The 57,671-nt window shown below is 71.1% G+C and carries 47 protein-coding genes and 3 pseudogenes (1 of these 50 cut by a window edge); 21 read left to right on the forward strand and 29 right to left on the reverse strand.

Annotated features, from left to right (window positions below; genetic code table 11):
* From POD19_RS09450 to POD19_RS09460, 3 genes and pseudogenes are all read right to left on the reverse strand, one after another.
* On the reverse strand, positions 1-200 hold the start of the coding sequence (locus tag POD19_RS09450) for a lipoate--protein ligase family protein (protein WP_340309444.1). Its footprint begins 859 nt before the window's first position; 200 of the gene's 1,059 nt are visible here — the first part of the coding sequence; its start codon is at positions 198-200; its stop codon lies beyond the left edge, outside the window.
* 103 nt (positions 201-303) lie between these two features.
* Positions 304-561 carry a type B 50S ribosomal protein L31 gene (locus tag POD19_RS09455; protein WP_002855042.1) on the reverse strand — a complete coding sequence of 86 codons (258 nt, stop codon included), beginning with the start codon at positions 559-561 and terminating at the stop codon, positions 304-306.
* A gap of 109 nt (positions 562-670) precedes the next feature.
* Positions 671-1,120 (reverse strand): annotated as a pseudogene (locus POD19_RS09460) (TrmH family RNA methyltransferase); the annotation flags it as partial.
* A 192-nt stretch (positions 1,121-1,312) separates the two neighbouring features.
* Here POD19_RS09460 and POD19_RS13035 point away from each other — a divergent pair.
* Genes POD19_RS13035 through POD19_RS09485 form a run of 5 tightly spaced genes read left to right on the forward strand, consistent with a single transcriptional unit; the run spans position 1,313 to position 9,081 of the window.
* Entirely contained in the window at positions 1,313-1,939 is a 627-nt protein-coding gene (locus tag POD19_RS13035) for a recombinase family protein (protein WP_084776553.1), read from the forward strand.
* Between the two features lie 11 nt (positions 1,940-1,950).
* Positions 1,951-3,501, forward strand: coding sequence for a type I restriction-modification system subunit M (locus POD19_RS09470; RefSeq protein WP_061873146.1), 1,551 nt, complete (start codon positions 1,951-1,953; stop codon positions 3,499-3,501).
* On the forward strand, positions 3,498-4,991 hold the full coding sequence (locus POD19_RS09475; RefSeq protein ID WP_061867257.1) for a type I restriction-modification system subunit M: 1,494 nt from the start codon (positions 3,498-3,500) through the stop codon (positions 4,989-4,991). Before POD19_RS09470 ends, POD19_RS09475 begins: the two co-directional genes overlap by 4 nt.
* Positions 4,988-6,145 carry a restriction endonuclease subunit S gene (locus POD19_RS09480; protein ID WP_061867256.1) on the forward strand — a complete coding sequence of 386 codons (1,158 nt, stop codon included), beginning with the start codon at positions 4,988-4,990 and terminating at the stop codon, positions 6,143-6,145. The genes POD19_RS09475 and POD19_RS09480 overlap by 4 nt, the downstream gene beginning before the upstream one ends.
* Positions 6,145-9,081, forward strand: a complete 2,937-nt coding sequence (locus POD19_RS09485) for a type I restriction endonuclease subunit R (protein WP_113914395.1) — start codon at positions 6,145-6,147, stop codon at positions 9,079-9,081. The genes POD19_RS09480 and POD19_RS09485 overlap by 1 nt, the downstream gene beginning before the upstream one ends.
* A 313-nt stretch (positions 9,082-9,394) precedes the next feature.
* Here POD19_RS09485 and POD19_RS09490 read toward each other — a convergent pair whose 3' ends face one another.
* The 5 genes from POD19_RS09490 to POD19_RS09510 all read right to left on the reverse strand — a co-directional run bounded on the left by POD19_RS09490 (position 9,395) and on the right by POD19_RS09510 (position 14,886).
* Complete coding sequence (locus POD19_RS09490) at positions 9,395-11,026, reverse strand: DUF6119 family protein (RefSeq protein ID WP_340309445.1); 1,632 nt, start codon at positions 11,024-11,026, stop codon at positions 9,395-9,397.
* A gap of 109 nt (positions 11,027-11,135) precedes the next feature.
* Positions 11,136-12,185 (reverse strand): TrmH family RNA methyltransferase, encoded by a 1,050-nt coding sequence (locus POD19_RS09495; RefSeq protein ID WP_233263273.1) that lies wholly within the window; start codon positions 12,183-12,185, stop codon positions 11,136-11,138.
* Positions 12,186-12,201: 16 nt separating this feature from the next.
* Positions 12,202-13,047 (reverse strand): sulfite exporter TauE/SafE family protein, encoded by an 846-nt coding sequence (locus POD19_RS09500; protein ID WP_095347720.1) that lies wholly within the window; start codon positions 13,045-13,047, stop codon positions 12,202-12,204.
* Entirely contained in the window at positions 13,044-13,868 is an 825-nt protein-coding gene (locus tag POD19_RS09505) for an ABC transporter ATP-binding protein (protein WP_095347721.1), read from the reverse strand. Before POD19_RS09505 ends, POD19_RS09500 begins: the two co-directional genes overlap by 4 nt.
* A gap of 10 nt (positions 13,869-13,878) precedes the next feature.
* The gene (locus POD19_RS09510) at positions 13,879-14,886 is read right to left on the reverse strand and encodes an IS481 family transposase (protein WP_340309446.1); all 1,008 of its coding nucleotides are present in this window, start codon (positions 14,884-14,886) and stop codon (positions 13,879-13,881) included.
* 189 nt (positions 14,887-15,075) lie between these two features.
* Between POD19_RS09510 and serB the strand changes: the two genes are divergently transcribed.
* Positions 15,076-15,912 carry a phosphoserine phosphatase SerB gene (gene serB / locus POD19_RS09515; protein WP_061867251.1) on the forward strand — a complete coding sequence of 279 codons (837 nt, stop codon included), beginning with the start codon at positions 15,076-15,078 and terminating at the stop codon, positions 15,910-15,912.
* A gap of 73 nt (positions 15,913-15,985) precedes the next feature.
* Here serB and POD19_RS09520 read toward each other — a convergent pair whose 3' ends face one another.
* Both POD19_RS09520 and POD19_RS09525 read right to left on the reverse strand, forming a co-directional pair.
* Positions 15,986-16,744: an SDR family oxidoreductase gene (locus POD19_RS09520; protein ID WP_095347722.1), complete on the reverse strand. Its 759-nt coding sequence runs from the start codon at positions 16,742-16,744 to the stop codon at positions 15,986-15,988.
* 37 nt (positions 16,745-16,781) lie between these two features.
* Positions 16,782-17,527 (reverse strand): annotated as a pseudogene (locus POD19_RS09525) (beta-ketoacyl-ACP reductase).
* A 171-nt stretch (positions 17,528-17,698) separates the two neighbouring features.
* Between POD19_RS09525 and POD19_RS09530 the strand changes: the two are divergent.
* From POD19_RS09530 to POD19_RS09540, 3 genes are read left to right on the forward strand one after another with little or no spacing between them, the layout of a single operon-like run.
* The gene (locus tag POD19_RS09530; RefSeq protein WP_340309447.1) at positions 17,699-18,166 is read left to right on the forward strand and encodes a DUF3099 domain-containing protein; all 468 of its coding nucleotides are present in this window, start codon (positions 17,699-17,701) and stop codon (positions 18,164-18,166) included.
* A gap of 26 nt (positions 18,167-18,192) precedes the next feature.
* Positions 18,193-18,534, forward strand: a complete 342-nt coding sequence (locus POD19_RS09535) for a hypothetical protein (protein ID WP_152743496.1) — start codon at positions 18,193-18,195, stop codon at positions 18,532-18,534.
* Positions 18,531-19,448 carry an SURF1 family cytochrome oxidase biogenesis protein gene (locus tag POD19_RS09540; protein ID WP_036315243.1) on the forward strand — a complete coding sequence of 306 codons (918 nt, stop codon included), beginning with the start codon at positions 18,531-18,533 and terminating at the stop codon, positions 19,446-19,448. Before POD19_RS09535 ends, POD19_RS09540 begins: the two co-directional genes overlap by 4 nt.
* Before the next feature lie 30 nt (positions 19,449-19,478).
* Here POD19_RS09540 and abc-f read toward each other — a convergent pair whose 3' ends face one another.
* Positions 19,479-21,077, reverse strand: coding sequence for a ribosomal protection-like ABC-F family protein (abc-f, locus tag POD19_RS09545; protein WP_060974284.1), 1,599 nt, complete (start codon positions 21,075-21,077; stop codon positions 19,479-19,481).
* A gap of 121 nt (positions 21,078-21,198) precedes the next feature.
* Here abc-f and ypfJ point away from each other — a divergent pair, with 121 nt between their 5' ends.
* A complete protein-coding gene (gene ypfJ, locus POD19_RS09550) occupies positions 21,199-22,146 on the forward strand; it encodes a KPN_02809 family neutral zinc metallopeptidase (protein WP_069941298.1) in 948 nt (315 codons plus the stop codon).
* Between the two features lie 108 nt (positions 22,147-22,254).
* Here the strand turns inward: ypfJ and POD19_RS09555 are convergent, their stop codons facing one another.
* The 5 genes from POD19_RS09555 to POD19_RS09575 all read right to left on the reverse strand — a co-directional run bounded on the left by POD19_RS09555 (position 22,255) and on the right by POD19_RS09575 (position 26,968).
* Positions 22,255-22,581: a metal-sulfur cluster assembly factor gene (locus POD19_RS09555; protein ID WP_070708819.1), complete on the reverse strand. Its 327-nt coding sequence runs from the start codon at positions 22,579-22,581 to the stop codon at positions 22,255-22,257.
* A 1-nt stretch (position 22,582) separates the two neighbouring features.
* On the reverse strand, positions 22,583-23,347 hold the full coding sequence (gene sufC, locus POD19_RS09560; protein WP_135040051.1) for a Fe-S cluster assembly ATPase SufC: 765 nt from the start codon (positions 23,345-23,347) through the stop codon (positions 22,583-22,585).
* Between the two features lie 46 nt (positions 23,348-23,393).
* Positions 23,394-24,632: a Fe-S cluster assembly protein SufD gene (gene sufD, locus POD19_RS09565; RefSeq protein ID WP_036315255.1), complete on the reverse strand. Its 1,239-nt coding sequence runs from the start codon at positions 24,630-24,632 to the stop codon at positions 23,394-23,396.
* A gap of 1 nt (position 24,633) precedes the next feature.
* On the reverse strand, positions 24,634-26,106 hold the full coding sequence (sufB, locus tag POD19_RS09570; RefSeq protein ID WP_063189240.1) for a Fe-S cluster assembly protein SufB: 1,473 nt from the start codon (positions 26,104-26,106) through the stop codon (positions 24,634-24,636).
* 76 nt (positions 26,107-26,182) lie between these two features.
* Positions 26,183-26,968, reverse strand: a complete 786-nt coding sequence (locus POD19_RS09575) for a helix-turn-helix transcriptional regulator (RefSeq protein ID WP_306452712.1) — start codon at positions 26,966-26,968, stop codon at positions 26,183-26,185.
* A gap of 50 nt (positions 26,969-27,018) precedes the next feature.
* Between POD19_RS09575 and POD19_RS09580 the strand changes: the two genes are divergently transcribed.
* The 3 genes from POD19_RS09580 to POD19_RS09590 are packed head-to-tail and all read left to right on the forward strand — an operon-like array spanning position 27,019 to position 29,816.
* Positions 27,019-27,984: an ABC transporter ATP-binding protein gene (locus POD19_RS09580; protein WP_223247537.1), complete on the forward strand. Its 966-nt coding sequence runs from the start codon at positions 27,019-27,021 to the stop codon at positions 27,982-27,984.
* Positions 27,981-28,757 (forward strand): ABC transporter permease, encoded by a 777-nt coding sequence (locus tag POD19_RS09585; RefSeq protein ID WP_036315265.1) that lies wholly within the window; start codon positions 27,981-27,983, stop codon positions 28,755-28,757. Before POD19_RS09580 ends, POD19_RS09585 begins: the two co-directional genes overlap by 4 nt.
* 42 nt (positions 28,758-28,799) lie before the next feature.
* Complete coding sequence (locus POD19_RS09590; protein ID WP_119217296.1) at positions 28,800-29,816, forward strand: COX15/CtaA family protein; 1,017 nt, start codon at positions 28,800-28,802, stop codon at positions 29,814-29,816.
* Positions 29,817-29,903: 87 nt separating this feature from the next.
* On the opposite strand, the gene POD19_RS09595 is transcribed toward POD19_RS09590, so the two are convergent.
* Positions 29,904-30,887, reverse strand: a complete 984-nt coding sequence (locus POD19_RS09595; RefSeq protein ID WP_036315269.1) for a heme o synthase — start codon at positions 30,885-30,887, stop codon at positions 29,904-29,906.
* A 351-nt stretch (positions 30,888-31,238) separates the two neighbouring features.
* Here POD19_RS09595 and tkt point away from each other — a divergent pair, with 351 nt between their 5' ends.
* The 5 genes from tkt (at position 31,239) to POD19_RS09620 (ending at position 38,647) form a co-directional block, all read left to right on the forward strand.
* A complete protein-coding gene (tkt, locus tag POD19_RS09600) occupies positions 31,239-33,323 on the forward strand; it encodes a transketolase (RefSeq protein WP_240938542.1) in 2,085 nt (694 codons plus the stop codon).
* A 59-nt stretch (positions 33,324-33,382) separates the two neighbouring features.
* Entirely contained in the window at positions 33,383-34,501 is a 1,119-nt protein-coding gene (tal, locus tag POD19_RS09605) for a transaldolase (protein WP_063189246.1), read from the forward strand.
* Positions 34,502-34,556: 55 nt separating this feature from the next.
* Entirely contained in the window at positions 34,557-36,158 is a 1,602-nt protein-coding gene (locus POD19_RS09610) for a glucose-6-phosphate isomerase (RefSeq protein WP_144859891.1), read from the forward strand.
* A 90-nt stretch (positions 36,159-36,248) separates the two neighbouring features.
* Positions 36,249-37,709 carry a glucose-6-phosphate dehydrogenase gene (gene zwf / locus POD19_RS09615; protein ID WP_340309448.1) on the forward strand — a complete coding sequence of 487 codons (1,461 nt, stop codon included), beginning with the start codon at positions 36,249-36,251 and terminating at the stop codon, positions 37,707-37,709.
* Positions 37,706-38,647: a glucose-6-phosphate dehydrogenase assembly protein OpcA gene (locus POD19_RS09620; RefSeq protein ID WP_036315284.1), complete on the forward strand. Its 942-nt coding sequence runs from the start codon at positions 37,706-37,708 to the stop codon at positions 38,645-38,647. Before zwf ends, POD19_RS09620 begins: the two co-directional genes overlap by 4 nt.
* Positions 38,648-38,739: 92 nt before the next feature.
* Here the strand turns inward: POD19_RS09620 and secG are convergent, their stop codons facing one another.
* The 11 genes and pseudogenes from secG to uvrA all read right to left on the reverse strand — a co-directional run bounded on the left by secG (position 38,740) and on the right by uvrA (position 51,739).
* The gene (gene secG, locus POD19_RS09625) at positions 38,740-38,991 is read right to left on the reverse strand and encodes a preprotein translocase subunit SecG (protein WP_036315286.1); all 252 of its coding nucleotides are present in this window, start codon (positions 38,989-38,991) and stop codon (positions 38,740-38,742) included.
* A gap of 81 nt (positions 38,992-39,072) precedes the next feature.
* On the reverse strand, positions 39,073-39,864 hold the full coding sequence (tpiA, locus tag POD19_RS09630; RefSeq protein ID WP_036315288.1) for a triose-phosphate isomerase: 792 nt from the start codon (positions 39,862-39,864) through the stop codon (positions 39,073-39,075).
* Between the two features lie 2 nt (positions 39,865-39,866).
* The gene (locus POD19_RS09635) at positions 39,867-41,114 is read right to left on the reverse strand and encodes a phosphoglycerate kinase (RefSeq protein ID WP_049147874.1); all 1,248 of its coding nucleotides are present in this window, start codon (positions 41,112-41,114) and stop codon (positions 39,867-39,869) included.
* A gap of 107 nt (positions 41,115-41,221) precedes the next feature.
* Positions 41,222-42,232 carry a type I glyceraldehyde-3-phosphate dehydrogenase gene (gap, locus tag POD19_RS09640; RefSeq protein ID WP_144820065.1) on the reverse strand — a complete coding sequence of 337 codons (1,011 nt, stop codon included), beginning with the start codon at positions 42,230-42,232 and terminating at the stop codon, positions 41,222-41,224.
* 185 nt (positions 42,233-42,417) lie between these two features.
* A complete protein-coding gene (locus tag POD19_RS09645; RefSeq protein WP_036315296.1) occupies positions 42,418-43,044 on the reverse strand; it encodes a superoxide dismutase in 627 nt (208 codons plus the stop codon).
* A 149-nt stretch (positions 43,045-43,193) separates the two neighbouring features.
* A pseudogene (gene whiA, locus POD19_RS09650) lies at positions 43,194-44,157 on the reverse strand (DNA-binding protein WhiA).
* A gap of 31 nt (positions 44,158-44,188) precedes the next feature.
* On the reverse strand, positions 44,189-45,235 hold the full coding sequence (locus POD19_RS09655) for a gluconeogenesis factor YvcK family protein (RefSeq protein WP_069941294.1): 1,047 nt from the start codon (positions 45,233-45,235) through the stop codon (positions 44,189-44,191).
* A complete protein-coding gene (gene rapZ, locus POD19_RS09660) occupies positions 45,232-46,128 on the reverse strand; it encodes an RNase adapter RapZ (RefSeq protein ID WP_192593273.1) in 897 nt (298 codons plus the stop codon). The genes POD19_RS09655 and rapZ overlap by 4 nt, the downstream gene beginning before the upstream one ends.
* Positions 46,125-48,050 carry an excinuclease ABC subunit UvrC gene (gene uvrC / locus POD19_RS09665; RefSeq protein WP_186303262.1) on the reverse strand — a complete coding sequence of 642 codons (1,926 nt, stop codon included), beginning with the start codon at positions 48,048-48,050 and terminating at the stop codon, positions 46,125-46,127. The genes rapZ and uvrC overlap by 4 nt, the downstream gene beginning before the upstream one ends.
* Entirely contained in the window at positions 48,043-48,714 is a 672-nt protein-coding gene (locus POD19_RS09670; protein WP_144820063.1) for a lysophospholipid acyltransferase family protein, read from the reverse strand. Before POD19_RS09670 ends, uvrC begins: the two co-directional genes overlap by 8 nt.
* A gap of 40 nt (positions 48,715-48,754) precedes the next feature.
* Entirely contained in the window at positions 48,755-51,739 is a 2,985-nt protein-coding gene (gene uvrA, locus POD19_RS09675) for an excinuclease ABC subunit UvrA (protein WP_144820062.1), read from the reverse strand.
* A gap of 114 nt (positions 51,740-51,853) precedes the next feature.
* On the opposite strand from uvrA, the gene POD19_RS09680 reads away from it, so the two are divergent.
* Positions 51,854-52,534 (forward strand): MBL fold metallo-hydrolase, encoded by a 681-nt coding sequence (locus POD19_RS09680; protein ID WP_036338584.1) that lies wholly within the window; start codon positions 51,854-51,856, stop codon positions 52,532-52,534.
* Positions 52,535-52,558: 24 nt separating this feature from the next.
* On the opposite strand, the gene POD19_RS09685 is transcribed toward POD19_RS09680, so the two are convergent.
* Positions 52,559-53,482, reverse strand: coding sequence for a methyltransferase domain-containing protein (locus POD19_RS09685; protein WP_036338587.1), 924 nt, complete (start codon positions 53,480-53,482; stop codon positions 52,559-52,561).
* Between the two features lie 42 nt (positions 53,483-53,524).
* On the opposite strand from POD19_RS09685, the gene POD19_RS09690 reads away from it, so the two are divergent.
* Together POD19_RS09690 and POD19_RS09695 are read left to right on the forward strand one after the other, a co-directional pair.
* A complete protein-coding gene (locus POD19_RS09690) occupies positions 53,525-56,158 on the forward strand; it encodes a DEAD/DEAH box helicase (RefSeq protein WP_144820061.1) in 2,634 nt (877 codons plus the stop codon).
* A 32-nt stretch (positions 56,159-56,190) separates the two neighbouring features.
* Entirely contained in the window at positions 56,191-57,657 is a 1,467-nt protein-coding gene (locus POD19_RS09695) for an alpha/beta fold hydrolase (protein ID WP_036315316.1), read from the forward strand.
* Positions 57,658-57,671: the final 14 nt, after the last annotated feature.

Consider the following 57,671-nt stretch of genomic DNA (forward strand, 5'->3'; position numbering starts at 1 on the left):
ACGGCCTCCCGGATGACGCGGTGCTCAGCGTCCGCGGACAGCCCGGCCACCGCCGCGTTGAGGTCCTCGAGCGCCTCATCCGGCTCGAGGTAGAAGTCGCCGTTGATGCTCGCGGTCGCGATCCGGCCGTCCGCGAGGCTCAGGTCCGCCGCGACCAGCTTGCCGCCGATCACCTTGTATTCACCGTGGAGAGTCGTCATGCCCGTCAGCCTACGGGCGACGCGACGGGCCCCGCACCGCCCGGATCGTTCCGGGGGCGCGGGGCCCGTCGTCGTGGTGGGCGTGCGGCTCAGGCCGCCGCGGTCACTTCTTGCCGCCGAAGCCCTTGAAGCGGGCGTTGAAGCGCTCGACGCGGCCGGCGGTGTCCATGATGCGCTGCTTGCCCGTGTAGAACGGGTGCGAGGCGGCCGAGATCTCGACGTCGATCACCGGGTAGGTGTTGCCATCGGTCCACTCCGCGGTCTTGTCGGAGTTCGCGGTGGTGCGGGTGAGGATCTTCTCACCGGAGGCGAGGTCGTTGAAGATGACGTAGCGGTAATCCGGGTGGATCTCAGACTTCATGGTGCATCCTTCGTGTCAGCCGCCTGATTGGGACCAGGGGCGCGAGAGGTGTGGTCAGGGGGTCCGCCGGAGGGCGGGCCAGCCGCCCACTCTACCGCACCCGGGCCGGTCAGCGCGCGCGCAGCTCCCACAGCGCGACCGCCGCGGCCGCCGCCACGTTCAGCGAGTCGACGCCGGCGGGCATGGGGATGACGACGTCGGCGTCGGTCTGGGCGAGGGTCTCGGGACGGACCCCCGGCCCCTCCTGGCCGAGGACGAGGGCCAGGCGCTCGGCGGTGCGCAGCGGCTCGATCCAGGCGGAGTCCAGGCCCACGGCACGCTCCGTCACCTCGAGGGCGGCCACCGCGAACCCGGCCGCCCGCAGCGCGGGCAGCGACTGGGCGACCGGACCGGGCAGGCGCGCCCACGGCAGGCGGAACACCGTGCCCATCGAGACGCGGATGGCGCGCCGGTAGAGCGGGTCGGCGGCCTGCGGGGTGAGCAGCAGGGCGTCCCAGCCGAGGGCGACGGCGGAGCGCACCACGGCGCCCAGGTTGAAAGCGGTCACGACGCGTTCTGAAGCATCTCGGACCCGTGAACTCGGTTCCTTCCGGTCGACACACCGATGAACTGAGCATTGCGTTTCCGCAGGTCAGAAGGCAAATACGGCCGCTCGGTCGTCATCGTGGGCCGGCTAGGAGTGTTCAATAAACCCTATGCCCCCACACACTGCCATGCTGGGACTGCGCAGCGGCGACCTGAGCCTGGGCTGATGGCGCTCATCGGACTCATTCGGGTCGGGACAGACCCTCAGGACGCGAGGTTGCAACGGCAAGCACTCAAGCCGATCTGCTCACGTCTCGTCGAGGAGACAGCATCGCGTCGACGCCTGATCAAGAACCGCCCCGGGCTCCTCGCTGCTGTGGCGGAGGTGGGCGACGGCGATGCGCTCACCGTGACCCACGCACGAAGCCTGAGCACGAGCATGGTCGACGGGCTCGAGACACTGCTGGACCTCGTTGACCGAGGAGTTGCCGTGAAAGTCCTCAAGGGCCTCGCCGCGGGAGAGCACACCGGAGACTCGGAGTTCCTCGATGACGTCCGCGAGCTCACCCGGCGCCGCCGAGAGCTCCAAAGCTCCCGCGTCCGGGCCGGCATCCAAGCAGCGCGGGAACACGGAGTCAGCCACGGTCGACCACGCACCATTAGTGACGAGACGCAGCGCGAGATTAGGATGCGGAGAGATCAAGGCGAGACGTTGCGCAGCATCGCCGGAGGTGCTGGCGTGTCGATCGGAACCGCCCACCGCGTGCTGGCGCGACACGCGCCCCGTCAGGGCACGTTGTCCCCTCGGCGGAAAGCTGAGTCGGCAGCGCCTTGTCGCGTGGCGGAGCAATAGCTAGGAGACGGATGACCGAGGATGAGGCACGCGCGGCAGCGCGTGCATTGCGGCCCCACGGCGGGAGCGATCGGCTGACGCTGGCGGAGCTTGAGCAGTACCTTGCCGCCGCGGCTGACCTGCTGCGCGGCAGCATCGACCAGGCCGACTTCAAGGCATACATCTTCCCGCTGATGTTCTTCAAGCGGATCAGCGACGTCTACCTCGAGGAGTACGCCCAAGCGCTGGACGAGTCCGGAGGCGACCACGAGTTCGCCCTGTTTGCGGAGAACCACCGCTTCGTGATCCCCGAGGGCAGCCTGTGGGGTGACGTGCGCAGCCACACCGAGAACATCGGCACTGCGCTGCAGACCGCGTTCCGCGAGATCGAAAAGGCCAACCCAGAGACCCTCTACGGCATCTTCGGCAGCGCCAGCTGGACCAACAAGGACAAGCTGCCCGACCGCAAGCTCGCCGATCTCATCGAGCACTTCTCGAGTAAGGCTCTGACCAACGCCGCTGTGCCGCCCGACGTGTTCGGCAACGCGTACGAGTACCTCATCAAGAGGTTCGCCGACCAGTCGAACAAGAAGGCCGGTGAGTACTACACGCCGCGCTCGGTGGTCGGCCTGCTCGTCAACATCCTCGATCCCACCGAGGGTGAGACGGTCTACGACCCGGCTTGCGGCACCGGCGGGATGCTGATCGAGGTCATCGAGCACGTGAAAGATGCCGGCGGCAGCCCCAAGACCCTGTGGGGCAAGCTCTACGGCCAGGAGAAGGTGCTCGCCACCTCCGCGATCGCACGGATGAACCTGCTGCTACACGGCGTCGAGGACTTCAAGATCGTCCGCGAGGACACGTTGCGCAGCCCCGCCTTCTACACGGGCAACAACCTCGCGCAGTTTGACTGCGTCGTGGCCAACCCGCCGTTCTCGCTCAAGAATTGGGGCGAGCCCGAGTGGGCGTCCGACAAGTGGGGCCGGAATGCGCTCGGTGGTGTTCCGCCGAAGGGATACGCCGACTGGGCGTGGGTCCAGCACATGATCACCTCCGCGAAGCCGAAGACCGGCCGGGTCGCCGTCGTCCTGCCCCAAGGGGCACTCTTCCGGCAGGGAGCTGAGGCGCGGATCCGCACCCACGTGCTCAAGTCAGACCTCGTCGACGCGGTCATCGGGTTGGCCCCCAACCTGTTCTACGGCACTGGCCTCGCCGCCTGCGTGCTGATCCTTCGAACGGAGAAGCAACCAGACGAGTACGGCAAGGTGCTCTTCATCAACGGTGAAGACCTGTTCAAGCGCGGACGCAACCAGAACACCCTCGAACCCGAGCATGCCCAGCAGATCCTCGACGCCTATGAGCTCTACGCTGACATCGAGGGCCGCTCCCGTGTCGTCGACCTGGCCGAGATCGAGAGCAACGACTACAACCTCAACGTCCCGCTGTACGTCGCGCCTCCTGACAGCGGTGAGAAGCTCACGCTCGAGGACGCGCTCGCGAATCTCGAAACGGCGCACGCCGAGGCGACCACGACGCGTGCTGCGCTGGAGGCCGAGCTGGCGAAGTGGGGGCTGTCCGTATGAGCACCCGAATCACCCAGCGTGAGCTGGAGAACTACCTCTGGGGCGCGGCAATCGTTCTCCGTGGCCTGATTGACGCCGGCGACTACAAGCAGTACATCTTCCCGCTGGTCTTCTTGAAGCGGATCTCCGACGTCTACGACGAGGAGCACGCCGCCGCGATGGAGGTGTACGAAGACGAGGAGCTCGCCGACCTCCCAGAGAACCACCGCTTCGCCATCCCCCACGGCTGCCACTGGGACGACATCCACGGCGTCACGCAGAACATCGGCGCGGCACTCCTGCACGCCATGCGCTCCATCGAGAAGGCCAACCCCGACACACTCCCCGGCGTCTTCGGCGACGGCGACTGGGGCAACAAGGACCTGCTCCCGGACTCGACTCTGGCCGACCTCATCGAGCACTTCTCCACCAAGACGCTCTCGATCGCCAACCTGCCCGAGGACGAGCTCGGCAACGGCTACGAGTACCTGATCAAGAAATTCGCGGACGACTCCGGTCACACCGCGCAGGAGTTCTACACCAATCGCACGCTGGTGCACCTGATGACGATGATGCTGGAGCCCCAGCCGGGTGAGTCGGTGTACGACCCCACCTGCGGCACGGGCGGCATGCTCATCTCCACCGCCGCCGAGCTCAAGAGGCAGGGCAAGGAGTGGCGGAATCTGCGCCTCTACGGCCAGGAGCTCAACTACGGGACCTCTGCCATCGCGCGGATGAATCTGTTCCTGCACGGGATCACAGACGGTCACATCGCTCACGGCGACACCCTCAGCCGACCGGCATTCCTCGACGGCAAGGGCCATCTGCAGACGTTCGACGTCGTGCTGGCAAACCCGCCCTACTCCATCAAGGCCTGGAACCGTGCCGCATTCGCCAAGGACCCCTACGGCCGGAACGTCTGGGGTGTCCCGCCACAGGGACGTGCCGACTACGCGTTCTTCCAGCACATCGCCAAGAGCCTCGACCCCGATACGGGCCGCGCTGCGATCCTCTTCCCCCACGGGGTGCTCTTCCGGCGTGAAGAGGCGTCCCTCCGCAAAGCACTGGTGCAGTCAGACCTCATCGAGTGCGTCCTGGGGCTCGGCGCAGGGCTCTTCTACAACAGCCCGATGGAGGCCGTGGTCGTCACGCTCCGCGCCAACAAGCCCACCGAGCACCAGGGCGAGGTGCTGTTCATCAATGCCGTGAACGAAGTCGCCCGCGAACAGGCACAGTCCTTCCTCCGCGAGGCGCACCAACAGAAGATCCTGGCCGCCTATCGCGCCTTCGAGCCACAGGACGGGTTCGCTGCAGTTGGCACCCTCGACCAGATCGCGGAGAAGGGCCACAGCCTCGCGATTCCGTTGTACGTCGCGGGCGACTCGGCGAATGAAGGCGGCGAGCACATCGATGTCAGCGATGCAGTGGCGCAGTGGCGAACTGCCGCGCAGGTTTCGGACCAGGCGATTACTGACGTTCTCGCGCTGCTGAGAGCGGAGGTGCCCGCGTGAGCCTCAACCTCGACAAGTCGCGCTGGAAGCGGGTTGCCTTCGGCGACGTTGTTCGTAACGTCAATGAGACCATCCGTGATCTCGAAGCGGCCGGCATCAACCGCGTCATCGCGATGGAGCACATGGACCCCGGCGAGCTGAAGGTTAGCCGGTGGGGTTCAACAGAGGACGGCACCACCTTCACGCGACGCGTGAAGCCTGGACAGACGCTCTTCGGCAAACGGCGCGCGTACCAGCGCAAGGTTGCCTACGCCGAGTTCGACGCCATCTGCTCCGGCGACATCTACACGTTCGAGACCGATGGGACGCAGCTCCTTGGTGAGTTGCTCCCGTTCCTCGTGCAGTCGAACGGCTTCTTCGAGCATGCTCTCGGTACGTCGGCAGGGTCGCTGTCGCCGCGCACGAACTGGCGTGACCTGAAGGATTTCGAGTTCGATCTCCCACCCCTCGACGAGCAGAAGCGCATCGCCGACCTCCTCTGGACCGTCGAGCGGCACAGACGAGCGCTGACCAAAGTGCACGCGGAGGTAGTCCGCAGCCAGTCAGAACTTGTTGAGCAGTTCGTGCGGGCCGCGCCCGGTCGCGAGGTAAACCTTGGTGACGTTCTTAAGATTGTGCGCGGCGGCTCGCCGCGACCAATCAATGAGTACCTGACCGACAGTCCCGACGGACTGCACTGGATCAAGATCGGTGACGTACCGCCGGACGGCAAGTTCATCGACAGGACGGCGCAACGAATTAAGCCGAGTGGTCTTCCCAAGACTCGCACGGTGAAGCCGGGCGACTTCATCCTGTCGAACTCGATGAGCTTTGGCCGCCCGTACATCGTTCGGATCGACGGATGCATCCATGATGGTTGGCTTTCACTTTCGGATGTCGGTGGCCGCTGGCGAACTGACTACCTGTACTACCTTCTGCGGAGCTACGGGGTGCAGTCACAGTTCCGGCAGGGTGCCGGCGGCTCGACGGTAAAGAACCTCAACACCGACATTGTGAGCCGCGTTTCTGTTGTGCATCCGTCCCTTGAGGACCAGGATTCTTTGCTCGAGCAGATGGCCTCAGCGTCATCCGCAGTTGCCTCCGTGGCAAAAGAGTCGGATGCGGTGAAAGCGATCAAGTCAGCTCTGTCTGAGACAGTTTTCGGGGGCGACTGATGGCGCAGTTCAACGAGGCAAACTCGGTACGTGACTTCATCCGGGACCTCGTCAAGTCCATCGATGTCCAGTTCGTGCCGGGTAGCGAGTTGCCGCGTCGCGTCGACGAGGTGCTGCTGGAAGGCGTACTCAAGGGTGCGCTGATCAACCTCAACCCTGAGATCGAGGCTGATCCGGCGAAGGCCGACGAGGTCATCTACAACCTCCGCGCGATCCTGATCGCGGCGCGCAACAGCCCGCACCCGGTGGTCGCTAACGAGGAGTTCATGGCGTGGCTGACCGGGCAGAAATCGATGCCGTTCGGGCCGAACGGCGAGCACACCACAGTCCGTCTGATCGACTTCGAACATCTCGACGATGACTCCTCGAACCAGTGGATCGTCTCCACCGAGGTGACCTTCACGCAGGGCCGGCTGGAGAAGCGGTTCGATCTCGTGCTGTGGTGCAACGGTCTGCCCCTGGTGGTCGGTGAGGCGAAGACGCCGATCCGGCCGGCGTACACCTGGATCGACGGGGCCGCGCAGATCCACGATGACTACGAGCAGAGCGTCCCGCAGTTCTTCGTGCCCAACGTGTTCTCCTTCGCAACCGAGGGAAAGGACTTCCGATACGGCACCATCGGCATGCCCATCGAGCTCTGGGGCCCCTGGCGCGAGGACCCCACCGACGAGGACGCGCCGGCGAAGATCGGTCTCGTCGCGGTCCAGGAAGCCGTCGAAGGTGTCCTGACGCCACGCGCGGTGCTGGACTTCCTGCGATTCTTCACGCTCTACGCGACTGACAAGAAGCATCGCAAGATCAAGATCATCGCGCGGTTCCAGCAGTTCCAGGCGACCAATCTGATCGTTGACCGGGTCCTGCTCGGCAAGGTCAAGCAGGGCCTGATCTGGCACTTTCAGGGCTCGGGCAAGTCACTGCTCATGGTCTTCACTGCGCTCAAACTGCGCGCGATGGCCGAACTCACGAACCCAACTATCCTGATCGTGGTCGACCGCATCGACCTGGACACCCAGATCACGGGCACCTTCAACGCCTCGGACGTCCCGGGCTTGGTGTCGACGGACTCGCGCGCGCAGCTCCAGACACTGCTCAGCCAGGGCGCGCGGAAGATCATCATCACCACGATCCATAAGTTCGGCGAGGCACCCGGCGTCCTCGACGCTCGGCAGAACATCATTGCGATGGTCGACGAGGCTCACCGCTCGCAGGAGGGTGACTACGGGCAGAAGATGCGTGGGGCGCTGCCCAACGCGTACCTCTTCGGTCTGACCGGCACCCCGATCAACCGGCGCGACCGCAACACGTTCAAGTGGTTCGGTGCACCCGACGACGAGGGCGGCTACCTCTCGCGATACTCCTTCCAGGATTCCATCCGCGACGGTGCGACTCTTCCGCTGCACTTTGAGCCACGCCTCTCGGAGATCCACATCGACCAGGAGGCCATCGACACGGCGTTCGAGGAGCTGGCTGCCGACCGCGACCTCTCCGAGAGCGACAAGATCACGCTTTCGAAGAAGGCGGCCTCGATCGAAGTGCTGATCAAGACGCCCTCGCGCATCGCGAAGATCGCCGCTGACATCGCCAGCCACTTCAGGGAGAAAGTCGAGCCACAGGGGTTCAAGGCACAGGTCGTCGCGTACGACAAGTCCTCCTGCGTCGCCTACAAGAACGAGCTCGACAAGCACCTCGGGCCGGAGGCATCGACCATAGTCATGTCGAAAACCCGAGGTGACTCGCCCGACTGGGCCAAGTGGACCCCAGGTGCCGAGGAGCTGGAGCAGGTTGTCGCGCGGTTCAATGACCCGACCGACCCGCTCAAGATCATCATCGTGACGGCGAAGCTGCTGACCGGGTTCGACGCTCCGATCCTCTACTGCCAGTACCTCGACAAGCCGCTGAAGGAGCACACGCTGCTCCAGGCGATCACTCGCACCAACCGCGTGTACCCGCCGGACAAGACCCACGGCCTGATCGTCGACTACCTCGGCATCTTCGACGACGTCGCCCGATCCCTCTCCTTCGATGAGCGGGCTGTCCGGGAGGTCGTCTCCAACATCGAGGAACTGAAGGCTCAGCTCGCGCCGGCCATGGCTGCCGCGCTCGCGTTCTTCCCCGGGGTCGACCGCACGGTCGGCGGGTACGAAGGCCTCGTCCAGGCGCAATCCGCGATCGCCGACGATGTCACGAAGGACGCCTTCGGAGCCGCCTACAGCGTGGTGTCGCAACTGTGGGAGGCACTCAGTCCGGACCCCATACTGGGCAAGCATCGCGACGACTACCGCTGGCTCACGGACGTCTACGAGTCGGTCCGCCCCTCAGACATCACGGGGCGACTCGTGTGGCACGCGCTCGGAGCCAAGACAATCGACCTGATCAACGAGCACGTCGCCGTCGAGATCCCGCAGAACACCGAGACGATCGTGCTCGACGCTCAGACGATCGAAGACCTCATGACCGGTCGGCGCACCGACATCCCCACCGAAGAGATCGAGCGTCAGATCACCGCACGCATCGCCCGGCACCTGCACAACCCGGTCTTCGTCGAACTCGGCCAGCGCCTCAACGACCTGCGCGAGCGCTACGCCGACATCCAACAGTCCAGCCTCGACTTCCTCCGAGAGCTTCTCGAACTCGCCCGCGACACTGTTGCTGCCGAGAAAGCAGCCGACGAGATGCCCCGGGAAGAGAAGGGCCGGGCGGCCTTGACTGAGTTATTTGACGCTCTCAAGGGCGATCAGACCCCGATCATCGTCGAGAACGTCGTCAACCGGATCGACGAGGTCGTCCGTGGGGTCCGCTTCGAGGGGTGGCAGTCCACGATCCGCGGCGACCAGGAGGTGCGCCAAGCGCTTCGGAAGACCCTCTACGTCCAATTCAAGATTCGCGACAACGACGTCTTCGAAAAGGCCCTCGGCTACGTCCGAGAGTACTACTAAGCTCCGAACCGGCTGAATGCAAGTCAAGCCGATGATAACTGGAGGACGGATCCCGAGTATGTCTCGATATGCCCCTTGCTTAACTTCCGGGTTCATCGGTCGGGTCCGGCGCGTCGTACCACGGCATGGGGCTACCAGAGATGCGGAACGGTCTAGAGCGAACGGCACGTCAGGCCGATGGGACCGTGGCACTACACATACTTAGCTAGGAAAGACCGGCTAATTCTTTGGTTCGACACCCCACGACCATCGCGACCGTTTTCACAAGTCGACGAGCCTGAACGTAGATTCCACAACGCCCAAGCGTAATTGACTATTCTTCTGGCAGGTAGTCAATACTTGCGATTCTCACTTCGATACCGCGGGCTTCCAGCTCGTCGAATACTCTGACCAGTGAGACCTTACTAAAGCTGAAGAGGTCGTCCGCTGTAAGTGATTCGCCTATGCGTTTCGAGCGAATGGCGTACACGACCTTTCGTGGTTTCGCGCCAATCAGATCCTCATTGCCGCCGCGCTGCTGGACCCGGCTGCGCAGTTGCTTGCGTGCCTCTTCGTCGTACTGCAGTGCATGGGCGGAGTTGCCGCCTTGGGCGAAGAGGTGACTCAGCGGCGCGGAGGAGGAAGCCGACTTTACGTGCACGTACACATCGTTCGTCGTAATGAGGTCACTCGGCTCGAAGCCCCGCTTATTCTGAGTTGTCTGCACGAGCTTCCGATCCATCAACACCGCGCCGAGCGCCTGCGCAGCCTTACGATTATAAGCCTCCTCGTCATCAGGCGCATACCAAGCTGGCATGGCCACGCCAGCCTGTTTCGCAAAGATGTTCCTAACGTGGTCGTCGAGCTGCTTCGCGTAGTCAAGGTCCATCGCATACCACTGCCCGTTATGCAGGAAGTAGCGACGCCCAGACTCTTCCTTCTCAAAGGCCACCCACTTTCGAAGCGGGATATCACTACTTACGGGCTCCTCGCCCTCCGCGTCACCGAACAGCTGGATTTTAATGGTATCCATGAACGAAATTTCGCGGTCTTTCATCAAGTCGATGATCAGTGCCGCAGTAGGTAGGCCGGCGCGCAGAGCGGTGCCTCCGCCTCGTTTTACTCGGAACGCTTCGGGCGGCTTATTCTCGCTTAGGTGTTCATGGGGCCACGTAACGGCGATCTTAGATACGTCGGGGGACTTCTTTAGCTCGGCTCGAAGGTGCTCTTCCAGCTTGTCATGTAACGAGGTTTTCTTCTTAACCGGTACGAGCTGCTCAAGCACTTGCAGCTCTGCGCGAGGCTTTTGAGAGAGCAGGGCCTCGAGCACCTTAAGATCCGAAACCAGCTCTGTGGGGGTGAGTCCGAGTGGCACCGAGAGGGCGTCCGCCCCTCTCACGCGAAACGGCTTGTCGATGGTAAGACCCTTGATCTCGGCCTTTCCAACGACTCGAGTGACCAGCTCACCGAAACCACCGATGCCGAATCCAGTCAGTCCTGCACCTGCGGGAATGGACGACCGATCGATCTTTGCCCTCTCGTCAAGTACTGTCCGAGTCAGGGAGCTCAGCAGGTCCGGATCAACGGATCTCAGCGCGAGTCTCTGTCCGAACGCGCCGTCGACGTGACTCTGATCCAAAAGCAGCCAACCCATACCCCAACACAATCCCCAGGTAGGCGTATCAGCTTCATCATTCGCGCGAAGCAAGAGAACGCCTGCTGCCGTTGTGTTGGTTGTTTCCACTGTCACGCCAGTGAGTTGGTGGACGCGACTTGCCCACTTCACGGGGCCATCGGCCCCTATACGGCCATATACGAGGAGGGCGTCACGATCCGCCACCTTGCAGGGCTCGGTGACGACGGAGCGTTCATCGCGGTACTTCTTCTTGACAGCATGTTCGAGCTTGGCGGTATGCCTCAATCTGTACAGGGTCGTAGATTGAGCATTCATTTTCCGGCGGGCCATGCTGTCTCCTTCGCGCGCATCTAACAGCCACCAGACTAAGTGAGCTCCACCCGACCATGCCATAAAGGCACGCAGGACGTCGGCTGGATCGGATAGCTGAATCCTTGAACTACTTCGTCGCGTAGAACGTCACCGCTGAGCTCGCCGCAACGTTCAGCGAGTCCACGCCATGCATCATCGGAATCGTCACGCGCCGATCAAGCAGTCTGTCGGTCTGCGGCGTCAGCCCATGCCCCTCACTCCCGAATACTAGTGCGAGATTGTCGTGGTCCTCGGCGACCAACTCATCGAGCGTGATTGCGCCCTCCCCCAGTGTCATGCCCGCCACGACATATCCAGCGTCCTTAAGCACCTGGATGCTGGCAGGCCAGTCATCAACGCGAGTCCACGGCACTTGGAAGACCGTACCCATCGACACACGGACAGACCGCCGGTACAACGGATCAGCACACGTCGGCGTCACCAGGATCGCGTCGACACCCAGTGCCGCAGCTGATCTAAAACATGCCCCAACGTTCGTATGATCCACCAAGCCCTCAAGCACAGCGATCCGCGAGCGGCGCTTCGTACTCGAGACAGAACGATCGTGTCGGCCCCCTGGACTCTCGCCAGGAACTCCCGTCCTACGCCGCTCCTCACCACTGGACACGCGAGAGTTGAGCTCGAACGTATCGTCGACCTCGCTTTTTGCTACCTTGGGCTGCCAAGGTCGGCTGGTATCCGAGGAACGTTCGCCAGCCTGCGGTGGTTTGGAACACTCCACGTTCGTGTGGTCCACGACGTCCTCGGCGATGAGCACGCGCCGGGCGTCCGCGAGGACGTCGGCGAGCGGCCGGGGTGCGGGGCGGTCCATCGCGGCCAGGGCGCCGCGGTGCAGGTGGAACCCGGTGAGGGCCTCGAGCACGTCGTCGGGTCCGGTGAAGACCGGGACGTCCGGATGGGCGGCGAGCACGTCCGCGAAGGACCGGCGGTAGCGGTCCCCCAGCAGGAAGGAGCGCGGGGTGTGTCCGGCGTCCAGCGCGCGGCGGACCACTTGGGATGACTCGGCGAGGAAGACGCCGTGCTCCGCGTCGACGCGACGGCGCAGGGCCGCGTCCGTCATGGTCGTGTAGGGGGCCAGGCGGGGGTCGGCGAGGTCCTCGATCCGCTCCAGGCGCACCTCGCGGGTCCCGCCCTCACCCACCCGAGACCTGCCGCATCACCATGACCACCAGCCCGACCAGGCCCACGATCACGATGGTGACGCGCAGGGCCGTCGGTGAGATGCGCCGGCCGATCCGCGCGCCCACGAGCCCGCCCACGAGCGAGGAGAGCGCGATCAACAGGACGGCCCGCCAATCGATGCGGTCGAAGGCGAAGACCAGGTAGAACGCGGCGGCGGTGAGGTTGACCACCAGCGACAGCCACGTCTTCACCGCGTTGGCGTGCACGAGGGTGCCGCCCACCAGCAGCACGCCGAAGATCGCCATGAGCATGACGCCCTGGGCGGCCACGAAGTAGCCGCCGTAGATGCCGGTCAGGAACACGAGCGTCCACAGCGTCGGGGTCACGGGGCCCACCGGCACGGGAGAGTCCGCGCCGGGGGTCGGCCCCTGGTCCTCCGCCCGACGCCGGACCCACCGCTGGATGCGCGGCTGCAGGACGACAACCGTCAGGGCCACCACGAGCAGCACCGGCGCGACGTAGCCGAACACGGCCGGGGGCAGCGTGGTGAGCAGGGCGGCGCCGATGATCGCGCCGAGCAGGGACGCGACGGTCAGCTTCGGCAGGAGCACCCGGGACTGGGCCAGCTCGCGACGGTAGCCGTACGTGCCGGAGAAGCCCGAGGCCACCAGGCCCATCGCGTTGGAGACCTGCGCCGTCACGGGCGGGAAGCCGACCGCCACGAGCGTGGGGAAGGTGACGAGCGTGCCCGAGCCGATCACGGAGTTGATCGTGCCGGCCCAGAACCCCGCGAGCAGCACGATCAGGACCTGCCACAGCTCCATGCCCAGCAGCTGCGCGGTCAGCAGCCCCGTCACCGGGCCACGGCGGTGTACCGACCGCCGGTGCGGGTCACCTTCAGGTCCGTGCCGAATGCCGCGGAGAGGTGCTCCTCGGTGAGCGTCGACTCGATGGGCCCGGCCGCCACGACGCCGCCGGCCCGCAGCAGCAGCGCATGCGTGAAGCCCGGGGGCACCTCCTCGAGGTGGTGCGTGACGAGGACCAGCGCGGGCGCGTCCTCGTCCGTGGCGAGCGCCGTCAGCTGGCGCACGAGGTCCTCACGCCCGGCGAGGTCCAGGCCCGCGGCGGGCTCGTCCAGCAGGAGCAGCTCGGGGTCGGTCATCAGGGCGCGGGCGATGAGCACGCGCTTGCGCTCGCCCTCGGAGAGGGTGCCGAACGCGCGGTGCGCGAGGCGGGAGAGCCCCCAGGTCGCCACGAGGCCGAGCGCGCGGGCGCGATCCTCCGTCTCGTACCGCTCGCGCCACGTGCCGGTGATCCCGTAGGAGGCGGTGACGACGGCGTCCTGCACGGTCTCGTTCGCGGGCACCTGGGCGGCGAGCTGGGCGGAGGAGAGGCCGATGCGCGGGCGCAGCTCGAACACGTCGACGGCGCCGAGCACCTCGTCCAGCACGCCGACGTCGCCGGCGGTCGGGTGCAGGCGGGCCGCGGCCAGCTGGAGCAGCGTCGACTTGCCCGCGCCGTTCGGGCCCATCACGATCCACCGCTGCCCCGCGCGGACCGTCCAGTCCAGGGGGCCGAGGATGTCGGTGGTGCCGCGGCGCACGCGCACGCGGCGCATCTGCAGCACGGCGTCCTCATCCGGGAGGAACCAGTCGTCGGGAGGCGCGGGGGTGGTCATGGGGGCCAGCCTAGTTGTAGGAGGGCATGACGTTGTTGACTCGGGCCGGTGCCAACGAGGCCGGCGGGGCGTTCCCGCAGGAGGTATGAGGCCGATGGTAGTTGTAGTGGTTCACCCACACGGCCAGCGCCTCACGCCGAGCTGTCTCTGAGGTATACGGGCGGGCGTAGAGGACCTCATCGACCATCAGCCGGTTGTACCTCTCCACCTTCCCGTTATGGCGCGGGGTGTAGGGGCGGATCCGGTGGTGCCGGCCCCCGAGCGAGACCACCTTGGCGGTGAAGTCCGCAGCCCGGTAGTTGTTTCCGTTGTCCGTGATCACCCGGTCCACGGTGATGCCGTGGGCGGCGAAGAACGCCCTCGCCCGGCAGTAGAAGCTCACGGTCGTGGCCGCCCGCTCGTCCTCCAACGCCTCGGTGTAGGCCAGCCGGGTGAACCCGTCGATCGCCGAGTGCAGATAGGTGTACCCGACCCGCCGGCCAGGCCCGCGCTTGGAAGCACGGCCTGCTTCACTTTCACGTCCGTGGGTGCGCCAGCCGCCCCCGTCTGGGATCTTCCCGATCTTCTTCACGTCCAGGTGCACCATGTGCCCCGGCCCTCTCGCGGTGATCTTCTGGGGTCGTTGGCGCAGGTCTTCTCCGGCCGGGGTCAGGTCCCGTAGGCGGGAGATCCCGAGTCGGTGCAGCCACCGTCCCACGGTACGAAGACACACCCGGTGGCCCTCGGAGACGAGGTAGTGATGGATGCGCCGTGCGGACCACTTGCGCTCCCGCCGCAGGGCGTGGATCTGGGCGACCAAGACCGGATCGAGCTGGGCAGGTGAACGGTGCGGCCGGCTGGGCAGGTCCTGAAGGCCGGCTTCTCCCTGGGCGCGGTAGCGGGCGACCCAAGTGGCCACCGTGGGCCGGCTCACCCGGAACTCGGCGGCCACGTGCGCCTGCGGGATCCCGTCGTGCAGGTGGCGGTGGACCATCCTGAGACGGCCGGTGGGAGTCAGGGGTGCGTTAGCGTGAGTCATGAGCGGGTCTCTTCTGGCAGGTCGGTGGTGTAGGAACTTCCATCCTGCGGGAGAGGCCCACTCGTCTCATCTCAGCCCGGTACCCATGTCAAGAACCTCATGACCCACAACACCTAGTCCGGCCGGCCGGTGCGTCGCCGATGCGACGCACGCCCGGCCGCGCCCACACCCCCGCCTAGGATGCCGCGCATGAGCACCCTGCGTCGCCTCGTCGTCACCGCCGACCCCGCCCTCCTCGTCACGGACGCGCCCCCGGTCGGCGTGCCGGACGACGCCGAACGGCTCATCGACGACGGCCTGCTGGGCTGGCGCTTCGCCGCGGACGAGTGGGCGGCGGCCCCGGAGCCGAGCTCCGGGTGGGACGTGCTCACGCTGCCGGCGGCGGTCGCCGCCGCGCCGGTGCCCCTCGTGGTGACGGACGTGGACTCCACGCTGATCCGGCAGGAGGTCATCGAGCTGCTCGCCGCCCACGCCGGCCGCGAGGCCGAGGTCGCCGAGGTGACGGAGCGGGCGATGCGCGGTGAGCTCGACTTCGCCGCCTCGCTGCACGCGCGCGTCGAGGCGCTCGCGGGGCTGCCCGTGGGCGTCGTGGCGGATGTGGTGCGGGCCATCCGGCCCACCGACGGAGCCCTCGCGCTGATCGAGGCCGTCACCGCGGCCGGCGGCCGGGTGTGCGCGGTCTCCGGTGGCTTCACCCAGGTGCTCGCCCCGCTGGCCGAGGCGTGGGGCGTGCACGCCTACTGCGCCAACGAGCTCGAGGTGCGGGACGGGCACTTGACCGGGAGGGTGCTCGGCGACGTCGTGGACCGCGCGGCGAAGGCCGCCATGCTGCGCGCCTGGGCCGAGGACGCAGGGCTCACCCCCGAGCAGGCCGTCGGCGTGGGCGACGGCGCCAACGACATCGACCTGCTCGAGGCGGCCGGCTGCGGCGTGGCGCTGTGCGCAAAGCCGATCCTCCGGGAGCACGCGGACGTCGTCGTCGACGTGCCCTCCTTCACCCCCCTGCGGTGGCTCCTGGGTCTCTGAGGCGCCCGCGCCCGGAGGTCACGAGGGCCGGATCCCACGGATCCGGCCCACGTCGTCAGGGGTGTGGTGCGGTTCAGTCCTGCCCGAGGAAGTCCTCGGCGCCGCCCACGAGCTCGGTGTGGCCGACCTCGAGGTCGTCGCGGCCCACGAGGGAGGCGATCTCGGCGGCGAACTCCTCCACCGAGTAGAGCTTTCCGGCGGCCTCGCGGCGGGCCTCGATGGCACCGGGCTCGGCGCGGTCGAGCAGGGTGGCGGTGATGGTGCCCTCGATCATGTCGCCGGAGACCACCACGAAGCCCACGCCCTTCTCGGTGAACGCGGGGATGCGCTCGCGCAGGGCGTCCTCGCCGGCGCGCTTGGAGCGGGCCACGGGCTCGTAGGAGTCCATCGTGGCGACCTCGTCGATGAAGTGCGCCTGGTGGGAGGTCACGAACACGATCTGCCCGCCGGCGCCCATGCGCTCGAGCGCGGCGTCGGCCAGCGCGGCCTGGGCGTCACGGTTGAGCTTCAGGGCGTAGTCCTCGCCGAACTGGGACTCCATGCCGCCCGAGGCGTTGAGCACGAGCACGTCGAGCGAGCCGAAGTGCTCCACGGCAGCGTCCAGCAGCGCGGCCCGGTCCTCGGCGACGGTCACGTCGCCGCCCACGGCCACGGCGCGGCCGCCGGCCTCCTCGATCTTCTGCACCACCTTGTTCGCGCGCGGCGCCTTCTGGCGGTAGTTCACCACGACGCCCGCGCCGCGGGCGGCCAGCAGCTCGGCGGTGGCGGCTCCGATGCCGCGGGAGGAGCCGGTGACGACGACGCCGCGTCCGGCCAGGTCCTGCTCGGTCATGTTCTGTGCTTCCTGTCTGCTCAGCGGTCGGTGGTCGTCAGTGGCCCATGCCCAGGCCGCCGTCCACGGGGATCACGGCCCCGGAGATGTACGCGGCCTCGTCCGAGGCCAGCCAGCGCACGACGTCGGCCACCTCCTCCGGGGCGGCGAAGCGGCCGGCCGGGATGGACTTCTTGTATTGGGCCTTGAGCTCGTCGTCGAGGGACTGCGTCATCTCGGTGTCGATGTAGCCGGGGGCCACGACGTTCGCGGTCACGCCGCGCGCGCCGAGCTCGCGCGTGATCGAGCGGGCCATCCCGACGAGGCCGGACTTGGAGGCGGCGTAGTTGACCTGGCCGGGCGAGCCGAGCAGGCCCACCACGGAGGAGACCAGGACGATGCGACCGCGCTTCAGGCGCATCATGCCCTTGGTGGCACGCTGCACCACGCGGAAGGCGCCGGTGAGGTTGGTGTCGATCACCGAGGTGAAGTCGTCCTCGGACATGCGCAGCAGCAGCTGGTCGCGGGTGATGCCCGCGTTGGCCACGAGCACCTCGACCGGGCCGTGGGCCTCCTCGACCTCGCGGAAGGCCGCGTCCACGGAGGCCGCGTCCGTCACGTCGGCCCGGACCGCGAGGACCCCCTCCGGCCCCTCCCCAGAGCGGGAGGTGATGGCCACCCGGTCGCCGTTCGCGGCGAACGCCCGGGCGATGGCCAGGCCGATGCCGCGATTGCCCCCGTGACGAGGACGCTGCGGCCGGCGGCCTGCGCGTCCGCTGCGGGCGTGGTGGTCTGATCGGCCATGGGAACACCTTCCGGACGGGACGGGACTAGACTGGAGCACCGGCGCGGCGCCGTCGACGCCGTCCTGCGGGACGCCGCCGAGGGCGGGCGCGCCGGCATGTGAACCACCACTCTACGTCCGCGGCCGCGCGGGGGCCCTCCGCAGGGCGCGACGTGCCAGGAGGATGCGCCATGACCAGCTCCGCCGCCGGCTCCCGAGCCGGCCGTCCCGCCCGCGCCGGGCGCGGGGCGACACCGGAGGTCCAGGGGGTCACCACCGCCGCCGCCGGCCGCAGCGCGGACCGGGAGGCGCGCATGAGGGTCTACCTGGTCCAGATGCTGGTCCGCACCGCCTGCTTCGTCGCCGCGCTCTTCGCCCACGGCTGGTGGCAGCTCGGGTTCATCCTCGGCGCGGTCGTGCTGCCCTACGTCGCCGTCGTGCGCGTGAACAACACCGGCCCGCAGCAGGCCGGCACCCTGCACGCCGTGCCCGCCCAGGGACCCGCCCTGGCCCCCCGCCCCGACGACACGGCGGCGCCCAAGCCGGTCGTGCTCACCGGCGACCTCGTGGACGACCCGCGCGACCGTGCGCCCCGGGCGCTGGGCCGAGGGTCCTCGTCCGCCGGCGGTCCCGGCCTGCCCGGACGGGGCGCCGCGTGATCGGGGCGGGCCCGGGTGAGCCGGGCATGGACCTGCTGGGCGCCCTCGCGTCCGGCCGCCTCGACCCCGCCGCCGGTGCCTCCGCCGCCCGATCCCCGCACGCCGCAGCGGACGGGCCCGAGCGGCCGGTCTGCTCGCGCCGCGGGTGCACCGCGGAGGCGACCTGGGCCCTGGAGTGGAACAACCCGCGCGTCCACGCCCCGGACCGCGTGAAGACCTGGCTGGCCTGCGCGGACCATCGACCCTTCCTGGACGACTTCCTGAGCGCCCGCGGCTTCCTGCGGCGCTCCCGCCCACTCGACCCGCCCGCCACGGAGGCGCCCGAGGTCGAGACGCCCGAGACCCCGCAGGAGCCCCCGCGCCCATGAGCACCCCCGCACCCATGTCGGCCCCGACCGCCCGCGACGCCGAACGCCTGCCTCCCCTGCGCTTCGGCTTCCTTGCCACCGGCCCGTGGATCCTCGGCTTCGTGCTGTGCATCCTCTTCGCGTTCCTGTGCCATGCGCTCGCCCAGTGGCAGTGGGACCGCCGCGTGGAGGTCCAGCACCGCGTCAACCGCGTCCTGGAGAACTACGACGACGACCCGGTCCCGTTCGCCGAGGCCTCCCGGCTGTTCACCGCGTTCCAGACCGAGGACGAGTGGACGCCTGTGACACTGACCGGCGAGTACCTCGTCGACGAGACGCTCATCGTCCGCAACCGTCCCCGCGCCGGCCAGCCCGGCTACGAGGTGCTCGTGCCGTTCCGGACGGACGAGGGCCCCGTCGTCGTGGTGGACCGCGGCTGGCTCCCGGTGGGCAACAGCCCGGGTCAGCCGGACGCCGTGCCGGCCCCGCCCGCCGGCCACGCCGAGGTCGTGGTGCGGGTCAAGCCCGGGGAGCCGGCCCTGGACCGCGACGCCCCGGACGGCCAGGTGCCCTCGATCGACCTCGCCGAGATCGCCGACACCGTGGGCGGGCCCGTGGCCGGGACGGCCTACGGGATCATGGTCACGGAGGACCCGGCGGTGGAGTCGATGCCGCAGAAGCTCGTCGAGCCCACCCTGGACGAGGGCCCGCACCTGTCCTACGCGATCCAGTGGTACCTGTTCGCGGCCATGGGCTTCGGGGTGTGGGGGTACTCCGCGTGGATGCGCGCCCGCAACGACCGGGCCGACGCCCTCGACGACGCCGCGGACGACGGGCTGCTCTCCGCGCACCGGGTCCCCCGCGCCAAGCCGGCCCGGCGGCGGCGCGACGGGCGGCTTACGGACGAGGAGGCCGAGGACGCGCTCTTCGACTGAGCCCGCCCTCCGCCTCGGCGGCCCGCGCACTCAGGCGAGGGTGATGAGGTCCCTGTAGTCGTCGTTCCAGAGGTCCTCGACCCCGTCCGGCAGCAGCACCACGCGCTCGGGGTCGAGCGCCTCGACGGCGCCCTCGTCGTGGGTCACGAGCACCACGGCGCCCTCGTACTGCTGCAGCGCGTTCAGGATCTCCTCGCGGCTGGCGGGGTCGAGGTTGTTCGTGGGCTCGTCCAGCAGCAGCACGTTCGCGCTCGAGGCCACGAGCGTGGCCAGCGCCAGGCGGGTCTTCTCGCCACCGGAGAGGACGCGGGCGGGCTTGTCGACGTCGTCGCCCTGGAAGAGGAACGATCCGAGCAGCGTGCGCGCCTGGGTGTCGCCGAGCTGCGGGGCGGCGTGGCGCATGTTGTCCAGGACCGACGCGTCCTGGTCCAGGGTGTCGTGCTCCTGGGCGAAGTAGCCCAGCTTGAGCCCGTGGCCCGCCTGGACCTCGCCGGTGTCCGGGGTCTCCTCCCCGGCGAGCATGCGCAGCAGCGTCGTCTTGCCGGCGCCGTTGTAGCCCAGGATCACCACGCGCGAGCCGCGGTCGATCGCCAGGTCCACTCCCGTGAAGATCTCGAGCGAGCCGTAGGACTTGGAGAGGTTCTCGGCGCGCAGCGGCGTCTTGCCGGAGGCCTGCGGGGTGGGGAAGCGGATCGCGGCCACGCGGTCGACCGCGCGCTCGCCCTCGACGCCGCGCATGAGCCGCTCGGCGCGCTTGATCATGTTCTGCGCGGCGGTGGCCTTGGTCGCCTTGGCACGCATCTTCTCGGCCTGGGCCATGAGGGCCGAGGCCTTCTTCTCCGCGTTGGCGAACTCCCGGCGGCGGCGCGCCTCGTCCTGCTGGCGCTGGGCGAGGTAGTTCTTCCACGTCATGTTGTAGACGTCCATGGTCTGCCGGTTCGCGTCCAGGTAGAGGACCTTGTTCACGGTCATCTCCATGAGCTCCACGTCGTGCGAGATCATCAGGAGGCCGCCGGAGTAGGTCTTCAGGTAGTCGCGCAGCCACACGATCGAGTCGTGGTCGAGGTGGTTGGTGGGCTCGTCCAGCAGCATGATGTCCGCGTCGGAGAAGAGGATGCGGGCGAGCTCCACGCGGCGGCGCTGGCCGCCGGAGAGGGTGTGCAGCGGCTGGTCCAGGACGCGGTCCGGCAGGCCGAGGTTGGACGTGATCCGGGCGGCCTCGGACTCGGCCGCGTAGCCGCCGCGGGCCTCGAACTCCGCCTCCAGACGGGAGTAGCGGTTCATCGCCCGCTCCCGCTCGGCGTCGTCGACGGCGGCCATCCCGGCCTCGGCCTCACGCATGCGGCGGATCGTCTGGTCCAGGTCGCGGGCGGAGAGGATGCGGTCGCGGCCGGACTGGTCCATGTCCTCGACCTTGGGGTCCTGGGGCAGGTAGCCGATGCGCCCGGTCCGGGTCACCGTGCCCGCCGTGGGCTGCCCACCGCCGGCCAGGACCTTGGTCAGCGTCGTCTTGCCGGCGCCGTTGCGCCCCACGAGGCCGACCTTGTCCCCCTTGTCCACGCGGAAGTTCACCTCGTCCATGAGGAGACGGGCGCCCACGCGCAGTTCGACATCGGTGACGGTCAGCATGGGGGTGTCAGACTCCAGGGGTCGAGGGAAGGACAGGGGTGCACCGGCGGGGCCGGCCGATCTCGACGGGCGGGGGCCAGTGCGGTGCCGGGCCAGTCTAGTCCGTCTACACTCTGGCCCCATGAGCTTCAACGAGAACGTGCAGATCGACGCCGGCCGGGCCCGATCGGGCGGTGGCGGCGGGCTGGGGGGCCGGGGCATCGCCATCGGCGGTGGCGGCGGCCTGCTCGCGTTGCTGCTCGCGATCTTCGCCCCCGGGCTGGCCGAGCAGCTCGGGATCGACACGGGCGGCGGGTCCGTCGGCCAGAGCCAGTACCAGCAGCAGACGGGCTCGGGCGGCCAGAGCCAGCCCCTCTCGGACGAGGAGTGCGCCAGCGGTGCGGACGCCAACCAGAACACGGACTGCCGCGTCATCGCGACCACCGAGGCCGCGGACGAGTTCTGGGGCGAGTACCTCGCGCAGTTCTCGGACATCCAGTGGCGCCAGCCGCAGCTGACCCTGTTCCAGGGCGGCGTGAGCACCGGCTGCGGCAGCGCCTCCTCGGCCACGGGCCCGTTCTACTGCCCGGCGGACGAGTCCATGTACTTCGACACCGCGTTCTTCGAGACGCTGCAGACCGATTTCGGCGCCGAGGGCGGACCGCTGGCGGAGGAGTACATCGTGGCGCACGAGTACGGCCACCACGTTCAGCAGGTGACCGGCTACCTGCAGCACTCCAAGGACGGGACCACCGGCCCCACCTCCGGCGCCGTGCGCGCAGAGCTGCAGGCCGACTGCTTCGCCGGCATGTGGGCCGGGCACGCCGCCTCCACCGTGGACCCCGAGTCCGGCGCGCCGTTCCTGAAGCCGATCTCGCAGGACCAGCTGCGCCAGGCCATCGACGCGGCCTCCGCCGTGGGCGATGACCGCATCCAGTCCACCCACACCGGCCGGGTGGACCCCGAGGCGTTCACGCACGGCACCTCGGAGCAGCGCATGGCCTGGTTCATGCGCGGCTACCAGAGCTCCCAGCAGGAGCCCGACATCCGCCAGTGCGACACGTTCCGGGCCTCCTCCCTGGACATCTGAGCCGGGAGCGCCGGGGCGCCTGCCGGCCCGTCCGCACTCCCCCACCACGACGGCGGCCCGTCACCTTCTGCGCGAAGGTGACGGGCCGCCGTCGTCGTCCGGACCGGATCAGATGTTGAAGCCGAGGGCGCGCATCTGGTCGCGGCCGTCCTCGGTGATCCGCTCGGGGCCCCACGGGGGCATCCAGACCCAGTTCAGCCGCCACTCGTCCACCATGGTGCCGATCGCGCGGGAGACCTGGTCCTCGATTTCGTCCGTGAGCGGGCAGGCCGCGGTGGTCAGGGTCATGTCCACGAGCAGCGCGCCGTCGTCGGCGTAGTGCAGCCCGTAGAGCAGGCCCAGGTCCACGACGTTGACGCCCAGCTCCGGGTCGATCACGTCCTTGAGGGCCTCACGGATGTCCTCCGTGGGCACCTGGTTCGCGGTCTCCGTCATCTCAGGCCCCCGCCGCGGCCTTCTCGAAGCGGGCGTAGCCCTCGGCCTCGAGCTGCTCGGCGAGCTCCGGGCCGCCGGACTCGGCGACGCGGCCGTCCACCAGCACGTGCACGTGGTCCGGCTTGATGTAGTTGAGGATCCGCGTGTAGTGGGTGATCAGCAGGGTGCCCATCTCGTTCTGCGCCTGGGCGCGGTTGACGCCCTCGGAGACGATGCGCAGCGCGTCGACGTCGAGGCCGGAGTCGGTCTCGTCGAGGATCGCGAACGTGGGCTTGAACAGCTCGAGCTGGAGGATCTCGGCGCGCTTCTTCTCGCCGCCGGAGAAGCCCTCGTTGACGTTGCGGTTCATGAACGCCGGGTCGATCTGCAGGGCCTCGAAGGCGCCCTTGACGTCCTTGGTCCAGGTGCGCAGCGAGGGGGCCTCGCCGTCAAGCGCGGTCTTGGCGGTGCGCAGGAAGTTGGTCATGGTGACGCCCGGGATCTCCACGGGGTACTGCATGGCCAGGAAGAGGCCGGCCTGGGCGCGCTCGTCGACGCCCATCTCCAGCACGTCCTCGCCGTCGAGGGTGATGGAGCCGGAGGTGACCTCGTAGCGCGGGTGGCCGGCGATGGTCGAGGCCAGGGTGGACTTGCCGGAGCCGTTCGGGCCCATGATCGCGTGGGTCTCGCCTGTCTCGATGGTCAGGGAGAGGCCCTTCAGGATCTCCTTGGGGCCGTTCTCGGTCGCGATCTGCACGTGCAGGTCGGTGATCTGCAGGGTTGCCATGGTGGTTCTCCTCGGGTGGAAGGCGGTGGGGTCTGCGGGGCGTCGGTCAGAGCTGCGCGATGCGCAGCTCGTCCTCCATGACGGCGGTCAGCTCGTCCTCGACGTCGCCGATGCCGATCTTCTGGATGATCTCGTTGAGGAAGCCGCGCACGATCAGGCGGCGGGCCTCGGTCTCGGAGATGCCGCGGGCCATCAGGTAGAACAGCTGGGTCTCGTCGAAGCGGCCGGTCGCGGACGCGTGGCCCGCACCCTCGATCACGCCGGTCTCGATCTCCAGGTTCGGCACCGAGTCCGCGCGCGCCCCGTCGGAGAGCAGCAGGTTCTGGTTCTTCTCGTACGTGTCCGTGCCCTCGGCCTCCTTGCGGATCAGCACGTCGCCCACCCACACGGTGCGCGCGTCCGTGCCCTGCAGGGCGCCCTTGTAGAGCACGTTCGAGACGCAGTCCGGCTGGTTGTGGTCCACGAACAGGCGGTTCTCGAGGTGCTGACCGGCGTCGGCGAAGTACAGGCCGTACATCTCGGCCTCGCCGCGCTCCGCGGCGAACCGCGCGGTCGGGGTCAGACGCACCACGCCGCCGCCGTAGGACACGGCCACGTGCTTGAAGTGCGCGTTCGTCGCGACCGAGGCCTGCTGGGCCGAGACGTGCACGGCATCGCCCTCCCAGGCCTGCAGTGCGACCACGTTCAGGCGGGCGTCGCGGCGCACGTCGAACTCGACGTTCTGGGCCAGCACGGCGGTGCCGCGGTGGGCGATCACGACGTCGGCCTGCGCGTTCTCCTCCACGAGCACGGTCAGGTGCATCGCGGCCGGGTCGGCGGAGGAGCCGACGACGTCGATGCGCACCGGCTCGGCGACCTCGCCGGAGATCGTCACGACGGTGGCCTCGGAGACCGAGTTCCAGGCCGCGGCGGACACGCGGTCGTCCGGGGTCAGGACGGAGCCGACGCGGGCGTCGTCGCGGGCCACGGTCTCCACCGTGACGCCGGCCTGCTCGGCCACGGTCACGGCGGGCGCGGCACCGGTCAGGCGCGCGTCGTCGCCCTCGGGCAGGTGCAGCCCGCCCAGGCGCTTGAGCGGGGTGAAGCGCCAGTCCTCCTCGCGCCCCGTGAGCACGGGGAAGTCGGACAGCTCGAAGGAGCTGAGGCGATCGGCGCGCGAGCCCGCGGCGTTGCGCTCCCGGCCCCCGGCCCGGGCGGCCGGGTTCTGCGCGGCGGTGAGCTTCTCGCCCTCCTCGCCCATGCCCGGGATCATGGTCCGCTGGGTGTTCTCCACGGTGTCGGTCATGTCAGCCCACCGATCCTTCCATCTGCAGTTCGATCAGCTTGTTGAGCTCGAGCGCGTACTCCATGGGCAGCTCGCGGGCGATCGGCTCGATGAAGCCGCGCACGATCATGGCCATGGCCTCATCCTCGGACATGCCGCGGCTCATGAGGTAGAAGAGCTGCTCCTCGGACACCTTCGAGACGGTCGCCTCGTGGCCGAGGGTCACGTCGTCCTCGCGGATGTCGATGTACGGGTACGTGTCGGAGCGGGAGACCGTGTCCACGAGCAGGGCGTCGCACACCACCGAGTTGGCGGATCCGTTCGCGCCCTCGGCGATCTGCACCAGGCCGCGATAGGCGGCGCGGCCGCCGCTGCGGGCCACGGACTTGGACACGATCGAGGAGTTCGTGTGCGGGGCCATGTGCACCATCTTGGAGCCGGTGTCCTGGTGCTGGTCCTTGCCCGCGAACGCGACGGAGAGGGTCTCGCCGGTGGCGTGCTCGCCGGTCAGGTACACGGCCGGGTACTTCATGGTCACCTTGGAGCCGATGTTGCCGTCGATCCACTCCATGGTGCCGCCGGCCTCGACCACGGCGCGCTTGGTCACGAGGTTGTACACGTTCGTGGACCAGTTCTGGATGGTGGTGTAGCGCACGCGGGCGTTCTTCTTCACCACGATCTCGACGACGGCAGAGTGCAGCGAGTCGGACTGGTAGATCGGGGCGGTGCAGCCCTCGATGTAGTGCACGTACGAGTCCTCGTCCGCGATGATCAGCGTCCGCTCGAACTGGCCCATGTTCTCCGTGTTGATGCGGAAGTAGGCCTGCAGCGGGATCTCCACGTGCACGCCCTTGGGCACGTACACGAAGGAGCCGCCGGACCACACGGCCGTGTTCAGGGAGGCGAACTTGTTGTCGCCGACCGGGATCACGCTGCCGAAGTACTCCTCGAAGATCTCCGGGTGCTCCTTGAGCGCGGTGTCGGTGTCGAGGAACACGACGCCCTGCTCCTCCAGGTCCTCGCGGATCTGGTGGTAGACGACCTCGGACTCGTACTGGGCGGCGACGCCGGCCACGAGACGCTCGCGCTCGGCCTCGGGGATGCCCAGGCGCTCGTAGGTGTTGCGGATGTCCTCGGGCAGGTCCTCCCAGGTCTTGGCCTGGCCCTCGGTGGAGCGCACGAAGTACTTGATGTTGTCGAAGTCGATGCCGGACAGGTCCGGGCCCCACGCCGGCATCGGCTTGCGCTCGAAGTACTTGAGGGCCTTGAGGCGCAGGTCACGCATCCACTCCGGCTCGTCCTTCTTGCCGGAGATGTCGCGCACGACGTCCTCGTTCAGACCGCGGACGGCCTTCTCGCCGGCCGCGTCGGAGTCGGCCCAGCCGTACTGGTAGGCGCCGATGGCGTTGAGCTCGGGGTTCTTGTCGAGGATCTCCTGGATCACGCCGGGGTCGGCGGTCTCCGCGGAGTCCCGCTGGACGATCTGGTCGGTCATCTCAGCCTCTCTCACTAGTCACTGCGGTCGGGGTCGGTCGGGTGGTCGGCGGGAGCCGGGGCGAGGCCCGCGCGGCTCAGTCGCGGCCCAGCGGCACATGTGTGGTGCACACGTGGGCGCCGGCGGCGAGGGTCGAGAGCCGGCGCACGTCCACCTCGAGCAGGCGGGCGAACAGCGCGGTCTCCTCTTCACAGAACTCCGGATGGCGCGCGGGAATTCCCTGGAACGGGCAGTGCCCCTGGCAGACCTGGTCCGCGCGGAGGGTGGGCGCCAGGCCCGCGCCGAAGTGGCGCAGCGTGCCGGCGTAGCCGGCCTCGTCGAGGACCCGCGCGAGGATCCGGGTGCGGTCCTGCAGCGCGGTCTCCCGGCCGTCGACGGCGGCCGTGAAGCGCTCCTCGATCTCGCGGAAGGCGTGGCGCGCGGTGCGGCGCACCTCCTCCTCCCCGCCGAGCTCCTCGAGGCGGGCCAGGGTGTCCAGGGCGACGGCGAGGTGGTCCTTGGGCAGGTGCTCCTGCGCGTGCGAGGTGACCACGTAGCGGCGGGAGGGCCGTCCCGCGCCGCGGGCCGCGGTGACCCGCTTGACCTCGACGAGCGAGTCCTCCTCGAGCGCGTCCAGATGGCGGCGCACGGCGGCCGCGGTCAGCTCCAGCTCGCGGCCGATCTCGGCCGCGCTCACGGGTCCACGCGTCAGGACCAGCTGCAGCACACGCTCGCGCGTGCCCTCGGCCGGGGCCGGAGCGGGGGGCGACGCAGACTGATCCGAATACACCACGCCATCATGACCTATTGATCTGGAACGGTTCAAGTGAGGCTCACCTGGCTTGATGACGCCCACGGCGGAACCCGCCGCAGGCCCGGGCACCCCCGGCCCCACGAGCCGGGGTCGCAGGGCCCGAGGACTAGACTGGCACAGTGCCCCGACCTCCCCTGACCCCGGATCCCGTGCCGCGCGACGAGCCCGTCCTGCGCCTGAGCGACGTCCACCGGAGCCTCGGCCGCGGCCGGTCCCGCACCCCCGTCCTGCGGGGCGTCGACCTCACTGCCCGTGCCGGCGCCGTCACGGTGCTGCTCGGCCCCAACGGGGCCGGCAAGTCCACCACCCTCGGCCTCTGCCACGGCATGGACCGGCCCGACGCCGGCACCGTGCGCGTGTTCGGCGCAGACCCGTGGCGGGCCTCCGCCGACCTGCGCGCCCGCATCGGCGTGATGTGGCAGGAGGGCGGCCTGCCGCCCGCGATCCCCGCCCGCCGCTTCGTCGGCCACGTGGCGTCCCTGTACCGCGACCCGCTGCCCGTCGAGCCGCTGCTGGAGCGCCTGCTGATCGCCGAGGTCGCCGGCCGCCCCCTGCGCCGCCTCTCCGGTGGCCAGCGCCAGCGCGTCGCGCTCGCGGCCGCCCTCGTCGGCCGGCCGGACATGCTGTTCCTCGACGAGCCCACCGCGGGCCTCGACCCGGAGACCCGGCCCGTCGTGCACGACGTCGTGCGTGAACAGACCGACCGCGGCGCCGCCGTGCTGCTGACCACGCACCTGCTCGACGACGCCGAGCGGCTCGCGGACGACGTCGCCATCCTGCGCGCCGGCCGCGTGGTGCGCTCCGGCTCGCTGGCCGAGCTCACGCGCGTGGCCGAGGGCGACGTCGTCGACGTGGACTTCGGCGACGCCTCCCCCGACGCCGTCCGCGCCTGGGCCGACACCCTGCCCGCGCCGCTGCGCGCGGCCGGCCTCGACGAGTCCGCCCGCCTGCGCGTGGCCGGCGTCCGCGGCCCGGACGACCTGGCCGTCCTCGCCGCGAGCTGGCGGGAGCACGCCCTGATGCCCACCCGATTCGAGCGCGCCGGACTGCGCCTCGAGCAGATCCTCCGGGAGACCGCCGCATGAGCACGCCCGTCGTCGACCACCGCGCCCCGGCCGGCACCGGAGCCCACGCCGGCGCCGCCCCGCTGGCCGCCCGCGTCCTGCGTCAGGCCGGCTACGAGACCGGCACCGCGCTGCGCAACGGCGAGCAGCTGCTCGTCACCGTGGTGCTGCCCCTGCTCGCGCTCGTGGGCGTGCACGTCACCGGCCTGCTGGACGCCCCCGGCCGCTCGGGCCTGGACGTGGCCGTGCCCGGCGTGCTCGCCCTGGCCGTGATCAGCTCCGCGTTCACGGCCACCGCGATCGCCACGGGCTTCGAGCGTCGCTACGACGTGCTCGCCGCCCTGGCCACCACCCCGCTGGGCACGCTCGGCCTCGTCGCCGGCAAGGCCCTGGCGGTGGTGGCCCTCCTGCTGGTGCAGGTGAGCGTGATCGGCGGCGTCGGCCTGGCGCTCGGCTGGCGTCCGGACCCCGAGGGGATCCTGCCGGCCCTCGTCGCCCTCGCGCTGGGGGCCGCCGCCTTCACGGCCCTCGGGCTGCTGCTCGCCGGCACGGCCCGGCCGGAGGCGACCCTCGCCGTCGCCAACCTGCTGTGGGTGCTGTTCGGCGCCGTCGGCGGCACGGTGTTCCCCGCGCGGGTGCCCGGCGTGGACCTGCTCCCCTCCGGCGCGCTGGGCACGGCCCTGCGGGCCGCCCTCCTGGACGGGGCCTGGTCGCCCGTCCCCCTGCTCGTGCTCACCCTGTGGGGCGCCGTGGCCGTCGCGGCCGCGCTCCGCTGGTTCCGCTGGCGGCCCTGAGCCGTTCCCCGTCCCCCTGCATCGAACGATCGGAAGGACACCGTGTCCACCACCACCCCCGCGGCCGGGACCGCCCCGGCCGGGCTCGCCGCCCGCCTGCCGCAGCGCCTCACGAAGGCCACCATGGCCCTCGCCGTGGCGTCCCTGGCGTCCGAGATCGGCATCATCGTCACCGGCGGCGCCGTGCGCCTCACCGGCTCCGGCCTGGGCTGCCCCACGTGGCCCAAGTGCTCACCCGAGTCCCTCACCAACACCCCAGAGATGGGCATCCACGGCTACATCGAATTCGGCAACCGGACGCTGACGTTCGTCCTGGTGGTCATCGCCGCCGCCATGTTCCTGTCCCTGTGGAACCTGCGCGGCACCCACCGGAGCCCCTTCTGGCTCTCCGTGGGCCTGCTGGCCGGCATCCCCGCGCAGGCCCTCGTGGGCGGCGTCGTGGTCCTGACGCATCTGAACCCGTGGTGGGTGGCCGGTCACTTCATCGTGTCCTCGATCATGGTCGCCGTGGCGACCCTGCTCGTGGTGCGCATCGCCGCCGAGCGCCGCGCCGGCCGGGCGGGCGTGCCCCTCGTGGACGGCGCCACCACCGTCCGGTCCCGTGCCGCCGCCTGGGCGGCGTTCGCGCTGACGTGGGCCGCCGTGTACCTGGGCACCGTGGTGACCGGCACGGGCCCGCACTCCGGCGACCCCGGCTCGCCGCGCCACGAGTTCGACCCGCTGCTGGTCACCCGGATCCACGTGATCCCGGTGTACCTGCTCCTGGCGGCCGCCCTGGTCCTGTTCTTCACGGTGCGCCGCGCGGCCGGCGCCTCCCGCCTGCAGCGCGCCGCCGTGCTGCGGCTCCTGCTCGCCCTCGTGTTCCAGGCCGCCGTGGGCTACACCCAGCACTTCACGGGCCTGCCGATCGGTGTGGTCCTGCTGCACATGCTCGGCTCGGCACTGCTCGTGGCGTCGGCGACGGAGGCCTGGGACCGGCAGGTCGCCCGCTACGTCACGGCCGGACCCGGTGCCGCGGTCGAGACCGCCACGCCCCCGCGCACCGTCGCCGCGGGCTGACGCCCCGCGCACGCGAACGGCCCCGCACCGGCTGGTGCGGGGCCGTCGTCGTCGGCGTCCCGGGGAGCGCTGGGGGCGGACCGGCGCTCAGGCGCCGAAGTGCATCAGCGGCGCACCCACGAACGGGTCCACGGCCAGGGCGATGAACAGCAGCGTCAGGTAGGTGATGGAGAGGTGGAAGACCTTCATGGCCTTGCGGTCCTCGAAGTCCTCGCGCTGGGCCTGCACCTGCAGCACGTGGGACTCCCAGATGAACCAGCCGCCGACGACGAGCGCGACCGCGGTGTAGACGATGCCGGCCCAGCCCATCGGCACGAGCAGGAGGGAGCAGGCCACGGTGGCCCACGCGTAGAGCACGACCTGGTTGGAGACGTGGCGCGCGGAGGCGATGGCGCCGAGCATCGGCACGTCGGCCTGCTGGTAGTCGCGCTTGTACTTCATGGACAGCGGCCAGTAGTGCGGGGGCGTCCACAGGAAGACCACGAGGAACAGCACGATGGCCGGCCACTCGACGGTCCCGCGCACGGCCGCCCAGCCGATCAGCACGGGGAAGCAGCCGGCGATGCCGCCCCACACGATGTTCTGCTCCGTGCGGCGCTTGAGCACGAGCGAGTACACGACCACGTAGAAGAAGATGGCGGCCACACCCAGGCCGGCCGCCAGCCAGTTGGCGCCGAACCCGAGGATCAGGATGGACACGACCGTCTGCACCCACGCGAACACGAGGGCCTCGCGGGGGGTGACCTCGCCGGTGACGAGCGGCCGGTTCTCGGTGCGCTTCATGACCCGGTCGATGTCGCGGTCGATGTAGCAGTTGAAGGTGCCGGAGGCGCCGGCGGCGAGCGCACCGCCGACGAGCGTGGCGATCATGGTGAGCACGTCCGGGAAGCCGCGCTGCGCGAAGATCATGGTCGGCAGCGTGGTCACCAGCAGCAGCTCGATCACCCGGGGCTTCGTCAGCTCGACGTACGCCCGGACCTTGCGGCGCAGGGGCAGCGGGGACCGGTCGACGACGCCGGGCTCGGCGGCGGCGACGCGGGCGGCGGACGGCGACTCCAGGGAGGATGACATCTGCTTCTCACGGTGAGGGGACGGTGGGCGTGCCCGTCCCGGGGTTCGGATCGGCCACTCGGGCGGTCCGCCTGCGGTCAGGCCTTGACCCAGTCTACTCGTGTCAACGGCTGTTCGCCCGGGGGCGAAGCATGTCATGAGGCGCCCGGTCGGGCCCGCCCCGCCGTCGCGCGGCTAGGCTGGGACGACGGCCCCGCGCCGCGACGCCCCGGCGTCGGCCGGGGCCGCACCCCGACGCTCCCGATCCGCCAGGAGAGAACCCGTGACCGACGCCGCGCAGCCGTCCACCCCCCGACCCTGGACCGGGTGGCCCCGGCCCGCGGGTTCGTCTACTCGGAGCAGGACCGCCGGATGGTGGACACGCTCAAGGCGCTCTCGGCGGACGCCGTGGAGAAGGCCGGGCACGGCCACCCCGGCACCGCGATCTCGCTGGCCCCCGTGGCGTGGCAGCTGTACCAGAACGTCATGCACCTGGACCCCACGGACGACCGCTGGGAGGGCCGGGATCGCTTCATCCTCTCCGCGGGCCACGCCTCGCTCATCCAGTACCTGCAGTTGTTCGCCGCGGGCGCCGGGCTCGAGATCGAGGACATCCAGGGGCTGCGCACCGAGGGATCCAGGACCCCGGGCCACCCGGAGTACGGCCACACCCACGGCGTCGAGGTGACCACGGGTCCGCTGGGCCAGGGCCTGGCGATGGGCGTCGGCTTCGCGTACGAGCAGCGCCGCGTGCGCGGGCTGATGGACCCCGACGCCGCCCCCGGCACCTCCCCGTTCGACCACCACGTGTTCGTGCTCGCCTCCGACGGGGACATCCAGGAGGGCGTCGCCGCCGAGGCCTCCTCGCTGGCCGGGCACCAGGAGCTCGGGAACCTGGTCGTCGTCTACGACGCGAACCGCATCTCGATCGAGGACGACACGGACATCGCGTTCACCGAGGACGTGGTCCGCCGCTACGAGGCCTACGGCTGGCACGTGCAGGAGGTCGACTGGACCAACGGCGCCCAGGGCCACGCCGTGACCGAGTACACGGAGGACGTGGAGGCCCTGTACGACGCCCTCGTCGCGGCCAAGGCCGAGACCGGCCGGCCCTCGCTGATCAAGCTGCGCACCGTGATCGGCTGGCCCTCCCCCACGAAGCAGAACACCGGCGGCATCCACGGCTCCAAGCTCGGCACGGACGAGGTCGCCGGCCTCAAGGAGAGCCTCGGGCTGGACCCGACCAAGACCTTCGACGTCGACCCCGAGCTCCTGGCCCGCGCCCGGTCCATCGCCGAGCGCTCGGCAGAGTACCGCCGCGGCTGGGAGGCGGCGTTCCAGGCCTGGCGCGAGGCGAACCCGGAGAACGCGCGGCTGTACGACCGACTGGCCGGACGAGAGCTGCCCGCTGGCTTCGCGGACGCGTTCCCGTCCTGGGACGCGGACGAGAAGGGCCTGGCCACGCGCGCGGCCTCCGGAGAGGTGCTCACGGCCCTCGCGCCGGTCATGCCCGAGCTCTGGGGCGGCTCGGCCGACCTCGCCGGGTCGAACAACACCACCATGAAGGGCGAGCCCTCCTTCATCCCGGCCCGCCGCTCCACCGCCACGTGGCAGGGCCACGAGTACGGCCGCACCCTGCACTTCGGCGTCCGCGAGTTCGCGGCCGGGGCGATCGTCAACGGCATCACGATCGGCGGCCTGACCCGCGCGTACGTGGGCACGTTCCTGACGTTCTCCGACTACATGCGCCCCGCCGTCCGCCTGGCCGCCCTCATGGGCACCCCGAGCACGTACGTGTGGACGCACGACTCCATCGGCCTCGGCGAGGACGGCCCCACGCACCAGCCGGTGGAGCACCTGGCCGCCCTGCGGGCCATCCCCGGGCTCGACGTCGTCCGCCCGGCCGACGCCAACGAGACCGCGTGGGCGTGGCGGACGGTGCTCGAGCACCGGGACCGCCCGGCCGGGCTCGTCCTGTCCCGGCAGAGCCTGCCCGTGCTCCCCCGGGACACGGACGGCTTCGCCCCCGCCTCGGGCGTGGCCCGCGGCGCCTACGTCCTCATCGACGCCACGGATGCCGACGGCGCGCCGACGCCGGCCCGCGCGCTGCTGATCGCGACCGGCTCCGAGGTCTCCGTGGCCGTGCGGGCCCGCGCGCTGCTGCAGGCCGACGGCGTCCCGACCCGCGTCGTCTCCGCCCCCTGCCTCGAGTGGTTCGCCGAGCAGGACGAGGCCTACCGGGCCGAGGTCCTGCCCGACGGCCCCGACGCCCCGGTCCGCGTCTCCGTCGAGGCCGGCATCGCGATGCCGTGGTTCGAGCACACGGTGACGGCCTCCTCCCCGGGCGCCCGCGTGAGCCTCGAGCACTACGGCGAGTCGGCCGACGGCGCCCGCCTGATGGAGAAGTACGGATTCACTGGCGAGCACGTCGCCGAGGTGACCCGCGGCCTCCTCTGAGGCCCGGCGCCCACGGCGCCCCGAGCACGTCCACCCCGAAGGGAAGGCACCCGCAGACCATGAGCACCCCGCAGAACCCGAACACCGCCGCGCTGGCCCAGGCCGGTGTGTCGATCTGGCTCGACGACCTCTCCCGCACGCGGCTGGACGAGGGCACGCTCGAAGAGCTGATCGCCACCCGCTCGGTCACCGGCGTCACCACGAACCCGTCCATCTTCGCGGTCGCCCTCGCGGACGCGGGCGCCTACCAGGGACAGCTGCGCGACCTCGCCGCGGCCGGCGCCTCGGTGGACGAGGCCGTCGTCGCCCTGACGACCGAGGACGTGCGCCGCGCCGCCGACGTGCTCGCGCCCGTCCACGAGCGCACCGGCGGGGCGGACGGCTTCGTCTCCCTTGAGGTCGATCCGCGCCTGGCCCGCGACGCCGCCGGCACCGTGGCGCAGGCCCGCGAGCTGGCGGCGGCCGTCGACCGTCCCAACCTCATGGTGAAGATCCCCGCGACCGTGGAGGGCCTGTCCGCCATCGCGGACGTGCTCGGCGCGGGCATCAGCGTGAACGTGACCCTGATCTTCTCCCTGCCCCGCTACCGCCGGGTGCTCAACGCCTGGCTCACCGGCCTGGAGAAGGCCCGGGCGAACGGGCACGACGTCCGCCGCCTCCACTCGGTGGCCTCCTTCTTCGTCTCCCGTGTGGACACGGAGGTCGACGCGCGGCTGCGCGCGATCGGCACCCCCGAGGCCGAGGCGCTGACCGGCCGGGCCGCCGTCGCCAACGCGCGCCTGGCCTACCGAGCCTTCGAGCAGGCCCTGGACTCGGAGCGCTGGCGCCTGCTCGAGGCGGCCGGCGCCCCCGTGCAGCGGCCCCTGTGGGCCTCCACCGGCGTCAAGGACCCCGCCCTGCCGGACACGCTGTACGTCACCGAACTCGTGGCACCGCACACCGTGACCACCCTGCCGGAGAAGACCCTCGAGGCGGTCGCCGACCACGGGGTGATTGCGGCGGACACCGTCACGGGCGCCTACGCCGAGGCCGATGCCCTGCTCGACGCGGTCGGCGCGGCAGGCGTGTCCTACCAGGACGTCGTGGACGTGCTGGAGACTGAGGGCCTGGAGAAGTTCGAGGCCGCGTGGGACGAGCTGCTCGGCTCGGTCCGCTCCGGGCTCGACGCCCATCGCTGACCGCACCCGCCCCCGACCCCGCCGCCCGCTCGCCACGCGCACGGAAGGACCCCCCATGAGCACCCTCGGCCTCACCGCCACCGGAGCCGCCCTCGAGGCGATCGACCGCCATCTGCCCGCCCTCCTCCAGGACCGCGTCGCCTCCCGCCTCGGGGCGCAGGACGCCGACCTGTGGGGGGCGCCGGCCCGCGACGAGGCCGCCAAGCGGCTCGGCTGGATCGACCTGTTCGAGGACTCCCGCGCCCTCGTCCCGCACATCGCCCAGCTGACCCGGGAGCTGCGCGCCGAGGGCGTGGACCGCGTGGTCCTGGCGGGCATGGGCGGCTCGTCCCTGGCCCCCGAGGTGATCGCGGCGACGGCCGGCGTCGAGCTCGAGGTCCTGGACTCCACGGACCCGCTCCAGGTCTCCCGCGCCCTCGAGCGCGACCTCGAGCGAACCGTGCTGGTGGTCTCCTCCAAGTCCGGCTCCACCGTGGAGACCGACTCGCAGCGCCGCGTCGTCGAGGCCGCGTTCCGCGACGCTGGGATCGACCCCCGCACCCGCCTGGTCGCCGTCACGGACCCGGGCTCACCGCTGCACGCCGCGTGCGAGTCCGCCGGCTGGCGCGCCGTCTTCACCGCGGACCCGACCGTGGGCGGGCGTTTCTCGGCCCTCACCGCGTTCGGCCTGGTCCCCACCGGCCTGGCCGGCGTGGACGTCGCGGCCCTGCTGGACGACGCGGAGGCCGTGCTCGACCTGCTGATCGCCGACGACGAGGACAACCCGGGCCTGCAGCTCGGCGCGGCCCTGGGCGGCACCCGCCCGCTGCGCGACAAGCTCGTCTTCGCCGACCACGGGTCCGGCATCGCCGGACTGCCGGCCTGGATCGAGCAGCTGATCGCCGAGTCCACGGGCAAGGACGGCACCGGGCTGCTGCCCGTCGTCGTCGCCCCCGGCGACCCCGAGACCGCGTGGGACGCCCCCGACCTGCTGCAGGTGCAGCTCGTCGGCGAGGACGACGTCGCGGCCCCGGGCCACGGCGTGCAGGTCGCCGGCTCGCTCGGCGCCCAGCTGCTGCTGTGGGAGGTGGCCACCGCGGTGGCCGGCCGCCTGCTCGGGATCAACCCCTTCGACCAGCCGGACGTGGAGGCCGCCAAGGCCGCCGCGCGCACCCTGCTGGACAGCCCCGCCGCCGAGCGGACGGCCGACGGCGAGGTGGAGGGCGTCGAGGTCTCCGGCCCGGCGTCCGTGACCTCTGCCCCGGACCTGGCCGGCGTGCTGCGCGCCACGGCGGCGCTGGTGCCCGAGGACGGCTACCTGGCGGTCCACGCCTACCTCTCCCGTCACGACGACGCCGAGCTCGAGGAGCTGCGTGCGGACCTGGCGGACCTGGTCGGCCGCCCGGTCACGTTCGGCTGGGGTCCGCGGTTCCTGCACTCCACCGGACAGTTCCACAAGGGCGGCCCGGCCGTCGGCGTGTTCCTGCAGATCACCGGCGACGCCGGCCTGGACATCGAGGTGCCCGGCCGCCCGTTCTCCCTGGGCAGGCTCATCGCCGCGCAGGCCGCGGGCGACGCCCGGGTGCTCGGCGATCTCGGCCGCCCCGTGGTCACCCTGCACCTGCGCCGCCGCGACGCGGGCATCGAGGCCCTGAGGAGCGCCGTCCGTGGCCGGTGAGTCCCGGACCGCCCCCGCAACCCGCTGCGCGACCCCCGTGACCGGCGCCTGACCCGCATCGCGGGCCCGTCGGCGCTCGTGCTGTTCGGCGTGACGGGCGACCTGGCGAAGAAGAAGCTCCTGCCGGCCATGTACGACCTGGCCCAGCGCGGCCTGCTGCCGCCGGCGTTCTCCCTCGTCGGCTTCGGCCGCCGCGACTGGTCCGACGAGGAGTTCGCCGACTATGTGCGCGCCGCCGTGGAGGCCTCCTCCCGGACCACGTTCGACGAGACCGTGTGGGACCAGTTCCGGGGCGGCCTGCGCTTCGTCTCCGGCGCGTTCGACGACGAGGCGGCCTACGTCCGTCTCGACGAGGTGCTCGCCGAGCTCGAGACCTCCCGCGGCACGCGCGGGAACACCGCGTTCTACCTCTCCATCCCGCCGGACTGGTTCGAGGCCGTCTCCCGCCACCTCGCCGACCAGGGCCTGGCCGACCGGTCGCAGCCGGCCGAGGGCCCGTGGCGCCGCGTGGTGATCGAGAAGCCCTTCGGCCACGACCTGGCCAGCGCGCAGGAGCTCAACGCCGTGATCGAGCGCGTCTTCCCCTCGGACGCGGTGTTCCGCATCGACCACTACCTCGGCAAGGAGACGGTGCAGAACATCCTCGCGTTCCGGTTCGCCAACCGGATGTTCGAGCCGCTCTGGAACGCGGAGCACGTGGACCACGTCCAGATCACGATGGCCGAGGACATCGGCATCGGTGGACGGGCGAGCTACTACGACGGCGTGGGCGCGGCGCGCGACGTCATCCAGAACCACCTCCTGCAGCTGCTCGCGTTCACCGCGATGGAGGAGCCGATCTCGTTCGACGCGGACCATCTGCGCGCGGAGAAGGAGAAGGTCCTCGAGGCCGTGACCGTCCCGGACACGCCCGAGGGACTCGCGGCGGCCTCCGCCCGCGGCCAGTACACCTCCGGCTGGCAGGGCGGCGAGCGGGTCACGGGATTCCTCGACGAGGAGGGCTTCAACCCGGCGTCCGTCACGGAGACGTACGCCGCGCTCAAGGTGGGCATCCGCACGCGGCGCTGGCAGGGCGTGCCGTTCTACCTGCGGGCCGGCAAACGCCTCGGCCGGCGGGTGACGGAGATCGCCGTCGTCTTCAAGAAGCCCCCGCACCTGCTGTTCCCCGTCCACGACGGGGACGAGTTCGGGCAGAACATCATCGTCATCCGGGTGCAGCCGGACGAGGGCGTCACCATCCGCTTCGCGTCCAAGGTGCCCGGCACGCAGACCGAGATCCGCGACGTCACGATGGACTTCGGCTACGGCCACGCCTTCACCGAGGACTCCCCCGAGGCGTACGAGCGTCTCATCCTCGACGTGCTCCTCGGGGAGCCGCCGCTGTTCCCGCGCCAGGCCGAGGTGGAGCTGTCCTGGCGGATCGTGGACCCGTTCGAGGAGCACTGGGCGAGCCTGGGCACCCAGCCCGAGCCCTACGCCCCGGGCACGTGGGGACCGCCCTCGGCCGACGCCCTCATGGCCCGCGACGGACGAAGCTGGAGGCGCCCGTGAAGATCCGCATGCACGACACCACCACCTCCCAGGTGGCCAAGCGCATCACGCAGCTGCGCGAGAAGAGCGGGGTCGTGGCCCTCGGCCGCGTCCTCACGCTCGTGATCAGCACGGACGACGCCGGCATCGAGTCCGCCGTCCAGGCCGCCAACGCGGCCTCGCTCGAACACCCGTGCCGCATCGTCGTCCTGGCCCTGGGCGACCCCGCGGCCCCCACCCGCCTGGACGCCGAGATCCGGGTCGGGGGCGACGCCGGCGCCTCCGACGTCGTGGTGCTGTGGTGCGCCGGGGAGAACGCCCACGCCGACGAGTCGCTCGTCTCCGGGCTGCTCCTGCCCGATGCGCCCATCGTCGTGTGGTGGCCCGGGGTGCCACCCGGGGTCCCCTCGGCGACGGCGCTCGGTCGCCTGGCCCACCGCCGGATCACGGACACGGCCTCGGCGTCCGCGGCCGAGCCCGCCCTGTGGGCTCTGCGCGCGGGCCACCATGAGGGGGACACCGACCTGGCCTGGACGCGCCTGACGCTGTGGCGGATCCAGGTGGCCGGGATCTTCGACACGCTCGACGTGGCCACCCTGCGCTCGGTGACGGTGGACGGGGCGCCGGACTCCCCCAGCACCATGCTGCTCGCGGCGTGGCTCACCCTGACCCTGAAGGTGCCCGTGACGATCGCGCACTCGAAGGTCGGCCACGGGATCCGTGCGGTGCGCCTGCGGTGCACGGACGGGGACGTGGTGCTCTCCCGCTCGCAGTCGCAGGTGGCCCGGCTCTATCAGCAGGGCCGGCCGGTGCAGCGCATCTCCCTGCCACGCCGGACGATCCAGGACTGCCTGGCCGAGGAGCTGCGCCGCCTGGACCCGGACGAGGTCTTCGGCGCCGTGCTCCACCAGGGCCTGCCGCGCACGGACCTCTCCCCCGTGCAGGCCTCCGAACGCTGAGGGGCCCCCGGCGCCCCACCGGTCCGGGACGCGCGAACGCCCCGCACGGATCTTCCGTGCGGGGCGTTCGCGTCGGGCCCGGCGGGGCGGCCTCAGGACTCCATGGTCAGACGCGGCAGGACGCCGAGCAGGGCGATCACGACACCCCAGGCGACCACGGAGCCGACGGTCAGGCGGGTGAGCAGACGCTGGGCGGAGCCCGAGGAGCTCATCGAGCTGGTCACGCCGCCGCCGAACATGTCCGAGACGCCGCCGCCGCGGCCCTTGTGCAGCAGGATGAGCAGCACGATGACCACGCTGAGCACGACCACGAGGATCTGCAGGGCCAGGGTCAGGACGTCCACGGGAGGGCTCCTCGGGTCGAGGTGCGGCCCCGGCGCGCGCCGGGGCCGTCACGGAGAATGCGGTCGGTCGGGCCGGACGGATCAGGCCTGGTCGAACCGGACGATCTTAGCAAACTCGTCCGCGTCGAGGCTGGCGCCGCCCACGAGGGCGCCGTCCACGTCTGGCTGCGCCAGCAGCGCCGGCGCGCTGGAGGACTTCACGGAGCCGCCGTAGAGGATCCGCAGTCCGGCGGCGACGTCGTCGCCGTGCAGTGCGGCCACGCGGGCGCGCAGGGCCGCGCACATCTGCTGCGCGTCCTCGGGGCCGGCGACCTCGCCCGTGCCGATCGCCCACACGGGCTCGTAGGCGACGACGACGCCGGCCACGTCCTGCGCCGACAGGCCCGCGATCGAGCCCTCCAGCTGGGCGAGCGTGTGCTCGACGTGCCGGCCGGCCTGGCGCACCTCCAGGCCCTCGCCCACGCAGATCACCGGGGTGAGGCCGTGGCGCAGGGCCGCGGCGGCCTTGCGCGCGACGAGCGCGTCGTCCTCCCCGTGGAGGGTGCGACGCTCGGAGTGGCCCACGATCGCGTAGCGGCACCCCAGCGCGGCCAGGAACGCGCCGGAGACGTCGCCCGTGTAGGCGCCGGCGTCCTCGGGCGAGAGGTCCTGCGCGCCGTAGGCGAGGTCCAGGCGGTCGCCGGTGACGAGCGTCTGCACGGCCCGCAGGCCCGTGAAGGGCGGGAACACCGCGACCTCCACGGCCTCCTGGTCATGGTCCGCGTCCGTGAGGAGCCACGTGAGGCGCTGCACCAGGGTGACGGCCTCGAGGTGGTCCAGGTTCATCTTCCAGTTGCCCGCGATCAGCGGCACGCGTGTGGTCTGCTCCGCCATGCTCACGCCCGCCCCTCGCCGGCCAGGGCGGTGACGCCCGGCAGCTCCTTGCCCTCGAGGTATTCGAGGGAGGCGCCGCCGCCGGTGGAGATGTGGCCGAACGCGTCGTCGGCGAAGCCGAGCGTGCGCACGGCCGCCGCGGAGTCGCCGCCGCCGACCACCGACAGGCCGCCGGCCGCGGAGGCCTCGGTGAGGGCCCGGGCCACCGCCCGGGTGCCCTCCGCGAAGGCCGGGAACTCGAACACGCCCATGGGGCCGTTCCAGAACACGGTCTGGGCGCCGCGGATCTGCTCCGCGAACGCCCGGGCCGTCTCGGGGCCGATGTCCAAGCCCATGGCGGACGCGCCGTGCGCGCCCGAGGTGAGGGCGTCCACGGCCAGGACCTCGTGCTCGGCGTCGGCCGCGAAGCCGGAGGCCATGACGATGTCCGTGGGGAGCACGATGCGGGCGGCCCCGGCCTCGGAGCGGCGCAGGTACTCGCGGACGGTGTCGAGCTGGTCCTCCTCGAGCAGGGAGGCGCCCACCTCGTGGCCCTGCGCCTTGAGGAACGTGAAGAGCATGCCGCCGCCGATCAGCAGCGTGTCGGCCTTGTCCAGCAGGTTGTCGATCACGGCCAGCTTGTCCGAGACCTTCGACCCGCCCAGCACGACGACGTAAGGCCGCTCCGGGGACTCGGTCAGACGGGTGAGCACCTCGAGCTCGGCGGCGACCAGCGGGCCCTGGTGGGCCGGCAGCTGTGCCGCGACGTCGAACACGGAGGCGTGCTTGCGGTGGACCGCGCCGAAGGCGTCGCCCACGTAGGCGCCGTCGTCGCCGGCCAGCGCCGCCATCTCGCCGGCCAGTGCGGCGCGCTCGGCATCGTCCTTGGAGGTCTCGCGGGCGTCGAAGCGCACGTTCTCCAGCAGCAGCACCTGGCCGTCCTGCAGGGCGGCGGCCTTCGCGCGCGCGTCGTCCCCGGTCACGTCCGCGGCCAGGGCGACGTCGGCGCCCAGCAGCTCGGCCATGCGCGCGGCGACCGGACGGAGGGAGTACGCGGGGTCCGGCTCACCCTTGGGGCGGCCCAGGTGGGCCATGACGATCACGCGCGCACCGGCCTCGGCCAGGTCCCGGATCGCGGGCAGCGAGGCCCGGATGCGGCCGTCGTCGGTGACGGTGTCCCCGTCCAGCGGGACGTTCAGGTCGGACCGGATGAGCACGGTGCGGCCGGCGACGCCGGCCTCGAGCAGATCGGTGAGGGTCGGTGCGGGCATGATGCCTCCTGGGGTGCCGGAGCGGGGTCGGTTCACGGTGCAGTCTAGGCGGACGGCCCGGGCCGACGGAGGAACCGTCGGCCCGGGCCGTCGGGCGCCGTGCGGGCTCAGAGCTTCGAGCCGATGAGGTCTGCGAAGTCCATGAGCTGGGAGGTGTAGCCGTACTCGTTGTCGTACCAGCCGATGATCTTCACGGTCTGGCCGATGGACTTGGTCAGCGGGGCGTCGAAGGTGCACGCCGCCGGGGAGGTGATGATGTCCGAGGACACGATCGGGTCCTCCGAGTAGACCAGGCGGCCCTTCAGCGGACCGGACTCCGCGGCCTTCTTGAACGCCGCGTTGATCTCCTCGACCTCCACGTGGCGCGTCAGCTCCACGGTCAGGTCGGTGGCCGAGCCGGTGATGGTAGGCACCCGCATGGCGAAGCCGTCGAGCTTGCCCTTCAGCTCCGGGATGACCTCGCCGATGGCCTTGGCCGCGCCCGTGGAGGTGGGCACCATGTTCTGGGCGGCGGCGCGCGCCCGACGGCGATCCTTCTTGTGCACGTTGTCGTGCAGGTTCTGGTCGCCGGTGTACGCGTGGATCGTGGTCATGATGCCGTCCACGATGCCGAACTCGTCGTTGAGGACCTTCGCCATCGGGGCCAGGCAGTTCGTGGTGCACGAGGCGTTCGAGACGATGTGCATCGTCTCCGCGTCGTAGGTGTGCTCGTTCACACCCATCACGAAGGTGCCGTCGACCTCCTTGGCGGGAGCGGAGATGAGGACCTTCTTGGCCCCGGCGTCGAGGTGGGCCTGCGCCTTGGGGCCGGTCGTGAAGATGCCGGTGCACTCGATGACCAGGTCCACGCCGAGCTCACCCCACGGCAGCTTCGTCGGGTCGGCCTCCTGGAAGAACGCGACGTCGCGGCCGTCGATGCGGAACCCCTTCTCGGTCCGCTCCAGCTCGCCCGGGTAGCGGCCCAGGATGGTGTCGTACTGGGTCAGCCAGAACAGGTCCTCGGGGTCGGCGAGGTCGTTCACCGCGACCAGCTCGAGGTTCTCGTGGCCGCGGTCCCTGAGCACGCGCACGATGTTGCGTCCGATGCGGCCGTAGCCGTTGATGGCGATCTTGGTCATGGTGGTCTCTCTCGTTAGTTCGCGTTGCGTGGTCCCCGTGGCGGTGGGTCCGGGGCGGTACGGTCGAGCGGTCGCGCCCGGTCCGGGCGCGCGGTGGGGACAGGGCCGGAGCGCCGAGCCCCTCCCCGCATCGGGGCGCTGACGTCGTGGGGCCACGACGTCAGCGCCCCGGTGCGCGGTGTGGATCAGGCCGGGAGGATCAGGCCGGAGGCGCCGGCGCGGGCGGCCTCGAAGCGGGCCTGCACGTCGGCCCAGTTCACGATGTTCCAGATCGCCTTGACGTAGTCCGCCTTGACGTTCTGGTAGTCGAGGTAGAAGGCGTGCTCCCACATGTCCAGCTGGAACAGCGGGATGGTGGCGACCGGCACGCCGTTCTGCTGGTCGTAGAACTGCTCGATCACCAGGTTGCCGCCGATGGGCTCGTAGGCCAGCACGGCCCAGCCGGAGCCCTGGATGCCGAGGGCGGCGGCGGTGAAGTGGGCCTGGAACTGGTCGAACGAGCCGAAGTACTCGTCGATGGCGGCGGCCAGCTCGCCGGTCGGCTTGTCGCCGCCCTCCGGCGAGAGGTTCTTCCAGAAGATCGAGTGGTTCGTGTGCCCGCCCAGGTTGAAGGCGAGGTCCTTCGACAGCTGGTTCACGGAGCCGAAGTCGCCGGCCTCACGCGCGGCGGCCAGCTTCTCCAGGGCGGTGTTCGCGCCCTTGACGTACGTGGCGTGGTGCTTGGAGTGGTGCAGCTCCATGATGCGGGCCGAGATGTGCGGCTCCAGCGCGGCGTAGTCGTAGTCCAGCTCCGGAAGGGTGTATTCGGTCATGCTTCCTCCTTGGTCAGGCGAGGCTGCGGGCAGGACGCCCTCGGCCTCCACCTCGGGCAACCTCGCGTCTCGGCGGCGTATTCCGTCCGTCTCCATTGTGATCGGGGGCGGAGCGCCGGGGCCAGATCCCGTCGACGGTGATCCCGCGCTCAGCCTTCGGAGGCCGCGTCCGTCCCGGGGATGCCCCGCTCGGCGGCCCGCTTGTCCGCCATGGCCAGTAGCCGGCGGATGCGCCCGGCGACGGCGTCCTTGGTCATCGGCGGGTCCGCGAGGCGGCCGAGCTCGTCGAGGGAGGCCTGCTTGTGCTCGAGGCGCAGCCGTCCCGCGTAGCGAAGGTGGTCGGGCACCTCGTCCCCGAGGATCTCGAGGGCCCGCTCCACCTTCGCCCCGGCCGTGACAGCGGCCTGGGCGGAACGGCGCAGGTTGGCGTCGTCGAAGTTCGCCAGGCGGTTGGCGGTGGCCCGGACCTCTTTGCGCTCGCGCCGCTCGCGCCAGAGGGTCGCGGTCTGCTCCGCGCCGACGGCGGCGAGCAGCGTGGCGATCGCCTCGCCGTCGCGGACCACGACGCGGTCCGACTGACGCACCTCGCGCGCCTTCGCCGCCACGCGGAGCCGACGCGCGGCCCCCACCAGCGCGAGCGCGGCCTCCGGGCCCGGCGTGGTCACCTCGAGGGCCGCCGAGCGGCCGGGCTCGGTGAGGGAGCCGTGGGCCAGCAGGGCCCCGCGCCACACGGCGGCGGTGGCCGCCGTCGTCCCGCTGACGAGGACCGGCGCGAGGCCACGCACGGGCCGTCCCCGCTGGTCGATGAGCCCGGTCTGCCGGGCGAGGTCCTCTCCCCGCGCACGACCCGGAGCACGTACCGCTGACCACGGCGCAGGTTGCCGCCGGAGACCACCACGATCTCCGGGGCCAGGCCGTACAGCTCGGTGATGGCGGCGCGCAGGCGGCGCGCACTGGCGCCGTGGTCCAGTTCAACCTCCACGACGACGCGGCCGGCCACGAGGTGCAACCCCCGGCGAACCGCAGCATCGCCGCGGTCTCCGCCCGCCGCTCCGGGGTCGCGGCGACCGGCACACGGGCCAGCTCCTCCTTGAGGGTCATGGTCAGCGCCATGCTCGTGCTCCTTCTCGGCGAGGTGCGCGCGTCAGTGGGTCATCGCCTCGCCGATCGAGACGGCCAGGCGCAGCGGGTCGTGGACCTGGGGATCCTGGGCACTGCTCACTCTACTGAACGCCACGCGCGCGCCCATCCGGGCCGCCTCGGCCTCCACCGCCGCCCGGTCGGTGACCGCGTCCACGTCGGCGATCACCACGTCCAGCCGGAGGTCCGGCGCATAGGAGCGCAGCACCTTGAGGTGGTCGGCGTGGGTGAGGCCGGTGGTCTCCTGGTCTCCCGTGCGCAGGTTCAGCACCATGAGGCGCCGGGCGGTGGTGGCGGCGAGGGCCGCGCGCACGTCCGGCATCAGCAGGTGCGGCAGCACCGACGTGTACAGCGAGCCGGGTCCGAGCACCACCCAGTCGGCCATCTCGATCGCCGAGAGCGCCTCCGGGGTGGCGGGGGCGTCGGACGGGCTCAGGCGGACGTCGGTGACGCGCCCCTCGAACGCGGCGACCGCGAGGGCCACCTGGCCCTCCACGCATCGGGTGCGCAGGCGGCCGTCCGGGCCGGCGCTGAGCACGTCCCCGCCGATGGTCAGCGGCACCCGCGAGACCGGCAGGACCTCACCGTGCGCCCGCAGCAGGGCGCCGGCCCAGCGCAGCCCGTCCACCGGGTCGCCCAGCAGCTCCCAGAGGGCGACGATCAGGAGGTTCCCGAGCGCGTGGTTGTCCAGGGTGGCCTGGTCGGCGGGCACCTCGGTGGAGTGGAAGCGGTGCTGCATGACGTGGGCCCAGGTCCGACCCCAGTCGGTGTCGTCGCACAGGGCGGCCAGCGCCATGCGGAGGTCGCCAGGCGGCAGCACCGCCATCTCCCGGCGGATGGTGCCGGAGGAGCCACCGTCGTCCGCCACCGTGACGATGGCCGTGAGGTGCCCGGCCACGTGCCGCAGGGCCGCGAGGGACGCGGAGAGGCCGTGGCCGCCGCCGAGGGCGGTGACGCGGGCCGTGGGGCGGGACATGCCGGCGCCCACCCCGCGCCCTTCCGAACCCATCCCGGGCGGCAGGGGCAGTTGGCCGGTGAGCGGGGACGTCATTCGCGCCCCATGTCCCGGTGCTGGACGTGCACCGTGACGTGGGGCACCTGGGCCAGGCGCCGGGCCAGCTCCTCGGCGACGGCCACGGAGCGGTGCTTGCCGCCCGTGCAGCCGATGGCGAGCGTGGCGTAGTGCTTGTTCTCCCGCCGGTAGCCCTCGAACACCGGCCCCAGCATGGCGACGTACGTGCGCAGGAAGTCCTCGACACCGGGGCGGGAGAGCACGTAGTCCGCGACCGCGGCCTCCGTGCCCGTGTGCGGACGCAGCGCCGGCACCCAGTGGGGGTTGGGGATGAAGCGCATGTCCGCCACGAAGTTCGCGTCCGCCGGGACGCCGTACTTGAACCCGAAGCTCATGATGGTCAGGCGCAGCGTGACGGGGCCGGACTCCGAGAACAGCTCGGTGATCTCCGTGGCCAGGCCGTGCACGTTCAGCTCGGTGGTGTCCACCACGACGTCGGCACGCGCCTTGAGCGGCTCGACGACGTCCCGCTCCGCGCGGATGCCGTCCAGCAGCCGGGCGTTGCCCTGCATCGGGTGGGGGCGGCGGCCGGCCTCGAAGCGTTGCAGGAGGACGTGGTCCTCCGCATCGAGGAACACGGTGCGATACTCCACTCCGCTGTTGGCCAGGTGCTGCAGGGCGGCGTACAGCTCCTCGAAGTAGGAGCGCGAGCGCACGTCCACCACGATCGCCAGGCGCGGGAACGCCTCCGGCGAGCGGGCGATGAGCTCGGCCAGCGTGCCGAACAGGGCCGGCGGCATGTTCTCCACCACGTCCCAGCCGTGGTCCTCGAGCGCGTGCGCGGCGGTGGTCCGTCCGGCGCCGGACATCCCGGCGATCACGAGCACCTCGGATGTCGGCGGCTTCTCCGGCTGGAGGGTCTCCTCGATCATGACTCCACTGTATCCGCGGGCGTGTCGGCCGTGAGCGCCGTGTGGACGGCCTCGGCCAGCCGCGGCCCGATGCCGGCGACCTCGGTCAGCCGGTCCACGCCGGCGGCCCGGATCTCGGCGACGGAGCCGAAGTGGTTCAGCAGCGCGGTGCGCTTGGCCGGGCCCAGGCCCGGGATCCCATCCAGGGCGGAGACGGTCATCGCCTTGGACCGCCGGCTGCGGTGGCCCGCGATCGCGAACCGGTGCGACTCGTCACGGATGCGCTGGAGCAGGTACAGGCCCTCCGAGGTGCGCGGCAGGACCACCGGGAACTCGTCGCCCGGCAGCCACACCTCCTCGAGCCGCTTGGCCAGCCCGACCACGGGCAGGTCGTCCAGGCCCAGCTCCTCGAGGACCGCCGCGGCCGCGGCCACCTGGGGCGGGCCGCCGTCGACCACCACGAGCGAGGGCGGGTACGCGAAGCGGCGCCCCGCCTCCTGATCGTCCCCCTCGACCTGACCGGAGAGCGGGGCGCCCTCCGCGCGCTCCTTGGCCAGGCGGGCGAAACGACGCCGCAGGACGTCGCGCAGGGACGCCGTGTCGTCCCGGGCGGCCTCCCCCGTGACGTTGAAGCGGCGGTAGTCCTTCTTCTTCGGCAGCCCGTCCTCCATGACGACCATCGAGCCGACCACGTTGGTGCCCTGGGAGTGGGAGATGTCGTAGCACTCGATGCGCAACAGGGGCTCGGTGACCTCCAGGGCCTCCTGCAGCTCCCGCAGGGCGGCGGAGCGGGTGGTGAGGTCCCCGGACCGCCGCGACTTGTGCAGCTTGAGGGCCATCTCCGCGTTCTCCCGGACGGTCTCCATGAGGTCCGCCTTCGAGCCCCGCCGGGGCACGCGCACGGCGACCCGGGACCCGCGCAGGCCCGAGAGCCACTCGGTGAGCTGCGCGGCGTCGTCGGGCTCGACCGGGACGAGGATCTCGTGCGGGATGCGCTCCGGCCCCTCGAGGTCGCCGTAGACCTGCTGGAGCAGGTGCGCGACCATCTCCGGCTCGGCGACGTCCTCCACGCGCTCCATGACCCAGCCGCGCTGGCCGCGGATGCGACCCTGCCGGACGTGGAACACCTGCACCGCGACCTCCAGCTCGTCCGCGTGCAGGGCGAAGATGTCCGCCTCCGTGTTCTCCGGCAGCACCACGGCGTTGCGCTCGAACACGCGGCGCAGCGCGGCGATGTCGTCCCGCAGCCGGGCCGCGTCCTCGTAGCGCAGCTCCTCGACGGCGCGGGCCATGGCCTTCTCCAGCTCGCGGATGAACCGGTTCGCATCCCCGGCCATGAAGTCGCAGAAGTCCTGGGCCAGCGCGCGATGGTCCGCCGGGCTGATCCGGCCCACGCAGGGCGCCGAGCACTTGCCGATGTAGCCGAGCAGGCACGGCCGGTCCTGGGCGCGGGCCCGCTTGAACACGCCGGCCGAGCACGTGCGGACCGGGAAGACGCGCAGCATCAGGTCCACGGTCTCCCGGATCGCCTTGGCCGGGTGGAACGGGCCGAAGTACTTCACGCCGGGCTTCCGGTCGCCGCGCATCACCTGGACGCGCGGGAACTGCTCGTTCATGGTCACGGCCAGGTAGGGGTACGACTTGTCGTCCCGGTACATGATGTTGAACCGGGGGCGATACTCCTTGATCCACGTGTACTCGAGCTGGAGCGCCTCCAGCTCGGAGCCGACGACGGTCCACTCGACCGCGGCCGCCGTGAACACCATGGCCCGGGTCTTGGTGGCCAGCCGGGCGGGGTCCTGGAAATAGGAGCTCAGGCGGGCGCGCAGGTTCTTCGCCTTGCCGACGTAGACGACGCGTCCGTCCGCGTCGCGGAAGCGGTAGACGCCGGGCGACGTGGAGATCTCGCCCGGAGCCGGGCGGTAGGAGGCCGGATCAGCCACGGGCACCCGGGGCGGCGTTGTAGGCGTCCACGCGCTCCTGCCCCGAGAGCGCGCCGATGGCGTCCATGATCGCCGCCGTCGCGTCGCGGCGCTGCGGCAGGGTGTGTCGACGCCCGGGGTGGCCGAAGTCCAGGGGCGCGCCCACGCGCACGGAGAACCGGTGGGGACGGAAGCCGTTCGTGTCCGGCGGCTGGAGGTGCTGCGTGCCGACGAGGCCCACGGGCACCACGGGTGCGCCGGTGGCTAGGGTCAGCCAGGCCGCACCGGTGCGGCCGCGGTAGAGGCGGCCGTCGCGGCTGCGGGTGCCCTCCGGGTAGATGCCGACGCCCTGGCCGGACTCGAGCAGGCCCACGAGGGACTCGAGCGCGGCCACGGAGGCGGCCTGCTCGCCCCGGCGGACGGGGACGGAGCCCACGGACTCGAAGAACCGCCGCCGGACGCGGCCCCGCAGGCCCGTGCCCGTGAAGTACTCCTCCTTGGCGAAGAAGTGGACCGGGCGGGGGGCGAGGGCCTGGAGGATCACCGAGTCGACGAAGGACAGGTGGTTGGAGGCCATGACGAAGGGGCCCCGCGCAGGGACGTGCTCCATGCCGACGACCTCGGGGCGGCAGGTGAGCCGCAGGAGCGCGGCGGCGCTCCTGCGCACGGGCTCCGACGTCGCCATGGCTCTCCTTCGTCCGCGTCCTGCGTGGGCGGGGTCCATGCTACGCGAGCAGTTCCGCGAGGAACCGGCCCGTGTGGCTCTCGGCGGCGCGCGCGACCTCCTCCGGCGTGCCCGTGGCCACGATCGTGCCGCCGCCGGAGCCGCCCTCGGGGCCGAGGTCGATCACGTGGTCGGCACTCTTGATCACGTCGAGGTTGTGCTCGATGGTGAGCACCGTGTTGCCCTTGTCCACGAGGGACTGGAGCACGTGCAGGAGCTTGCGGATGTCGTCGAAGTGCAGCCCCGTGGTCGGCTCGTCCAGCACGTAGATGGTGCGGCCGTTGGAGCGCTTCTGGAGCTCGGCCGCCAGCTTCACGCGCTGGGCCTCGCCGCCCGAGAGCGTGGTGGCGGGCTGGCCCAGGCGGACGTAGCCCAGACCGACGTCGACGAGCGTGTCCAGGTACCGCGAGATGCGGGTGTACGCGCTGAAGAAGTCCGCGGCCTCCTCGATCGGCATGTCGAGGACCTCGGCGATGTTCTTGCCCTTGTAGGTGACCTCGAGCGTCTCCCGGTTGTACCGGGCCCCGTGGCACACCTCGCACGGCACGTAGACGTCCGGCAGGAAGTTCATCTCGATCTTCAGCGTGCCGTCGCCCGCGCACGCCTCGCAGCGCCCGCCCTTGATGTTGAAGGAGAACCGGCCCTGCTGGTAGCCCCGGACCTTCGCCTCGGGGGTCTCCGCGAAGAGCTTGCGGATCGCGTCGAACACGCCCGTGTAGGTGGCGGGGTTGGAGCGTGGCGTGCGCCCGATGGGGCTCTGGTCCACGTGGACCACCTTGTCCAGGTGCTCGAGTCCCTCCACGGACCGGTGCCGGCCGGGCACGAGCTTGGCGCCGTTGAGCCGGTTGGCCAGGACCTTGTAGAGGATCTCGTTGATCAGCGTGGACTTGCCAGAGCCGGACACGCCCGTCACGGCCGTGAGGACCCCGAGCGGGACCTCCACCGAGACGTCCTTCAGGTTGTTCTCCTGGGCGCCGCGGACCGTCAGCACGCGCCCCTTCTCCGGGACGCGACGCCGCTCCGGCACCGCGATGGAGCGGCGGCCGGAGAGGTAGTCGCCGGTGACGGACCGCGTGTTCGCCTTGAGATCCGCCAGGGAGCCCGAGTGCACGACCTCGCCGCCGTGCTCGCCCGCGCGAGGGCCGATGTCCACGATCCAGTCCGCCTCGGCGATCGTGTCCTCGTCGTGCTCGACGACGATGAGGGTGTTGCCGAGGTCCCGCAAGCGCAGGAGGGTCTCGATGAGGCGGCGGTTGTCCCGCTGGTGCAGGCCGATGGACGGCTCGTCGAGGACGTAGAGGACGCCGACCAGCCCGGAGCCGATCTGTGTGGCCAGGCGGATGCGCTGGGCCTCGCCGCCGGAGAGGGTGCCGGCCGGCCGCTCGAGGTTGAGGTACTCGAGGCCGACGTCCAGCAGGAACGCCAGCCGGGCCAGGATCTCCTTGAGCACCTGGTCCGCGATCTGCCGCTCCCGGTCCGTCAGCCGCAGCCCCGAGAAGAACTCCATGGCCTCGCGCATGGGCAGGCGGGTGGCGTCCGCGATGGACAGGCCGCCCACGAGCACGTTCAGGACCGTGGGGTTGAGGCGGGCCCCGTGGCACGCCGGGCACGGGATCTCCCGCATGAACGACTCGTAGCGCTCGCGGGCGCCGTCCGACTCGGTCTCCCCGTGCTTGCGCATCACGTAGGGGATGACGCCCTCGAAGCCCGTGGTGTAGCGGCGCTCGCGGCCGAACCGGTTGCGGAACGTCACCTCCACCTTGAAGTCCTTGCCGTTCAGGACGGCGTCGCGCTCCGCCTCCGTCAGGTCCTTCCACGGGGTGTCCAGGGAGAAGCCCATCTCCTTGCCCAGCCCGCCGAGCACGCGCAGCCAGTAGTCCGAGGTGGACTTGCCCAGCGACCACGGCACGACGGCGCCCTCGCGCAGGGACAGCTCGTCGTTGGCGACGACGAGGTCCGGGTCCACCTGCAGGCGGGAGCCGATGCCGGTGCACTCGGGGCACGCGCCGAACGGGTTGTTGAAGGAGAACGAGCGCGGCTCGATCTCGTCCACGGTCTGCTCGTGCCCGTTGGGGCAGGAGAGCTTCTCGGAGAACGAGCGGTACCGGGGGTTGCCCTCGGCGTCCCGCCCGCCGAACTCCGCGGTGTTCTTCCTGCCCTTCTCGGCGACCGGCTCCACGTCCACGAACTCGGCGACGACGAGGCCGTCCGCCAGCTTCAGGGCGGTCTCCACCGAGTCGGTGAGGCGCTGGCGGATGCCCTCCTTCATGGCCAGGCGGTCCACGACGACGGCGATGGTGTGCTTGACCTGCTTCTTCAGCACGGGCGGGTCCGAGAGCTGGACGGTCTCCCCGTCCACGACGGCGCGGGCGAAGCCCTGCGTGGACAGGTCCTGGAACAGGTCCACGAACTCGCCCTTGCGGCCGCGGACCACGGGCGCGAGCACCTGGAAGCGGGTGCGCTCGGGCAGCTCCTCGAGCTGGTCCACGATCTGCTGCGGGGTCTGCCGGCTCACCGGCTCGCCGCACTGCGGGCAGTGCGGCACCCCGACGCGCGCCCAGAGCAGGCGCATGTAGTCGTAGATCTCGGTGATGGTCCCCACCGTGGAGCGCGGGTTGCGGTTGGTGGACTTCTGGTCGATGGACACGGCCGGGGACAGGCCCTCGATGAAGTCCACGTCCGGCTTGTCCACCCGGCCCAGGAACATGCGGGCGTAGGAGGAGAGCGACTCGACGTAGCGTCGCTGGCCCTCGGCGAAGATCGTGTCGAAGGCCAGGGAGGACTTGCCCGAGCCGGACAGGCCCGTGAACACGACCATGGCGTCCCGCGGGAAGCTGACGTCCACGTCCTTCAGGTTGTGCTCGCGGGCGCCCTGGACGACGATGCGGTCCCGCTCGCCCGAGCGCGCGCCGCCGGGGCCGGAGGCGAGGCCGCCGGGGTGGGCCTCGACGGCGGAGGAGACGGTGGTGGAGGAGTTCTTGGGCACGCGGCCAGCATAGGGGCGGGCACGGATACGACACCGGGGTCTCGCCTGTGGGCGAACCGACCGCGGGCCGGGCCCGCCCTGGCGCGTCGCCGCCCCGTCCGTACACTGTTGCGCATGCCCGAGACCGCCCGGAACCGCCTCCTGCACGATCTGCCCGCCGTCACGGTGCGCGCCTGCTCCGTGTCGGAGATGGACAACAACGTGTACCTGCTCACCTCCAAGACCACGGGGGCGCAGGTGCTGATCGACGCCGCCGCCGAGGCCGAGGCGATCCGCGACCTCATCGCCTCGGCCGCGGACGACACCCCGTGCGAGCCGCGCCTCGAGATGATCGTCACCACGCACCGGCATTGGGACCACGTGCGCGCGCTGCCGGCGCTGGCCTCCCTGACCGGGGCCCGCACGGCGGCCGGCGAGGACGACGCCGACGCAATCGCCGAGGCCACGGGGGTCGCCCCCGACGTGCGCCTGCGCCACGGGGACATCGTGGGGGTGGACGGGCTCCGGCTCGAGGTGCTGGCCCTGCGCGGCCACACGCCCGGGTCGATCGCGCTGGTGTGCCGCCCCGAGGCGGACGAGCCGGCCGTGCTCTTCACCGGCGACTCCCTCTTCCCGGGCGGGGTGGGCAACACCGAGGGCGACGACGGCCGGTTCCGTCAGCTGTTCACGGACGTCACCGAACGGATCTTCGACGCGTTCGACGACGACGTGGTGGTCCACCCCGGCCACGGCGCCTCGACGACCCTGGGCGCCGAACGCCCCCACCTGCCGGAGTGGGCCGAGCGCGGCTGGTGACGGCCCGCCCGGGCGGGCCCGGCGTCAGGCCGGCTTCTGCCCCACCATGAACAGGCGCCGGGCCGGGAAGATCGTGACCGGGCCGCCGTCGTCGGCCGTGACGCCGGGCACCGGCGGGTATGCCTCGCGCATGGCGGCGCGGTACCGGTCCACGAACGCCTCGAGCAGCCCGGCGCCCTCGGCGGAGCCCTCCTCGGCGTCCCAGCGGGCCAGGGCCTGCAGGCTCGGTCGCAGGGCCGCGCCGGAGGTCCACCGGAACACCGGGTCCTCGCCCGTCAGCACCTGCTGGTACTCCGTCTCCCAGACGACCGGGGACCACCCCGCCTCGAGGAACAGCCGCGTGTACTCCTCGGGCGGCGCCACGGTGCGGGTGGTGGCCACGCCGTGCAGCGGCTCGGAGAAGGCCGGGTCCTCGGCCAGCGCCACGATCGCCGCGTGGGAGGGCTGCTCGTAGGGCCGCGGGATCTGCGCCGCGAACCAGGCCCCCGGCGTGAGGTCCCCGAGCCAGCGCCGGATCAGGCGACGGTGCGTCGGGATCCACTGGAGCATCGCGTTGGACACCACGACGTCCGTCGCCCTCGACGGGCGCCACTGCGAGGCGTCGACTGCCTCGAAGCGCAGGTTGGCGGGGGTGCCCGTGCGGGCGGCCTGCTCCCGGGCCCGCTCGAGCATCGCGGGCGAGTCGTCCAGACCGATCACCTCGGCGTCCGGCCAGCGCTCGGCTAGCGTCCGGGTCAGGGTCCCCGGGCCGCAGCCCAGGTCCACCACGACGCGCGGCGCCTCGGCGCGGACGCGCCCCACCAGGTCGTGGAAGGGGCGGGCGCGATGCTCGGCGAAGCCCTCGTACTGCGCGGGATCCCAGGTGAACCCCCCGCCCTGTCGGCCGGTCACGTCCCCCACGACGGCGTCGGTGTCCGGATGCGGGCTCTCAGGCGCGATCTGACTCATGGCGGCACCGTATCGCGCGGAGCGGCCGATACCCTGGGGGCGATGACTTCTGCCGCCACGAACCCGCCCTCGCTGACCGACCGCATCGACGCGCTCCCGCCGACCCCGGACGCCGACGACGTCTTCGGGGCCTTCGCGGCCTGGACCGAGGACCGCGGCATCTCGCTCTACCCCGCCCAGGAGGAGGCCGTCCTCGAGCTCGTCCAGGGCAAGCACGTGATCCTGGCGACGCCCACCGGCTCCGGCAAGTCCCTGGTGGCGCTGGCCGCACACGCCGACGCGCTCGCCCACGACGCCGTCTCCTACTACACGGCGCCGATCAAGGCGCTCGTCTCGGAGAAGTTCTTCGCGCTGGTGGACGTGTTCGGGGCGGAGAATGTGGGCATGGTCACGGGTGACTCCACCGTCAACGGTGACGCGCCGATCATCTGCTGCACCGCCGAGATCCTGGCCAACCGCGCGCTGCGCGAGGGCTCGGGCATGGAGATCGGCACCGTGGTGATGGACGAGTTCCACTACTACGCGGACCCCTCCCGTGGCTGGGCCTGGCAGGTCCCCCTCCTCGAGCTGCCGCAGGCCCGGTTCCTGCTCATGTCGGCCACCCTCGGCGACACGACCCGCCTCGAGGCGGACCTCACCGAGCGCACCGGGCGCGAGGTCGCCGTCGTCGCCCATGCGGAGCGCCCCATCCCGCTGACGTTCGAGTGGTCCGAGGTGCCGCTGCAGGAGAAGGTCGAGGAGCTCGTGAGCACCCACCAGGCACCGGTGTACATCGTGCACTTCTCGCAGCTGGACGCCGTGGAGACGGCCCAGGGGCTGTCCTCGATCTCGGTGACGTCCAAGGAGGAGAAGGAGGCGATCGCCGCGCGGATCGCCGGCTTCCGCTTCTCCGCGGGCTTCGGGCACACCCTGAACCGCCTCGTCCGGGCGGGCATCGGCGTGCACCACGCGGGCATGCTGCCCAAATACCGCCGCCTCGTGGAGAAGCTGGCCCAGGACGGCCTCCTCAAGGTCATCTGCGGCACCGACACGCTCGGCGTCGGGATCAACGTGCCGATCCGCACCGTGCTGCTCACCGCGCTGTCCAAGTTCGACGGCGAGAAGACCCGCCTGCTGCAGGCCCGCGAGTTCCACCAGATCGCCGGCCGGGCGGGCCGGGCCGGCTTCGACACCTCCGGCACCGTGGTGGTCCAGGCCCCCGAGCACGTGATCGAGAACAAGGCGGCCGAGCGCAAGGCCGCCGCGAAGTTCGCGAACGTCAAGGACGAGGCCGAGCGGGCCAAGCGCATGAAGCAGTCCGTGAAGTCCGGCAAGCGCAAGACCCCGCCGGCCGGCTTCGTCTCGTGGGGGCCGGCGACGTTCGAGCGCCTCGTCTCCGCCGAGCCGGAGCCGCTGGTCTCCCGCATGCGGATCACGCACTCCATGCTGCTGAACATCCTCGACCGGCCCGGCGACCCGGTCATCGCGGTCCGGCGCCTGCTGCGCGGCACCCACGAGACCCCGGCCCGCCAGGCGGTGCTCATGCGCCGCGCGCTCGGGATCTTCCGGGAGCTGCTGGCCACGGGCGTCGTCGAGCGTCTGCCCGAGCCGGACGCCGAGGGCCGCACCGTGGACCTCACGGTGGACCTGCAGCCGGACTTCGCGCTCAACCAGCCGCTCTCCCCCTTCGCCCTCGCCGCGCTCGACCTGCTGGACCCGGCCGATCCCGACCACGCGCTCGACGTCGTCTCCGTGATCGAGGCGACCCTCGACCCGCCGCGCCAGGTGCTCTCCGCCCAGGTCAAGCACGCCAAGGGCGAGGCCGTGGCCGCCATGAAGGCCGAGGGCATGGACTACAACGACCGCATGCGGGCCCTCGACGAGATCACCCACCCGCGGCCGCTGGCCGAGCTCCTCGAGCAGCAGTTCGAGCTCTACCGGCAGGACGCCCCGTGGCTCGCGGAGTTCGAGCTGACCCCCAAGTCCGTGGTGCGCGACATGTTCGAGCGGGCCATGGGCTTCGGCGACTACGTGCGGTTCTACGGGATCGCCCGGTCCGAGGGCGTGCTGCTGCGCTACCTCACGGACGCGGTCAAGGCACTGCGCCACACCGTCCCCGAGGCGGCCCGCACCGAGGAGCTCCAGGTGCTGCTGGACTGGCTCGACGAGATGGTGAAGCAGACCGACTCGTCCCTCCTGGAGGAGTGGGAGGACCTGGTGGCCGGGGACATCGACGAGCTGCGCCGGGACATGGAGGCGCTCGAGCCGCCGGCCCCGCCTCGCCTGACGGACAACGAGCCCGTGTTCCGGGTGATGGTCCGCAACGCGATGTTCCAGCGGGTGCGCCTGTTCGGCGACGAGCGGGACGAGGCGCTCGCGCGCCTGTCCGGCGAGCTGTCCGCCGACGACTGGGCCGACGCCCTCGACGCCTACTTCGACGACCACGAGGACATCGACGACGGCCCCGCCGCGCGCGGCCCCGAGCTGTTCCGCGTGGCCGCGGCCCCCGACGTCGCCGCCCCGCTGGAGCTGGCCGGCCCGCGCTGGTGGGCGGTGCGGCAGGTCCTGAAGGACCCGGACGGGGACCTGGACCACGGGATCAACGCCGTGGTCGACCTGGACGCCTCCGACGAGGCGGGCCATCCCGTGATCCGGGTGGTCTCCGTGGGCGCGCCCGAGTCCGGGTGGGGCCTGTGAGCGCCGGGGACGCTCGGGCGGCAGGACGGCCCGTGGCGGGCGACCCGCGCGGCTTCGCTCCCCTCGAGCCGGCCCGCCACCGCGTGGGCGAGCGCACCGAGCTCTACGACGGCACCGTCACGGTGGACCACTGGTTCTCGGTGCCGATCGACCACGCGCTGGGCCTCGCCGAGGCCGAGGCGCAGGACGCGGCGGGCACCGGCGTCGGGCCGCACGGGCGCGGCACGCTGACCGTCTTCGCCCGCGAGATCCGGGCGAAGGACGACCCCGAGGGCGAGCGCCCCTGGGCCCTGTACCTCCAGGGTGGCCCCGGCAGTGCCGGGCCCCGCCCGGCGCGCCTGAGCGGCTGGCTCGGCGCGCTGGCCGAGAGCCACCGCGTGCTGCTGCTGGACCAGCGCGGCACGGGGCGTTCGACCCCGGCCACTGTGGCGACCCTGACCGCCCCGGGCGCCTTCGCCACGGACGAGGCGCGCGCCGAGCACCTGGTGCACCTGCGGGCGCCCTCGATCGTGCGGGACGCCGAGATGCTGCGCCTCGCCCTCGGCGCCGGGCCGTGGACCACACTGGGCCAGAGCTTCGGCGGGTTCTGCACGCTGAGCTATCTCTCCTTCCACCCGGAGGGCCTGCAGCGCAGCCTGGTGACCGGCGGCCTCGCCCCGCTCACCGGCCACGCCGACCGGGTCTACCGGGCCACCTACGCCCGGATGCGCGCCCGCACCGAGGAGTTCTTCGACCGGCACCCGGCCGACCGCGACGCGTGGTCGGAGGCCGTGGGGCTGATCCGCGCCGCCGAGGCCGCGGGCGCCCCGATCCCCCTGCCCGGCGGCGGGCCGCTCACCGTGGGACGGGCCCAGGGTCTGGGCATGCTGCTGGGCGGCAACACCCGCGTGGACCGCCTGCACTGGGTCCTCGCCGAGGCCGTGGACCGCACCGGACCCGCGCCGCGCCTGTCCGAGACGTTCCTGGCCGCCGTCGCCGACCAGGACGACCGCCTCGTCAACCCGCTCTACACCGTGCTGCACGAGGCGATCTACGCGCAGCCGGCGGACCTGGCCGGCGGCCGGGCGGACACCGGCTGGTCGGCGTCCCGGATGCTCGCCGAGCACCCGGACTTCGACCCGGAGGCGACCACGGTCCCGCTGCCCACGGGCGAACACGTCATGCCCTGGTCCGTCGAGGTCGACCCCCGGCTGCGGCCCCTGGCCGGCACGGCGCGGCTGCTCGCCGAGCGCACGCAGTGGGGCCCGCTCTACGACGTGGCTGCCCTGGCGCAGAACACCGTCCCCGTGGCCGCCGCGGTCTACGCCGACGACGTGTACGTGGACCGGGACCTCTCGCTCGAGACGGCGCGGCGCGTCCGCGGCCTGCAGGTGTGGGAGACCGACGCCTTCCACCACGACGGCATCGCCGACGACGGGCCGGCGATCCTCGACCGGCTCCTGGCGATGACCGCGGCGGACGGCGCCGGGACGACGACGGCCCCCGACCCGGTCGACTGACCGGCCCGGGGGCC

The organism is Micrococcus sp. GPGPB33, assembly GCF_037853785.1.
GTDB lineage: Bacteria > Actinomycetota > Actinomycetes > Actinomycetales > Micrococcaceae > Micrococcus > Micrococcus luteus.

Bases quoted from the DNA above. Each gene is read 5' to 3' on its own strand.
- POD19_RS09455 (WP_002855042.1), bottom strand. From the start codon at position 561: ATGAAGTCTGAGATCCACCCGGATTACCGCTACGTCATCTTCAACGAC.
- POD19_RS13035 (WP_084776553.1), top strand. From the start codon at position 1,313: ATGGCGCTCATCGGACTCATTCGGGTCGGGACAGACCCTCAGGACGCG.
- POD19_RS09470 (WP_061873146.1), top strand. From the start codon at position 1,951: ATGACCGAGGATGAGGCACGCGCGGCAGCGCGTGCATTGCGGCCCCAC.
- POD19_RS09475 (WP_061867257.1), top strand. From the start codon at position 3,498: ATGAGCACCCGAATCACCCAGCGTGAGCTGGAGAACTACCTCTGGGGC.
- POD19_RS09485 (WP_113914395.1), top strand. From the start codon at position 6,145: ATGGCGCAGTTCAACGAGGCAAACTCGGTACGTGACTTCATCCGGGAC.
- POD19_RS09490 (WP_340309445.1), bottom strand. From the start codon at position 11,026: ATGGCCCGCCGGAAAATGAATGCTCAATCTACGACCCTGTACAGATTG.
- POD19_RS09505 (WP_095347721.1), bottom strand. From the start codon at position 13,868: ATGACCACCCCCGCGCCTCCCGACGACTGGTTCCTCCCGGATGAGGAC.
- POD19_RS09510 (WP_340309446.1), bottom strand. From the start codon at position 14,886: ATGACTCACGCTAACGCACCCCTGACTCCCACCGGCCGTCTCAGGATG.
- serB (WP_061867251.1), top strand. From the start codon at position 15,076: ATGAGCACCCTGCGTCGCCTCGTCGTCACCGCCGACCCCGCCCTCCTC.
- POD19_RS09520 (WP_095347722.1), bottom strand. From the start codon at position 16,744: ATGACCGAGCAGGACCTGGCCGGACGCGGCGTCGTCGTCACCGGCTCC.
- POD19_RS09530 (WP_340309447.1), top strand. From the start codon at position 17,699: ATGACCAGCTCCGCCGCCGGCTCCCGAGCCGGCCGTCCCGCCCGCGCC.
- POD19_RS09535 (WP_152743496.1), top strand. From the start codon at position 18,193: ATGGACCTGCTGGGCGCCCTCGCGTCCGGCCGCCTCGACCCCGCCGCC.
- POD19_RS09540 (WP_036315243.1), top strand. From the start codon at position 18,531: ATGAGCACCCCCGCACCCATGTCGGCCCCGACCGCCCGCGACGCCGAA.
- abc-f (WP_060974284.1), bottom strand. From the start codon at position 21,077: ATGCTGACCGTCACCGATGTCGAACTGCGCGTGGGCGCCCGTCTCCTC.
- ypfJ (WP_069941298.1), top strand. From the start codon at position 21,199: ATGAGCTTCAACGAGAACGTGCAGATCGACGCCGGCCGGGCCCGATCG.
- POD19_RS09555 (WP_070708819.1), bottom strand. From the start codon at position 22,581: ATGACGGAGACCGCGAACCAGGTGCCCACGGAGGACATCCGTGAGGCC.
- sufC (WP_135040051.1), bottom strand. From the start codon at position 23,347: ATGGCAACCCTGCAGATCACCGACCTGCACGTGCAGATCGCGACCGAG.
- sufD (WP_036315255.1), bottom strand. From the start codon at position 24,632: ATGACCGACACCGTGGAGAACACCCAGCGGACCATGATCCCGGGCATG.
- sufB (WP_063189240.1), bottom strand. From the start codon at position 26,106: ATGACCGACCAGATCGTCCAGCGGGACTCCGCGGAGACCGCCGACCCC.
- POD19_RS09585 (WP_036315265.1), top strand. From the start codon at position 27,981: ATGAGCACGCCCGTCGTCGACCACCGCGCCCCGGCCGGCACCGGAGCC.
- POD19_RS09595 (WP_036315269.1), bottom strand. From the start codon at position 30,887: ATGTCATCCTCCCTGGAGTCGCCGTCCGCCGCCCGCGTCGCCGCCGCC.
- tkt (WP_240938542.1), top strand. From the start codon at position 31,239: ATGGTGGACACGCTCAAGGCGCTCTCGGCGGACGCCGTGGAGAAGGCC.
- tal (WP_063189246.1), top strand. From the start codon at position 33,383: ATGAGCACCCCGCAGAACCCGAACACCGCCGCGCTGGCCCAGGCCGGT.
- POD19_RS09610 (WP_144859891.1), top strand. From the start codon at position 34,557: ATGAGCACCCTCGGCCTCACCGCCACCGGAGCCGCCCTCGAGGCGATC.
- tpiA (WP_036315288.1), bottom strand. From the start codon at position 39,864: ATGGCGGAGCAGACCACACGCGTGCCGCTGATCGCGGGCAACTGGAAG.
- POD19_RS09635 (WP_049147874.1), bottom strand. From the start codon at position 41,114: ATGCCCGCACCGACCCTCACCGATCTGCTCGAGGCCGGCGTCGCCGGC.
- gap (WP_144820065.1), bottom strand. From the start codon at position 42,232: ATGACCAAGATCGCCATCAACGGCTACGGCCGCATCGGACGCAACATC.
- POD19_RS09645 (WP_036315296.1), bottom strand. From the start codon at position 43,044: ATGACCGAATACACCCTTCCGGAGCTGGACTACGACTACGCCGCGCTG.
- POD19_RS09655 (WP_069941294.1), bottom strand. From the start codon at position 45,235: ATGACGTCCCCGCTCACCGGCCAACTGCCCCTGCCGCCCGGGATGGGT.
- rapZ (WP_192593273.1), bottom strand. From the start codon at position 46,128: ATGATCGAGGAGACCCTCCAGCCGGAGAAGCCGCCGACATCCGAGGTG.
- POD19_RS09670 (WP_144820063.1), bottom strand. From the start codon at position 48,714: ATGGCGACGTCGGAGCCCGTGCGCAGGAGCGCCGCCGCGCTCCTGCGG.
- POD19_RS09680 (WP_036338584.1), top strand. From the start codon at position 51,854: ATGCCCGAGACCGCCCGGAACCGCCTCCTGCACGATCTGCCCGCCGTC.
- POD19_RS09685 (WP_036338587.1), bottom strand. From the start codon at position 53,482: ATGAGTCAGATCGCGCCTGAGAGCCCGCATCCGGACACCGACGCCGTC.
- POD19_RS09690 (WP_144820061.1), top strand. From the start codon at position 53,525: ATGACTTCTGCCGCCACGAACCCGCCCTCGCTGACCGACCGCATCGAC.